General features: G+C 37.3%; 53 protein-coding genes and 4 pseudogenes. 16 read left to right on the forward strand and 41 right to left on the reverse strand.

Translation table 11 applies throughout. The annotated features are described in order from the left end of the window. On the reverse strand, positions 1 to 497 hold a 497-nt coding region (locus tag B9T35_RS11470; protein WP_086191254.1), incomplete at its 3' end, for a 3-oxoacid CoA-transferase subunit A. A 282-nt stretch (positions 498 to 779) separates the two neighbouring features. On the opposite strand from B9T35_RS11470, the gene pcaU reads away from it, so the two are divergent. Further along, positions 780 to 1,604, forward strand: coding sequence for an IclR family transcriptional regulator PcaU (pcaU, locus tag B9T35_RS11475; RefSeq protein ID WP_086191255.1), 825 nt, complete (start codon positions 780 to 782; stop codon positions 1,602 to 1,604). A 564-nt stretch (positions 1,605 to 2,168) separates the two neighbouring features. After that, positions 2,169 to 2,360, forward strand: coding sequence for an IS1 family transposase (locus B9T35_RS18665; RefSeq protein ID WP_416202439.1), 192 nt, complete (start codon positions 2,169 to 2,171; stop codon positions 2,358 to 2,360). Positions 2,361 to 2,422: 62 nt separating this feature from the next. Here the strand turns inward: B9T35_RS18665 and B9T35_RS18775 are convergent, their stop codons facing one another. The 6 genes from B9T35_RS18775 to B9T35_RS11510 all read right to left on the reverse strand — a co-directional run bounded on the left by B9T35_RS18775 (position 2,423) and on the right by B9T35_RS11510 (position 8,187). Then, positions 2,423 to 2,545 (reverse strand): hypothetical protein, encoded by a 123-nt coding sequence (locus tag B9T35_RS18775; RefSeq protein ID WP_265733446.1) that lies wholly within the window; start codon positions 2,543 to 2,545, stop codon positions 2,423 to 2,425. A 13-nt stretch (positions 2,546 to 2,558) separates the two neighbouring features. Beyond that, on the reverse strand, positions 2,559 to 3,653 hold the full coding sequence (locus B9T35_RS11490) for an alpha/beta hydrolase (RefSeq protein ID WP_086191256.1): 1,095 nt from the start codon (positions 3,651 to 3,653) through the stop codon (positions 2,559 to 2,561). 254 nt (positions 3,654 to 3,907) lie between these two features. Beyond that, positions 3,908 to 4,966: an NAD(P)-dependent alcohol dehydrogenase gene (locus B9T35_RS11495; RefSeq protein ID WP_228147128.1), complete on the reverse strand. Its 1,059-nt coding sequence runs from the start codon at positions 4,964 to 4,966 to the stop codon at positions 3,908 to 3,910. A gap of 72 nt (positions 4,967 to 5,038) precedes the next feature. Continuing rightward, on the reverse strand, positions 5,039 to 6,175 hold the full coding sequence (locus tag B9T35_RS11500; RefSeq protein ID WP_086191257.1) for a cupin domain-containing carboxymuconolactone decarboxylase family protein: 1,137 nt from the start codon (positions 6,173 to 6,175) through the stop codon (positions 5,039 to 5,041). An 89-nt stretch (positions 6,176 to 6,264) separates the two neighbouring features. Further along, on the reverse strand, positions 6,265 to 7,314 hold the full coding sequence (locus B9T35_RS11505; RefSeq protein WP_086191258.1) for an alpha/beta hydrolase: 1,050 nt from the start codon (positions 7,312 to 7,314) through the stop codon (positions 6,265 to 6,267). A gap of 21 nt (positions 7,315 to 7,335) precedes the next feature. Further along, positions 7,336 to 8,187: an aldo/keto reductase gene (locus tag B9T35_RS11510; RefSeq protein WP_086191259.1), complete on the reverse strand. Its 852-nt coding sequence runs from the start codon at positions 8,185 to 8,187 to the stop codon at positions 7,336 to 7,338. A gap of 154 nt (positions 8,188 to 8,341) precedes the next feature. Between B9T35_RS11510 and B9T35_RS11515 the strand changes: the two genes are divergently transcribed. From B9T35_RS11515 to B9T35_RS11525, 3 genes and pseudogenes are all read left to right on the forward strand, one after another. Continuing rightward, a complete protein-coding gene (locus B9T35_RS11515) occupies positions 8,342 to 9,256 on the forward strand; it encodes a LysR family transcriptional regulator (protein ID WP_086191260.1) in 915 nt (304 codons plus the stop codon). Between the two features lie 47 nt (positions 9,257 to 9,303). Further along, entirely contained in the window at positions 9,304 to 9,540 is a 237-nt protein-coding gene (locus tag B9T35_RS11520) for a VF530 family DNA-binding protein (protein WP_053577954.1), read from the forward strand. Between the two features lie 280 nt (positions 9,541 to 9,820). Then, a pseudogene (locus B9T35_RS11525) lies at positions 9,821 to 10,042 on the forward strand (isochorismatase family protein); the annotation flags it as partial. A 61-nt stretch (positions 10,043 to 10,103) separates the two neighbouring features. Here B9T35_RS11525 and B9T35_RS11530 read toward each other — a convergent pair. After that, positions 10,104 to 10,375: pseudogene (locus tag B9T35_RS11530) on the reverse strand (transposase); the annotation flags it as partial. An 11-nt stretch (positions 10,376 to 10,386) separates the two neighbouring features. Then, the gene (locus B9T35_RS11535; RefSeq protein WP_086191261.1) at positions 10,387 to 10,650 is read right to left on the reverse strand and encodes a hypothetical protein; all 264 of its coding nucleotides are present in this window, start codon (positions 10,648 to 10,650) and stop codon (positions 10,387 to 10,389) included. 138 nt (positions 10,651 to 10,788) lie between these two features. Between B9T35_RS11535 and B9T35_RS11540 the strand changes: the two are divergent. Next, positions 10,789 to 11,151, forward strand: a pseudogene (locus B9T35_RS11540) (helix-turn-helix domain-containing protein); the annotation flags it as partial. 54 nt (positions 11,152 to 11,205) lie between these two features. On the opposite strand, the gene B9T35_RS11545 reads toward B9T35_RS11540, so the two are convergent. The 12 genes from B9T35_RS11545 to paaA all read right to left on the reverse strand — a co-directional run bounded on the left by B9T35_RS11545 (position 11,206) and on the right by paaA (position 22,242). Next, positions 11,206 to 11,796: a gamma carbonic anhydrase family protein gene (locus B9T35_RS11545; RefSeq protein ID WP_086191262.1), complete on the reverse strand. Its 591-nt coding sequence runs from the start codon at positions 11,794 to 11,796 to the stop codon at positions 11,206 to 11,208. Positions 11,797 to 11,829: 33 nt separating this feature from the next. Next, positions 11,830 to 12,771 carry a phenylacetic acid degradation operon negative regulatory protein PaaX gene (gene paaX, locus B9T35_RS11550; protein WP_086191263.1) on the reverse strand — a complete coding sequence of 314 codons (942 nt, stop codon included), beginning with the start codon at positions 12,769 to 12,771 and terminating at the stop codon, positions 11,830 to 11,832. 62 nt (positions 12,772 to 12,833) lie between these two features. Then, entirely contained in the window at positions 12,834 to 14,126 is a 1,293-nt protein-coding gene (gene paaK, locus B9T35_RS11555) for a phenylacetate--CoA ligase PaaK (RefSeq protein ID WP_086191264.1), read from the reverse strand. Between the two features lie 58 nt (positions 14,127 to 14,184). Further along, positions 14,185 to 15,396, reverse strand: a complete 1,212-nt coding sequence (gene pcaF / locus B9T35_RS11560; protein WP_086191265.1) for a 3-oxoadipyl-CoA thiolase — start codon at positions 15,394 to 15,396, stop codon at positions 14,185 to 14,187. A gap of 12 nt (positions 15,397 to 15,408) precedes the next feature. Next, complete coding sequence (locus B9T35_RS11565; RefSeq protein ID WP_086191266.1) at positions 15,409 to 16,968, reverse strand: 3-hydroxyacyl-CoA dehydrogenase; 1,560 nt, start codon at positions 16,966 to 16,968, stop codon at positions 15,409 to 15,411. Positions 16,969 to 16,970: 2 nt separating this feature from the next. Further along, positions 16,971 to 17,762: a 2-(1,2-epoxy-1,2-dihydrophenyl)acetyl-CoA isomerase PaaG gene (paaG, locus tag B9T35_RS11570; RefSeq protein ID WP_086191267.1), complete on the reverse strand. Its 792-nt coding sequence runs from the start codon at positions 17,760 to 17,762 to the stop codon at positions 16,971 to 16,973. Beyond that, on the reverse strand, positions 17,762 to 18,532 hold the full coding sequence (locus tag B9T35_RS11575; RefSeq protein ID WP_086191268.1) for an enoyl-CoA hydratase-related protein: 771 nt from the start codon (positions 18,530 to 18,532) through the stop codon (positions 17,762 to 17,764). The genes paaG and B9T35_RS11575 overlap by 1 nt, the downstream gene beginning before the upstream one ends. Positions 18,533 to 18,556: 24 nt before the next feature. Then, complete coding sequence (locus B9T35_RS11580) at positions 18,557 to 19,615, reverse strand: 2Fe-2S iron-sulfur cluster-binding protein (protein WP_086191269.1); 1,059 nt, start codon at positions 19,613 to 19,615, stop codon at positions 18,557 to 18,559. Positions 19,616 to 19,672: 57 nt separating this feature from the next. Further along, the gene (paaD, locus tag B9T35_RS11585) at positions 19,673 to 20,173 is read right to left on the reverse strand and encodes a 1,2-phenylacetyl-CoA epoxidase subunit PaaD (RefSeq protein ID WP_086191270.1); all 501 of its coding nucleotides are present in this window, start codon (positions 20,171 to 20,173) and stop codon (positions 19,673 to 19,675) included. Between the two features lie 39 nt (positions 20,174 to 20,212). Next, positions 20,213 to 20,968, reverse strand: coding sequence for a 1,2-phenylacetyl-CoA epoxidase subunit PaaC (paaC, locus tag B9T35_RS11590; RefSeq protein ID WP_086191271.1), 756 nt, complete (start codon positions 20,966 to 20,968; stop codon positions 20,213 to 20,215). Between the two features lie 11 nt (positions 20,969 to 20,979). Continuing rightward, a complete protein-coding gene (gene paaB, locus B9T35_RS11595; RefSeq protein ID WP_086191272.1) occupies positions 20,980 to 21,270 on the reverse strand; it encodes a 1,2-phenylacetyl-CoA epoxidase subunit PaaB in 291 nt (96 codons plus the stop codon). 33 nt (positions 21,271 to 21,303) lie between these two features. After that, the gene (gene paaA / locus B9T35_RS11600; RefSeq protein WP_086191273.1) at positions 21,304 to 22,242 is read right to left on the reverse strand and encodes a 1,2-phenylacetyl-CoA epoxidase subunit PaaA; all 939 of its coding nucleotides are present in this window, start codon (positions 22,240 to 22,242) and stop codon (positions 21,304 to 21,306) included. A gap of 262 nt (positions 22,243 to 22,504) precedes the next feature. On the opposite strand from paaA, the gene paaZ reads away from it, so the two are divergent. Both paaZ and B9T35_RS11610 read left to right on the forward strand, forming a co-directional pair. Next, the gene (gene paaZ, locus B9T35_RS11605) at positions 22,505 to 24,619 is read left to right on the forward strand and encodes a phenylacetic acid degradation bifunctional protein PaaZ (protein WP_086191274.1); all 2,115 of its coding nucleotides are present in this window, start codon (positions 22,505 to 22,507) and stop codon (positions 24,617 to 24,619) included. 191 nt (positions 24,620 to 24,810) lie between these two features. Beyond that, positions 24,811 to 26,247, forward strand: a complete 1,437-nt coding sequence (locus B9T35_RS11610) for a spinster family MFS transporter (RefSeq protein ID WP_416202440.1) — start codon at positions 24,811 to 24,813, stop codon at positions 26,245 to 26,247. Between the two features lie 128 nt (positions 26,248 to 26,375). Here the strand turns inward: B9T35_RS11610 and B9T35_RS11615 are convergent, their stop codons facing one another. The 4 genes from B9T35_RS11615 to B9T35_RS11625 all read right to left on the reverse strand — a co-directional run bounded on the left by B9T35_RS11615 (position 26,376) and on the right by B9T35_RS11625 (position 27,882). Further along, positions 26,376 to 26,855, reverse strand: coding sequence for a metal-dependent hydrolase (locus tag B9T35_RS11615; protein ID WP_171264272.1), 480 nt, complete (start codon positions 26,853 to 26,855; stop codon positions 26,376 to 26,378). Continuing rightward, positions 26,818 to 27,018 (reverse strand): metal-dependent hydrolase, encoded by a 201-nt coding sequence (locus B9T35_RS18780; protein ID WP_265733448.1) that lies wholly within the window; start codon positions 27,016 to 27,018, stop codon positions 26,818 to 26,820. The genes B9T35_RS11615 and B9T35_RS18780 overlap by 38 nt, the downstream gene beginning before the upstream one ends. Next, positions 26,991 to 27,131: a hypothetical protein gene (locus B9T35_RS18670; RefSeq protein ID WP_228147143.1), complete on the reverse strand. Its 141-nt coding sequence runs from the start codon at positions 27,129 to 27,131 to the stop codon at positions 26,991 to 26,993. The genes B9T35_RS18780 and B9T35_RS18670 overlap by 28 nt, the downstream gene beginning before the upstream one ends. Positions 27,132 to 27,282: 151 nt before the next feature. Beyond that, on the reverse strand, positions 27,283 to 27,882 hold the full coding sequence (locus B9T35_RS11625; RefSeq protein WP_086191441.1) for a TetR family transcriptional regulator: 600 nt from the start codon (positions 27,880 to 27,882) through the stop codon (positions 27,283 to 27,285). Positions 27,883 to 27,996: 114 nt separating this feature from the next. Here B9T35_RS11625 and B9T35_RS11630 point away from each other — a divergent pair, with 114 nt between their 5' ends. Then, the gene (locus B9T35_RS11630) at positions 27,997 to 29,472 is read left to right on the forward strand and encodes a SmvA family efflux MFS transporter (RefSeq protein WP_086191278.1); all 1,476 of its coding nucleotides are present in this window, start codon (positions 27,997 to 27,999) and stop codon (positions 29,470 to 29,472) included. 54 nt (positions 29,473 to 29,526) lie between these two features. On the opposite strand, the gene B9T35_RS11635 is transcribed toward B9T35_RS11630, so the two are convergent. The 6 genes from B9T35_RS11635 to B9T35_RS11660 form a co-directional block, all read right to left on the reverse strand. Continuing rightward, the gene (locus B9T35_RS11635) at positions 29,527 to 30,210 is read right to left on the reverse strand and encodes a TetR/AcrR family transcriptional regulator (RefSeq protein ID WP_213033367.1); all 684 of its coding nucleotides are present in this window, start codon (positions 30,208 to 30,210) and stop codon (positions 29,527 to 29,529) included. A 376-nt stretch (positions 30,211 to 30,586) separates the two neighbouring features. Continuing rightward, entirely contained in the window at positions 30,587 to 31,459 is an 873-nt protein-coding gene (locus B9T35_RS11640) for a metal-dependent hydrolase (RefSeq protein WP_086191279.1), read from the reverse strand. A gap of 113 nt (positions 31,460 to 31,572) precedes the next feature. Further along, a complete protein-coding gene (locus B9T35_RS11645) occupies positions 31,573 to 32,754 on the reverse strand; it encodes a lipid-transfer protein (protein ID WP_086191280.1) in 1,182 nt (393 codons plus the stop codon). A 90-nt stretch (positions 32,755 to 32,844) separates the two neighbouring features. Continuing rightward, a complete protein-coding gene (locus B9T35_RS11650; RefSeq protein WP_086191281.1) occupies positions 32,845 to 35,874 on the reverse strand; it encodes a peroxisomal multifunctional enzyme type 2 in 3,030 nt (1,009 codons plus the stop codon). Positions 35,875 to 35,938: 64 nt separating this feature from the next. Next, complete coding sequence (locus B9T35_RS11655) at positions 35,939 to 37,114, reverse strand: acyl-CoA dehydrogenase family protein (protein ID WP_086191282.1); 1,176 nt, start codon at positions 37,112 to 37,114, stop codon at positions 35,939 to 35,941. Between the two features lie 344 nt (positions 37,115 to 37,458). Further along, entirely contained in the window at positions 37,459 to 38,892 is a 1,434-nt protein-coding gene (locus B9T35_RS11660; protein WP_086191283.1) for a coniferyl aldehyde dehydrogenase, read from the reverse strand. A 358-nt stretch (positions 38,893 to 39,250) separates the two neighbouring features. Between B9T35_RS11660 and B9T35_RS18430 the strand changes: the two genes are divergently transcribed. The 3 genes and pseudogenes from B9T35_RS18430 (at position 39,251) to B9T35_RS11670 (ending at position 40,050) form a co-directional block, all read left to right on the forward strand. Further along, positions 39,251 to 39,412 (forward strand): hypothetical protein, encoded by a 162-nt coding sequence (locus B9T35_RS18430; protein WP_171264274.1) that lies wholly within the window; start codon positions 39,251 to 39,253, stop codon positions 39,410 to 39,412. A gap of 202 nt (positions 39,413 to 39,614) precedes the next feature. After that, positions 39,615 to 39,794, forward strand: a pseudogene (locus B9T35_RS18675) (GntR family transcriptional regulator); the annotation flags it as partial. A gap of 37 nt (positions 39,795 to 39,831) precedes the next feature. Further along, on the forward strand, positions 39,832 to 40,050 hold the full coding sequence (locus B9T35_RS11670) for a hypothetical protein (RefSeq protein WP_086191284.1): 219 nt from the start codon (positions 39,832 to 39,834) through the stop codon (positions 40,048 to 40,050). Positions 40,051 to 40,408: 358 nt separating this feature from the next. Here the strand turns inward: B9T35_RS11670 and B9T35_RS11675 are convergent, their stop codons facing one another. The 7 genes from B9T35_RS11675 to B9T35_RS11705 form a co-directional block, all read right to left on the reverse strand. Then, positions 40,409 to 41,746, reverse strand: a complete 1,338-nt coding sequence (locus B9T35_RS11675) for a DcaP family trimeric outer membrane transporter (RefSeq protein ID WP_416202441.1) — start codon at positions 41,744 to 41,746, stop codon at positions 40,409 to 40,411. Positions 41,747 to 42,035: 289 nt separating this feature from the next. After that, positions 42,036 to 43,673, reverse strand: coding sequence for a cyclohexanecarboxylate-CoA ligase (gene aliA / locus B9T35_RS11680; protein ID WP_086191286.1), 1,638 nt, complete (start codon positions 43,671 to 43,673; stop codon positions 42,036 to 42,038). Positions 43,674 to 43,772: 99 nt separating this feature from the next. Then, on the reverse strand, positions 43,773 to 44,930 hold the full coding sequence (gene aliB / locus B9T35_RS11685) for a cyclohexanecarboxyl-CoA dehydrogenase (RefSeq protein WP_086191287.1): 1,158 nt from the start codon (positions 44,928 to 44,930) through the stop codon (positions 43,773 to 43,775). A gap of 13 nt (positions 44,931 to 44,943) precedes the next feature. After that, on the reverse strand, positions 44,944 to 45,726 hold the full coding sequence (gene badI, locus B9T35_RS11690; protein ID WP_086191288.1) for a 2-ketocyclohexanecarboxyl-CoA hydrolase: 783 nt from the start codon (positions 45,724 to 45,726) through the stop codon (positions 44,944 to 44,946). A gap of 52 nt (positions 45,727 to 45,778) precedes the next feature. Then, on the reverse strand, positions 45,779 to 46,546 hold the full coding sequence (gene badH / locus B9T35_RS11695) for a 2-hydroxycyclohexanecarboxyl-CoA dehydrogenase (protein ID WP_086191289.1): 768 nt from the start codon (positions 46,544 to 46,546) through the stop codon (positions 45,779 to 45,781). A gap of 845 nt (positions 46,547 to 47,391) precedes the next feature. Then, positions 47,392 to 48,603, reverse strand: a complete 1,212-nt coding sequence (locus B9T35_RS11700; protein WP_086191290.1) for an acyl-CoA dehydrogenase — start codon at positions 48,601 to 48,603, stop codon at positions 47,392 to 47,394. 112 nt (positions 48,604 to 48,715) lie between these two features. Further along, positions 48,716 to 49,870, reverse strand: a complete 1,155-nt coding sequence (locus B9T35_RS11705) for an acyl-CoA dehydrogenase family protein (RefSeq protein WP_086191291.1) — start codon at positions 49,868 to 49,870, stop codon at positions 48,716 to 48,718. A 250-nt stretch (positions 49,871 to 50,120) separates the two neighbouring features. Here B9T35_RS11705 and B9T35_RS11710 point away from each other — a divergent pair, with 250 nt between their 5' ends. The 4 genes from B9T35_RS11710 to B9T35_RS11725 all read left to right on the forward strand — a co-directional run bounded on the left by B9T35_RS11710 (position 50,121) and on the right by B9T35_RS11725 (position 54,817). Beyond that, on the forward strand, positions 50,121 to 50,900 hold the full coding sequence (locus B9T35_RS11710) for an enoyl-CoA hydratase (RefSeq protein ID WP_086191292.1): 780 nt from the start codon (positions 50,121 to 50,123) through the stop codon (positions 50,898 to 50,900). Between the two features lie 171 nt (positions 50,901 to 51,071). Beyond that, positions 51,072 to 52,589 carry a 3-hydroxyacyl-CoA dehydrogenase gene (locus B9T35_RS11715; RefSeq protein WP_086191293.1) on the forward strand — a complete coding sequence of 506 codons (1,518 nt, stop codon included), beginning with the start codon at positions 51,072 to 51,074 and terminating at the stop codon, positions 52,587 to 52,589. A gap of 47 nt (positions 52,590 to 52,636) precedes the next feature. Next, positions 52,637 to 53,842 carry a 3-oxoadipyl-CoA thiolase gene (locus B9T35_RS11720; RefSeq protein ID WP_086191294.1) on the forward strand — a complete coding sequence of 402 codons (1,206 nt, stop codon included), beginning with the start codon at positions 52,637 to 52,639 and terminating at the stop codon, positions 53,840 to 53,842. 117 nt (positions 53,843 to 53,959) lie between these two features. Next, on the forward strand, positions 53,960 to 54,817 hold the full coding sequence (locus tag B9T35_RS11725) for an IclR family transcriptional regulator (RefSeq protein ID WP_086191295.1): 858 nt from the start codon (positions 53,960 to 53,962) through the stop codon (positions 54,815 to 54,817). A gap of 166 nt (positions 54,818 to 54,983) precedes the next feature. Here B9T35_RS11725 and B9T35_RS11730 read toward each other — a convergent pair whose 3' ends face one another. From B9T35_RS11730 to B9T35_RS11740, 3 genes are read right to left on the reverse strand one after another with little or no spacing between them, the layout of a single operon-like run. Further along, positions 54,984 to 55,568 carry a TerD family protein gene (locus tag B9T35_RS11730; protein ID WP_086191296.1) on the reverse strand — a complete coding sequence of 195 codons (585 nt, stop codon included), beginning with the start codon at positions 55,566 to 55,568 and terminating at the stop codon, positions 54,984 to 54,986. Positions 55,569 to 55,577: 9 nt separating this feature from the next. Beyond that, positions 55,578 to 56,300: a TIGR00266 family protein gene (locus B9T35_RS11735; RefSeq protein WP_086191297.1), complete on the reverse strand. Its 723-nt coding sequence runs from the start codon at positions 56,298 to 56,300 to the stop codon at positions 55,578 to 55,580. 5 nt (positions 56,301 to 56,305) lie between these two features. Beyond that, complete coding sequence (locus tag B9T35_RS11740; RefSeq protein ID WP_086191298.1) at positions 56,306 to 57,604, reverse strand: vWA domain-containing protein; 1,299 nt, start codon at positions 57,602 to 57,604, stop codon at positions 56,306 to 56,308. Positions 57,605 to 57,671: the final 67 nt, after the last annotated feature.

Consider the following 57,671-nt stretch of genomic DNA (forward strand, 5'->3'; position numbering starts at 1 on the left):
YCCCAACGATCACCTTGTTGTGCTTTGATTAAAGCAAAGTCAGCACGAATTGGATTTTCAAGGACGAAGTCTTTACCTTCGTAGTTCAGGGTTGGTTTGCCTTCTGCGAGCAATGTACCAAAACCTGTAGGAGTATAGATTGGACCTAAACCCATGCCTGCAGCTTGAATACGACAGGCCAAGTTACCTTGAGGAACCAGTTCGAGTTCGACTTTTCCTGCACGGTATAATTCATCAAAGATATAAGAATCAGACTGACGAGGGAAAGAACAAATAATTTTACGCACAGCACCTGCTTTAAGGAGTTTAGCTAAACCGTAGTCGCCATTACCAGCATTGTTATTCACAATCACTAGATCTTTAATGCCTAGTTCGATTAAGCCATCAATCAGTTCAGCAGGTTGTCCTGCTGTACCAAAACCACCAATCATAATAGTTGAACCATTTTTAATTTGGGATAAGGCTTCGGTTAATGAGTGAGTACTTTTATCAATCATTAGACAACTCCGTCTGTACGCTGCATAAATAAGAATGAAAACTAATGCTCACAATGAATAGATAAGCTCAAAATTGAATCACTCAATCCCGAGTGTTTTCATTAGAATTCCTTTTGCTTATTTTTCATTTTTTTTAATAGGACATCTACCATAAAACAGTAATATTGTTCGATATATGAAAATTTTGTTCGATCATCGAACATTTATTTTAATTTTTAAATATAATAGATAGATATTGGATTACTCTCAATTTTGTTTGATCAGCTAAATAAAGGTTAATTTATGCATGAGGTTAAATTAGAACATAAGAAAGTTTTGCAAAATCCAGATAACCAAAAGAATATTCGACATGAAGATTTTATATCGGGTATTAGCAAAGGCATGGCAATATTAGACTGTTACGGATCTGAGCGTCACAGATTGAATATCAGTATTGCTGCTGAAAAAACGGGTATGACACGAGCGGCTGCACGTAGGCATTTGCTTACACTCGAATATTTAGGATATTTAGAGTTTGACGGACATTATTATTATTTAGCACCTAAAATATTAAAATTCTCAGGTGCTTATCTAAGTGGTTCACAATTACCTAAAATTTGCCAACCTTTATTAAACTTGCTTACCACTCAAACATCGCTTATTTATTCAGTGATGGTTTTAGACGGTTTTGAAGCCATTACTATTTCCCGAAGCGCTGCACATCAGCAAACAGATCGTGTTAACCCCTATGGACTCCATTTAGGGAACCGTTTACCTGCACATGCAACATCAGCAGGTAAAATTTTACTTGCCTATTTAGATTTAGAAGAGCAAATAAAATGGTTAGAAAAATATCCATTAAAACGATTAACTAAATTCAGCTGTATAGATAATGCTGTCTTTCTAAAAATTCTTGAAGAAATTAAAGAACAAGATTGGTGTTATTCTAGTGAGGAACATGAAATAGGCGTTCATGCACTTGCTGTACCAATATATGGGCCAAAAGGTAATGTTGTCGCCGCATTGAATATTGTTTCTCCTACAATAAAAACAACGAAAGAATATTTAGTTCAACAAATATTACCTTTATTACAAGAAACAGCACGTGAATTGCGTAATTTGATTTAAAAATTACATTTCTGACAATTTTTAGATTAATAGTTTAATGCAAAATCTCTTTGCTTCTTAGCAGACATTGATTTGTACTGATAAAAACGGAGAATTTCGCTTGGTAAATGGCTTTGTTGCACAAAAAACATAAGTTATTCAGATTACTACATATAGTGTCCAAGTCGTCGTGAATCTCACCATTATTTAGACTTTTAATTGAAGCTCTACGTTTAGATAATTGAGGTAATTAAAAACTAAAACAAAGGTTTATATTTTTTAAGTTTAAAGCTTACGATCCAAAATTATGCTTTAAGTAATGATTGGTTAAAAAGTATGAATCTTTTATTTCATGAACTTAATTTTTGGTTTTTTTAATATTTTAGATGTAAGTAATTTAATTTAAAGGATATAAATGCATTGATTCTTATGAATCAAATTTTAGGTGAACAATAAGTTGAATAAGATATTTAAGACTGTGACCTACGCAAGCTACTGGAGTCACAGCTCAGCAACATGAATCTGTAAAATTATATTCAAGATCTAGAGTAAGCTGAGGTATTTAATGCTGATATCCATCGTTCTGTGGGTAAACATACGGGCTTAACCAACCATGTTGAGCGATTTAATGCCACATTAAGAAATCGTTTGGGACGTTTTACACGGAAAACCTTGAGCTTTTCGAAGAAGAAAGAAAATCATGAAGCTGTTTTGCATATATTTCTATTAAAATATAATCAGGATATGAAAGATAAATGGGGAGCATGTCAGATTTGAGCACTACCAGTATTTTTAGTCCGAGACAGATAAACAATCAGGGCTTTAGGATTGTCTCTGTATTAAACGGGTGAATTTGCTGAGTGAACCATGTTCTGCGTTGTCTGTGAATTTTCGGCACTTGGATAACCCATCAATCCAATTGCACAAACAAAGAATAGAATAAAACGGATACTGATAAGCATCGTCCATCCCTCCTTAATTCAGTTTATTTTTATCCAACCATTGCGAAAGTAGTTCTGCAATCTGCTGATTGTTTAAATCAGAAAACGGAAAATGCGTATTACCGTAAACCCCAATATCAGGTAAATGCACCAGCTGGGCTTTACCGCCATGCTGATTGATTTTATCTACCCATAATTGTGCCATTTTCAGACGTACGCGCCAGTTGTCCTGTCCCGCATTTTGCTGTCCTGCATAGCCATTTTTTTCAGTGGGAATATTATCGCCATAGTAGATAATGATTGGCATTCTGGTCAGCTTCTGGAAAGCCGCCATTTTGACTGGGGTTGGTGACAATGTCCCTGTTGCACTTGGCATGGGTTCAGGCATTTCATTTTCAGGAAAGACAAAACCACTGCCAGGTTCATAAGCAACAATGCCTTTGACCTGATTTGATTTTATTGCCGTCCACCAGCCTGGCCCTCCGCCCTGTGAATGGGTAATCAGTACTGCATCGCCTGATTTTTTCAGGACTTCAACCATTGCATCACTAATCACCTGCTCATCATAGGCCCCTGTATTCGGCGTCATTTGACGGAAATACTGGTTTAAAGCAGTCGAGTCTTGTGAAAACTGTACTCCCTTAAATAAGTTAGGATACTGTCCTAAACGAAACATATTGAACCATGCCTGATCATTGGTGGTGGCTGGCACTTCCGCTGCCACAGTCGATTGTCCCGCCTGCCCCCGACGCGGTTGGTCGACCACATACACTGGGAAATGCTGGCGCAGGAAAAGTGTCTGGAATCCCTCACGACCATCAGGTGTGGTTCCCCATGTTTTCGCTGATTGTCCCGAGCCATGTAAAAATACCAATGGATAAGCACGTGCATGTTTAGGGATTTGATAAAACACCGAAGCATGATCACCATGCAGCGTTTGACCTTGCGGATTAAAGAGTTGTTGATCGTCAAACTGTCCTGCACTTTGAATGACTTTCCCCCCTGCGGAAAAATTTCCCTGTCGTGAAATACTTAAAGCAGTTAAAGTCTTGGGGCTTAGCGTACAAGCAGATATTACAAAGGCAATTCCCACACAAATACACGTATTTTTAATTTGATTTTTTTTCATACAATTCCCCTAATGTTTTTATGCATTAATTTGGTTTTGATCATTCTGTAAATAACAGGGGCTTCATAAAAATAAGATCATTGCCATAGTAAAAAATCATTATTTTTTGTTTGAACATCAATTGCCTTTACAGAAAAAAATCATCCTTTACATGAATAATATGTTGAATGAAGTCAAATATTATTCATGTCCTACATCTGTTTTTGAATGAATCAAAATAATCTATCAGAGAGGTATATTTACTTATCAATCAACTATTCATGAGCCAATGAAGCCATATCAATCACAAAGCGGTATCTGACATCTGCTTGTTCCATACGTTCAAAAGCTTCATTGATTTGATCCATTCTGATCATTTCACATTCAGGAACGATACCTTTTTTGGCACAAAAATCCAGCATTTCCTGTGTTTCGCGGATTCCACCAATTGGCGAACTCGCGATACGTCGGCGTCCTAACAACAAGGGAAATGTACTGATTTCATCCATTGGACCGACTTGTCCCACGATCACCAAAGTTCCATCAATATCCAATAGTGGTAGATAAGGATCTAAACCATGTTTGGCCGGAATCGTATCAATAATAAGATCAAATGAATTTTCAGCATTTAGCATCTCTTTTTCATTTGAAGAAATAAGAACTTTATCGGCACCCAAATCCAGTGCGTCTGCAACTTTAGCGGCTGTTCGACTAATCACAGTTACCTCAGCACCCAAAGCAGCCGCGAGTTTTACTGCCATGTGTCCCAAACCACCCAGACCAATCACCGCCACACGACTGCCAGGACCAACATTCCATGTCCGTAATGGTGAATATGTGGTAATCCCAGCACAGAGTAATGGTGCAGCTTTCGACAAATCCAGCGTTTCAGGAATTCGTAAACAAAACTCTTCCCGCACAACTAAATGCTTAGAATATCCACCCTGTGTGGGTTCATTTGTAATACGGTCAAAACCACTATAGGAATATGTGGGTTGATTGCGACACATTTGTTCTTCATCTCTATGACATTGATCGCATTCCATACAGCTATCAACAAGACAACCAACACCGACATGATCACCGATTTTATATTTTGTCACCTTGGAACCGATGCCAATGACTTTAGCAATGATTTCATGCCCTGGTACAATTGGATAATAACTCCATCCCCAGTCATCACGTACTGTATGTAAATCTGAATGGCATACACCACTATAGAGTACTTCCATCGCGACATCATTATCACGTAATGCGCGGCGTTCAAAAACATAAGGTGTTAATGTAGCACCTCGGCTATATGCAGCATAACCGATTGTTTTAATGGTATTCATTGATTGGACTCTCTATTTATTAATGAGTGACATAAGGGATGTAAATACACCCAATATCATCAAGTAATGTATTTAGTTTAATAACTGCTTTAAAACATTTTCGGCATTGTTTGCCAGATCAGGTCCAACCGCCTGCTGTAAGTTGCTGATGATTTTTTGCATCTGGGTAGCATCCACCCCCAGATTTCGGGTAATTCTTAAATGCGAACGCAGCTGAGCATTGACATCACCCATGGCAGACAATGTGCTCACTACGACAATTTCACGTTCTAGAGCCGACAAGTTGTCCTGACTAAACAAATAGCCAAATAAATGCGCTTTTAAGGCGTAATCCATTGTGGGTGAGAAGTTTTCAACCAGTGGTTTTGAACTTTCCTCAATTGAGGTCTTGTTAAGATCAGCCAACTTTTCTATACCGAGTTGATAGTAGTCAGTACCACGCGGTAACGTGCTTGGCAGAGCACCCTGTATATCCTTGATGCCTTGTTTTTGGCGTTCCTCAAGCAGACTTTTAAAGGTCAGTGTGCCATTTAAGGCTCGGGGAAAACCTGCATAGGCATATTGGTGGACAAACACTTGCTTGATTTCATTTACCGTTAAGCCATTTTCTAATCCCTTGATTAAAGCAGGTTTTAGTTTTTCCAGATCCCCTGTTGCAGTAAATGCAGCAATTGGGATTAAGCTTAATTGTTTTGTGCTGAGCTGTACTGTTTCAGCCTTTGCAGATGTTTTTAAAGGTTTTTCCTGTGTAGATAAATCCACTTTTTCCAGCCATATCACACCCTTGCCATCTGTTGCCACAGGGGTAATGGCAATATGCGACATCGCACTAAACTCACTTGCACCATGCCAATGTTTGACATTGGGTGGACACCAGATCGTATCGCCCTTATGAACGGTCTGGATGGGTTTGCCCCATTCCTGAGTACGTCCCTCACCCTCTGTCACAATCAAGTATTGACCGTGTGGATGGGTATGCCAGTTGGTGATCGTACCTACTTCAAAATTGACAATGGCAGGTACAACATCACCTTGTGAGGGCATGACTGGATAACGGGCAAAATTTGCCTTGCCAGAAAAATTACTGGCAGGTGCTGACTGAATACTATGTTGCTCTGCTTTGGTAATCTGCTGGCCCATTTTATCTTCAGCCCAGACCAGACCTGATAAAGAACTCATCACCAATAATGCATTAACCTGATGTTTCATGTTATTCCCCGTTGCCCCTATTCAAAAAATAGGTCAATGATTCAAGAAAATTCAATCAATTGATTGCTTATCATTCAGACCAACAATCTTTATTTCAGATGCTTGCTATAAAATGCAGTCAGTTGCTCCATCGCCTGTTTGACATATTCAGGCTTCCAATAGGTTTCAATATGGGTGGCATTTGGAATCTTGAATAAGGTTTTGTCTTTTGTACCTGTGGCTTTAGCAAAGGCATCTTCAGTCATGTAAAGACTGTCTGCTTTACTGCCTGCAATCATGAGTAAGGGCTGATTGATCAATTCGATTTGATCTGTCGCATCCCAGCGCATCAGGTCAAGCAAGCTGCTCATGATATATTTAAAGGTTGAATTTGGATGGGCATGGGTGCGCCAATAGTATTCATACCCTTGTCGGTACATCTCAAATGGCAATGCCGTAATTTGCTCATCGGTCATATCGACATCACCTGCATAAAGAACTTTACCACCTGAAATTTCCTGCGCACGGGCATCACTGGCTTGTTTCAAACGCTGTTGAATGGTATCCAGTTGCGAATCCGCAAAACCATTACGACGTACTCGCCCAGAATTAAACATACTGAGCGTGGCAACCACTTTAAAACGTTTATCTGTTTCTGCCGCTGCCAGTGAATAGCCACCACCACCACAGATTCCGAGTAAACCTAAACGGTTGTTGTCCACCCCAGCATATTGGGTAATAAAATCAGCCATACCATGTACATCTTCAATACGGTTTGCAGGTTTATCAACACTGCGGGGCTGCCCACCACTGCCACCCTGATAGGCTGCATCGGCAGTAATTGTGATATATCCCTGTTCAGCCAGACGCTGTGCATATAAGCCTGCGACCTGTTCCTTGACACCACCATTCGGATGCGCTACTACAACTGCAGGATATTTTTTACTCGGATCATAATTGGCAGGTGTATAAACATTGGCAATAATATCCAGTCCATTGAGTTCATAGCTAACAGAATGAATATTGACCTGACCTTTGATATTTTCAGTAATTGCACCGCTATACACCAATCCAAAAGGATTCGATTTTTTATCTGCGGCAAAGCCCGCACCTGAAGTGGTAATAGTTGCCGACATTAAAATAGTTTGTAAAATTTTCATTATCGCTCCTGAATTTTAAGCTTAGACATCCATTTTTCGATCAGCCAACCATTCAATCATGGCGGGGTCACGATGCGAGAAAAAGGAACTGGTGGCAGTATCCATTGCCGTGATTTGAGTCAGGTCCTCAATCGACAGCTCAAAATCAAAAATATCAATATTTTCCTGCAAGCGTTCTTGACGTACTGATTTGGCTAAGGACACAACATTGCGTTGTAGTAACCAGCGTAGTACCACCTGTCCAACGGATTTACCGTATTTTTTGCCAATCTCAACCAGTACAGGCTGGCTGAATAAATTATTTCGTCCTTCTGCAAAAGGTGCCCATGCTTCTGGTTGAATATCGCGGGATTGCATCCACGGCACAGCATGCAGTTGCTGATTAAATGGATTCACTTCAACCTGATTCACCGCAGGTTTGATTTTATTAAATGCTATGAGATCAGCCAAACGGTCAGGATGAAAATTACTGACCCCAATGGCACGGATTTTACCTGCGGCATACAACTCTTCCATTGCTCGCCATGCCCCATGTACATCACCAATCGGTTGGTGAATCAGATATAGGTCGAGATAATCCAGTTGTAAACGGTTCAGTGAACGCTCAAACTGCGCTTTCGCACCCTCATAACTGGCATCCTGTAACCATAATTTTGTGGTCACAAACAATTCTTCACGTGCAATCTGGCTTTGGCGAAGTGCATTACCGACCTGAGTTTCATTCTGGTAAGAGGCTGCGGTATCAATCAATCGATAGCCTGCATCAATCGCATGTAATACTGCTTGTTCACACTCCACGGGGTCGTTCATTTGGAATACACCAAAACCAGCGAGGGGCATTTCAATATCATTGTTTAATCGAACTGTTTTCATTGTTATCTCTCACTACTACATGCAGAACATCGGTTAAGAAATAACTATACCTCAACAATTAACTATGTATTAGTCAGGCAATTTCGATTACATTTATATGGATTTTTAATTAATTACATCTGATTAACAAAATAATCGTATTTTGAGGTAAATGATGTCTGAGAACTTAGATGACTTAAAAGCGTTTATCGTAGTCGCCCAAACTGGCAGTTTTACCAAGGCTGCAGGACAGTTGGGAGTTTCACAATCAGCCCTGAGTTATACCCTCAAAATGCTGGAACAACGTCTTGGCGTTAAATTACTCAATCGAACGACTCGAAGTGTTTCTACCACTCAAGAAGGAGAACAGCTTCTTAATGATATTGCCCCACTCATTACGGGTATTGAACAAAAACTCTATAACCTCAACGAATTTAGAGATTCTCCTCGTGGGCGATTAAGAATTAATGGAACTGAAATTAGTCTTAACTTTTTATTGTGGGATAAACTATCCAAATTTTCGCATGATCATCCCAATATTCAGCTTGAACTGACTATGGATTATGCCTTTTCTGATATTGTTAAAGATCGCTATGACATTGGTATTCGATTAGGAGAAAATGTCCATAAAGACATGATTTCGGTTAAGATCAGTGATGAATTAGAAATGATGACTCTCGTCGCACCTCATTATTTAGAGGCTTATGGGATGCCACAAACTCCTGATGACCTACACCAGCATCGATGTATTGGACTACGTTTACCTAGCCATGAACGTATTCAATCTTGGGAGTTTAAAAACTCACAATTGAGTCCAGAGGTTCAAACTATATCTCCTGAATGCTCCATGGTCGTCAGCCATGCGAGATTACAACTAAAGGCCGGACTAGATGGTCTTGGAGTAGTATGGCTACCCAAGATGATGGTTGAAACAGAAATACAAAAAGGAAATTTTGTCAGAGTATTAGAAGATTGGGATATGAACTACTCTGGTTACTACATGTATTATCCAAGCCGTCGCGAATCTTCTCCCTTATTTCGACTATTGGTTGATGCTTTACGTTTAAATTCCAACTCTCTCATTTTCTAACTAGCTCAGGTTATAATAATGGCCTCCAAAAATATGGTTGATCTATTATGAACACCTCCAATGACCCTTTACACGGCAAAAAACTTGCTGACATTTTGGATGAGTTATTGGATTACTACGGTGGCTTTGAAGGCTTAAATCGTAAAATTGAAATTAGATGTTTTTGTATAGATCCAAGTGTTAAGTCATCATTGCGATTCTTGCGTACCACACCATGGGCACGTGAAAAAGTAGAAAACTTATATTTGTATGTCTTACGCCAAAAAGCTAAACAGAAATCGTAGTTATCAAAACCCAACCTCAGCATAATATTTTATACCAAATACCAAACTACACTTCTTGAATAGCTATCGATTTTGTAGACACCTGTTTGTTAGTGGTGGACTACCACCACTCTCCTAGACAAATTTAGTCTATTCTTAAGACCTTTTTAATAGGAAACTATGTATTTATAGCTAGGTTTATGAACCAAATATTTTATAAGTTATCATTTTAATGCTCTAAGTAATTAAATTTATGTTTAATAAATAATAAATTTAATTGTGAGTTAGATTCCATCTGAACATAATCGTGATTGGTGCTATGAGCCATATGTGTGTTGATGCTGCTGTTCGTGCTGCTGCTGATTTTGGTTATAAGGTAAAAGTGATTCATGATGCTTGTGCAACGCTAGACCTAGAATTTAATGGCATCAAAGTACCTGCTGGTCATGTCCATGCAACATTAATGGCCGCTTTTGAATTTGCTTATGCTCAAGTGATATCAACTGAAGATTATATTGGTTAAAATTAAGATTTACTAATTTTTTGATATTTTCGAATGGCTTTGTTGCACAAACATTCAAAAGCTAAACTTTCCTCAAGTTATCTAAGTTTAAGTGACAACTTTGGGTATGGGGTCGGCCTAATTCCGTAAATTTATTCAGAACTGCCACACGTGCATGAATTTCATTGATCTGACTATATCGATATAGACTGAATCAATTCGCTCATCAGATGGAATTTGATTGAGTAAATCACCGTGTACTTGTGAATCACTGGCATTATTTGTAGTTAACTGTACAGCTCGTATTTGTAGGATTTTAGCATCTATGCCGATATGCAGTTTACGCCATTGGCGATGGGCAGGCATCAAGCTAAAAATTGTGCATTCATTTTGCTGGCATCATGCTGTAAACGGGTTTGCATATATTCCGCATAGACTGATAATTTTTCATGAATATGTTCCGCGTAGAACATATCATTCACCAAGTGTGCGGCTTGTTCGCTGGTATAACTGGCATAGCACAGCAGCAACTGAGCATTCAGTTTTGAGAATTTTTCACACAATGCAATATATTGATCATCTTTGTTTTTAAATAATAATTTACGCAGATTCAGTTCAGCCTCATTCACTATTTTATCATGGGGATCTGTCTCAATATAATGAATCACAACTCTAAAGAACTTTTCCACCTCAGCTAGTTTCGAAATATCCAGCTTTAAATCTGTGATTAAAAAGATTTGAGAAACATCCGAACGACACAAAGCTTTAGCCCACAAGGTGATCGACTGAAACGAATTACAGCAATAGGGACAACAGGACATCGTATTGTAAAAGCGATTGAATGGTTAAAAGACAATTTTGCTCGACCATTGAGTATTGATGAACTTGCAAAAGATATGGGAATGAGTGCTTCTAGTTTTTATCAGTATTTTCGAGAGATTACATCAATGAGCCCATTACATTATCAAAAAAGAATGAGGCTCACTGAAGCCCGTCATCTATTAATTATTGAAGACCGTGATATTTCTTCAACCAGTCTTCAAGTGGGTTATGAAAGTTTGTCTCAATTTTCCAGAGAATATAAACGACTGTATGGGGTGTCACCTTCTGAACGAATTGCAAGTTTGTAGAAAATTTAATGCAATTTAACTTTTATTCAAAAAACGAATAACAGCCTTTTAACACTACTTAATTTTATGATCAGATTTAAAGTTTTTATAGGTTAATCTATCACTACTTTGTTCCGTAAGTGGGCTAACTTCTTGCATTGTATTTAAACAACGCTCTGCTAATTCAATATATTGCTCTGTACCTTTCATTTTCCACGTAATTTCATCTTGAGTAAGTTCACGAATTACTCGTGCAGGACTTCCTAAAATTAAAGAATTCTGAGGAAATTCAACTTTAGCTTTTACTGTACTATTCGCCCCAATAATACTATTTTCCCCAATAATAGCTTCATCTAAAATAACACTATTCATTCCAACCAATACATTTTTTTTAATGACACAGCCATGCAAAATTGCACCATGACCAACATGTCCATATTCTTCAATAAGTGTCACACTATTTGGAAAGCCATGAATCGTACAAGAATCTTGAACATTCGCATTTTTTAGAATATGAATTCGTCCAAAATCTGCACGTAATGAAGCTAAAGGACCAATATAAACACCATCTTCAATAATGACATCACCAATTAATACAGCAGTTGGGTGAATATAGGCAGTCTTACTCACAACGGGAATTACTCCATCAATGGCGTAACATGGCATAATTTATTCCTTTAAATGTTTTATATCGCTTTATTAATAACTGAATTCTTCTAGTTTCAACCCACCAAAACGCTTATAAAATTGCGGATGTACAGGAGGCATAGAACCCTCTGAAGTGCGAGCAACCTCCATAAAAAACTCTTCGCCAGAAGCTGCGACTGTTTGATATAAGTTGCTACTTAAATTACGTGCATTTAAAGAGAGCCAATTTAATGGTAAAAGCTCAAAAGGTAAATTTGGATCTTTTAATAAAATTCTACGATATTGATGAATAAGCAAAATTCGAATTTGAAAAGCTTGAATTGGTTCTAATTCTGTATCACCATCAATTAAATTAAAAATTTCTCTAAAATCACTAATAAATTTTTCATAACGCTGATGCAATTCTTGCACAGGCCAATTGGTTTCAACCATACGCTTAACTGTTGGATATGATTCTTGCCAAAGTTGCAGCGTTTCAGCTTTAAACATAACCACTTGATCTGTCATTTTTAAATTAAGCAAAAGATTTTGCAATTTCAAATGGTCACAACTTGGATAAGCCATAACATTCGTTGCAATATTGGTAAAACCAAGCCATTCAAGTTCTTTTTTAAGTAAATTTTTATTCTCTAACTCTACTGAGCTGAGTAAAACCAAATCCCACTTTTGATCCCAATCTTTATGACTAAAACTATAAATTTTTTGGTCTGCATGAATAAAACGCTGACGACTTGTTTCAGTTACACGATAGTAGCTTGTACGGCCAATTTTTTCAGAAACCAACCATCCATTCTGAACAAGACGGAAAACAGCAGTACGCACTGAACGTTCATTAAAGCTGAATACATCCATTAACTGTATAAGACTCGCAAGGCTGATAATGCCTCCTCGATGAAAAATACAATCACCAAATACAGTCATAATTAGTGATGTACCACTGAGTGCTTCATTTAAAATGAAATCATCAATTATTTGTTTTAGTTTCAGATTCATTAGGTTTAACCATACCTTTTAAATAAAGATGATAGATCATGTGATCCATCATCTTGTGAACTTTATGCCGATTGGCGAATATCAAATACTCGCTGAGCTTTACCTTCCGAACGTGGCAAAGTACCTTCAGATAAAATTTCAACGCTCACTGTAATACCCACCATCGTTTTAATCAGCGTCTTTAATTGGACTGCTAACTGATGTGCCATAATATCGCCGACATCATTACGCATTTCAGCACGAATATGCAATGTATCTAGATGACCATTTTTACAAATATGGATCTGATAATTCGGAATTAATTGTGGAATATGTAAAATTTGCTCTTCAATTTGTGATGGGAATACATTTACACCACGAATAATCATCATATCATCACTACGACCCACAATTTTATCCATACGACGCATAGTACGTGCTGTACCTGGTAATAAACGTGTTAAATCACGCGTGCGATAACGGATTACTGGCATACCTTCTTTGGTAATTGTTGTGAAGACTAATTCACCTAATTCACCATCTGGTAATACTTCACCTGTTTCAGGATGAATAATCTCTGGATAAAAATGATCTTCCCAAATCGTTGGTCCATCTTTACTTTCTAAACACTCCATTGCTACACCAGGACCCATGACTTCAGAGAGACCATAAATATCAAGTGCATTAATTCCTAAGCGATCTTCAATCTCTTTACGCATTTCATTGGTCCATGGTTCTGCACCAAATACCCCAGTTTTTATTGAACAATCTTTTGCTGTACCAAATTTTTTCTCTAAAGCTTCAATAATATTCAAGCAATAAGATGGGGTAACCATGATTGCACTTGGTTTAAAGTCATGAATCAGTTGAGCTTGACGATCTGTTTGCCCACCCGACATTGGGATGACTGTTGCACCTAAACGCTCAACACCATAATGTGCACCTAAACCACCTGTAAATAATCCATAACCATATGATACTTGTATCGTATCCTTACTACTCAAACCAGCTGCACGCAATGAGCGCGCCATAACATCTGACCATGTATTGATATCATTCTGAGTATAGCCAACGACTGTTGGTTGACCCGTTGTACCAGACGATGCATGTACACGAACAATCTGCTCTTGAGGTACCGCAAACATGCCAAAAGGATAGTTATCACGTAAATCTTTCTTTGTCGTAAATGGAAATTTAGCTAAATCATCTAAAGATTTTAGGTCATCAGGATGTACACCTGCTTCATCAAATTTTTGTTTATAAACAGAACTATTTTGATAAGCATGATGTAATGTTTTTTTCATGCGCTCTAATTGAACATTGCGCAATTCATCAATTGAAGCTGTTTCAATTTCTTCCATAACATTGTTATTCATATTCTTACTCCTTGCGTAGCTATCCTAGCTACATTGAATTCACTTAATGGATTTTTCCTTAATCCATATTTTCTAAAATAAGTGCGACACCCTGCCCTACGCCTACACACATGGTACAAAGCGCATATTTTCCTTTGCGACGTTTTAACTCTTTCATAGCTGTGATGACTAAACGTGTACCACTCATTCCAAGTGGATGACCTAAAGCAATTGCTCCACCATTTGGATTGACCCGAGTATCATCATCCCTTAAACCAAGTTCACGTATAACTGCTAATGATTGCGCAGCGAAAGCCTCATTTAACTCAATAACATCTATCTGTTCTAAAGTTAATCCTGTTAGTTTTAAAACTTTTTGAACCGCGGGTACAGGACCAATCCCCATATACTTCGCTTCAACACCTGCACTAGCAAGAGCAATCACTTTAACTAACGGCTTCAAATCATAACGATCTAAAAATTGCTGATTACCTAAAAGTACACATGCCGCCCCATCATTCACACCTGAAGCATTGCCTGCAGTAACAGAGCCACCTTCCTTCCGAAAAGGAGCTTTTAAAGCAGTAAGTACATCTAAAGTTGTATCTGCACGTGGATGTTCATCATGCGTGATCATAATCGTATTTTTTTTACGATCTTTGATTTCTATAGATAAAATTTCTTCTGCAAATATTCCATTTTGTTGTGCAACAGCAGTTTTTTGCTGACTACGATATGCAAAAAGGTCTTGATCTACACGGCTAATTTGATACTTTTCTGCCACATTTTCTGCCGTTTCAGGCATGCTATCTACACCGAAGCTAGCTTTAAACTTTGGGTTAATAAAACGCCAACCAATTGTACTATCAAAAATTTCAGGACTTCGACTAAAAGCCGTTGTTGGCTTAGATTGAACAAAGGGCGCACGGCTCATAGATTCTACACCACCAGCCAGCACAAACTGTGCTTCACCTGATTTAATAGAACGTGCAGCTAAACCCACTGCATCTAAACCTGATGCACATAAGCGATTAACTGTAATCGCAGATACAGAATCAGGTATACCTGCCAATAATGAAGCCATACGAGCCACATTTCGGTTATCTTCACCTGCTTGATTGGCACAACCTAAAATGACTTCATCGAGTTCTGCCCAAGGCAAATTTGGATGCTGGTTTTTAAGATACTGAATCGGTAAAGCAGCCAAGTCATCTGTACGAATACTACTTAAACCACCTGCATAGCGACCAATTGGAGTGCGTATTGCATCAAAAATAAAAACTTGTTCCATGTTATTTCTTCCTTAACCAGCGACGCATAAAGGTTGCATTTTTTGACTTTGTTGCACCTGCGTTAAAGCGACTTTCTTACTTAAATATAAGCTTGGTCTATATCTTTCCTCACCATAAATACGATACATATTTTTTAAAATTAATAAAATATTGTTATATCCTATTTTAACAGCCCAATCAAATGGTCCATACGGGTAATTAACACCATATTTCATTGCTGAATCAATATCTTGTTCAGATGCAACATCATGCAATACAGCTTCGCATGCTTCATTAACTAACATCGATATTGTTCGTATTACATAAAGACCAGCATGATCTTTTGTCCAAATTGGTATCATATTTATTTCAGCAAAAAATTGATTGATGCTACTGATATCATTTTCTGTACAAGTAGCCGATGCTACAACTGGAATTGCTTTTGCTTTTGTCCAATCTGTATGCCAATCCATAAGTACAATTTTCTCATTGGCATAATCAATATCCACTGACTCACCCAGTGATAAACGTAGTGATACATCACCCAGTACAATTTCATTGAATGAGGAATCATTAAAGCAGATTTCACAATTTGACGATGCCATTATGCGTTGAATAAATGCTTTAGCGTGTAACCATTCACCCTTCACAATAACTTTTAATTTATGCGTAGATTTTGTATAAATGGCAGGTAAATTATATTTAGGCATACGTTCTGCTTGGCTATAGTCATAAAAACCAAGGTGAGATTTACGACCTAAACAGCCTGCATCAACTAATTCTTTTTGAATGAGTGAAGGACGATAACGTGGTTCATAGAAAAATTCTTGATAAACACTTTGCGTTACTGAAAAATTAATGTCTTGCCCAATTAGATCTGTAAGCTCACATGGTCCCATCGCAAAGCCACCACACTCACGCATAATAAAATCAAGCTGTTCAGGAGTAGTGACATTTTCCTGTAAAGCACGAAAGGCTTCTGCATAATAGGGGCGCGCAACGCGGTTCGCAATAAAACCAGGAGTTGATTTAGCTGTTACAGGTACTTTATTCCATGCCTCCATCAATGCAAATAAATCTTTTGCAATCACATGAGATGTTTTTAAACCACGAATAATTTCAACCAATTTCATTACAGGTGCTGGATTAAAAAAATGTAAACCAACGACTCGCTCAGGATTTGGAATTTCTGAAGCAATTGCTGTAATTGAAATAGATGAAGTATTGGATGCAAAAACAGTTGTTTCAGCACAAATAGTAGCCAATTGTTTAAATAAATTTTGCTTGATTTCTTTTTTCTCAAGAATCGCTTCAATAATTAAATTTGCATCTGCTAATTGCTGAATATCTTGTGCAATCCTTAAGTTTAAAAAAGTAAGATCAAACAACTCCTGTGTCATTTTTCCAATACTTACTCTTTTTTTAAGTTGAGTTTTAAGTTGTTCGACAGCTATCTGTGATTTTGACATATCGACATCAAAGATATAAGTTTGATGACCATGCATCGCTGCTAATTGGGCAATACCAATTCCCATGGTACCTGCGCCAATCACAGCAACTTTTTTAGCCTGCTGTAAGTTGGTATGTTCCATTTTTAGCACCCTTTATATTCAGGTGTACGTTTTTGCATAAATGCTTGAACACCTTCACGATAATCATTTGAACGACCTGCAAGACGTTGAAAATCACGTTCTAAAAGTAATTGATCATCTAAATTATTATGAGCCGCAGCATGAATCGCTTTTTTAATCAGAGATAAACCATACGTTGGTTGTTTAGCCAGATGTTCAGCCATTTTTATCGACTCGGCTTTTAACATTTCATCTTCAACAACTTGCCAAATCATACCAAGCTGTACAGCCTGTTCTGCTGGAATTTTATCTCCAAGTAAGGCCAATCCCATTGCTTGAGCACGACCTACTAAACGTGGTAAAAACCAAGTCCCACCTGAATCTGGTACCAAGCCTAATCGACAAAATGCTTGAATAAATGAAGCAGACTTTGCTGCAATGACAATGTCACAAGCTAATGCTATGTTTGCACCTGCGCCTGCTGCGACGCCATTTACTGCACAAATAACAGGTTTTGGCATTTCAGTGATGAGCTTAATCAATGGGTTATAGTATTTATCAATAGATAAACCGAGATCAGGTGAGTCTGCATTTGGATCAACCACACGATCATTTAGGTCTTGACCTGCGCAGAAACCTCGACCTTCAGCAGAAATAACAACTGTACGTATATTGCTATTTTTTGCCCATGCTTTCATTACACTTGAAACCTCTAAATGCATAGTCTCATTAAAGCTATTTAGTTGTTTAGGTCGATTAAAGGTTAGATAACCAACGGCATCTTTTTCTTCTACAATGATTGTTTGATAATCCATTACACACCTCTAAATTCTGGTTTTCTTTTTTCTAAAAAGGCGTTAATGCCTTCTTTACGATCCTGTGTTGCTGCAAGCCAAACAAAATGCTGGCGCTCTAGTTTTAAGCCTTGGCTTAAAGTTATTTCATGAATAGATTTTAAAGATTGCTTAATGACACGAATGGCGAGTGGTGCTTGTTTTGAAATTTTAGTTGCTAATTCAACAGCATATTGAACGGTTAAAGCTGTCGGGCAAATTTGACTACTAATACCATGTTGTAACGCAGTTGCAGATGAAATTTTTTCACCCAGCATCGCCCAGCGCATGGTTAATTGCTGACCCACCAAACGAGCTAAACGCTGTGTCCCACCTGCACCAGGTAACATGCCTAAACCAATTTCAGGTAAAGCGAACTGTGCATTATCACCAGTTAAAATAATGTCACCATGTAAGGCCAATTCAAAACCAGCACCAAATGCATAACCGTTAACAGCCATGATCAAAGGCTTAGAAAACTCATCAATACTTTTCCACAACAAGGGACGTTGATCTTGCTGAATACTGATCACATCATGCTGTGCTAGTTCATTTAAATCAGCACCTGCTGCAAAACATTGAGTATTTCCTGTAATTACGACCACTTTTACTAAAATATCCGCATCTAAATATTGCAAATATTCTGCGATTTCTTTCAATATTGCATTGTTTAACGCATTGCGCTTTTCTGGTCGATTAAGTTCAATCAGGATCACCCCTATTTGTGGTGAGCTACTTTTAATATATTGCATTCCAAAACTCCTTTTCCTACAGCTTTACTCATCAAAACTTAAGCGGACATTTGGAGTAATTGGTCGAGCTTGACAACTCAACACATAGCCTTTTTCAATTTCTTCTGGCTCTAGACTATAATTCAGTGCCATTTCGACTTGACCTTCAAGTACCTTACATTTACATGTTGCACAAACACCACCCTTACAGGCATAAGGTAAATCTGCGCCTGCACGTAATGCAGCATCTAAAATACTGTCATCTTGTTTAGAAACCTCTACAATTAGTTCACGACCATCAAGAACAATATTGACCTTTTCTTCACTTCGTTTTTCAATTTGTTGTGCTGATGCTTTTGGTGCTGAGCCTGTATTAAAACGCTCGGTATGAATTTTACTACGTTCAATTCCAAAAGTTGGCAGTACGCTTTCTACTGCCTCCATCATTTCTTCTGGACCACAAGCAAAACAATGATCTGTATCAGACTGAATTAAATGAGCTTGAAACAATTGTTCTAATTTATCAGCATCAATACGACCATTAAAAATTTCACTGTCATTAAATTCACGTGAAAAAATATTGATCAATTGTAAACGTTCTTTAAAACGATCTTTTAAATCCATGATTTGTTCTGAAAACATGGTTTGTTTCCATGAACGATTACCATAAACCAAAGTAAAGTTTGACTGAGCCTGACGATTCAATACTGATTTTACAATGGATAAAATTGGCGTAATGCCACTTCCAGCTGCAAAACCTAGGTAGTTTGTTCCAATGGATTTGGCAGCTTTTTGAAAAAATACACCTTGTGGAGGCATGACTTCAAGTACATCTCCCACTTTTAAGTGTTCATTTGCCCATGTTGAAAACTGCCCTTGATCAATTTTTTTAATAGCAATACTCATATCTTCCTGAATATCACTGCAAATTGAATAACAACGACGAATCTCACCATCATGACCCGAATGACGAATCGTAAGATGCTGTCCTGGTTGATATTGAAAAACATTAAATTGTTCAGGTCTAATATCAAATGAAATACAAATAGCATTTTCAGTTTGTGGCTGAATTGTTTTAATCGTGAGTGGTACAAATTGACTCATGTGAAAATCCCTCTTTCGTTTTGACTATTTCAATAACTTTTCTGCAGCTATTTCAAACTAAATACACTTAAAATAGTCAAATGGTTCTAAGCAGTCTCTACATTGATATAAAGCTTTACATGCTGTAGAACTAAATTCGCTTAATAGTTTAGTATTTGGGCTATGGCAGCGTGGACATTCGATTCCATCTGTCAAAGCTACATGCGTACCGCAACTGTGTGACTCACCTTGTGGTGGCGCAATACCATATTGCTGTAACTTTTTCTTTCCAGCTTCACTCATCCAATCTGTCGTCCATGCTTCTGAAAGATCAATTACGACTTTGACTGGTATTAAGCCTTTTTCTTCAAAAGCTTGAGTAATTTCAGTTTTTAATAAATCCGTGGCTGGACAACCGCTATAGGTAGGCGTGAGTCGTACCACTATTTCATCTTGTAAATTCAGTTCAACACCACGAATCATACCCAAATCAATCACTGATAACACTGGAATTTCAGGATCTGATACGTGCGCTAATACACTCCAACATTCATCTTCTACGTGTCGAATTAAATTCATATAACACACTCCCTGTAATACAAATTATTGATATCACTATTACCAAGTCATATTGGGATAAGAACGTTGTATATATTGCAATTCAGCTAGAACATAGCCTAAATGTTCAGTATGCAAACCCTGTTTTGCTCCACTACGATATGATCCTGTTTTAGGAATGGCTAATTCAAAGCGAGCTAAATCTAGTTGAACACTATCCATCCATTGCTGCTTTAGTTTTTCAATATCTGGAATAACACATGTGTCAATTAACTGTTTTTCATCTACAGTTAAAGCAAATAATTCCTCAGTAAAACGCCATAAATTATTTAAACCATTTTGAGTTTTTTCATGTGCTTCTTCTGAACCTAAACTTAGACGCTCCATCCATGCAGTTGAAAAGCGTAAATGATATTTCACTTCTTTAAGTGACTTAATTGCAAATGCAGCAAGATTTGGATAGCTACTTTGACTTAAAGCAGTAAATAACAAAGCATGATAATGATCCATTAACCATTGACGTACTATCGTTTGAGCAAAATCCCCATTGGGCTGCTCACATAATAATAAATTTCTATATTCACGTTCAGTACGAAAATAGGCGAGTTTATCTTCGTCACGACCTAAACCTTCAATTTCACCCGCTAAACTTAATGCTGTTCGAGCTTGACCTAATAAGTCCAAACCAATATTTGCGACTGCGATATCCAATTCCAACTCAGGTGCATGTCCACACCATTCCGCTAAGCGATGTGACAAAATTAATTGGCTATCACCGACATGTAAAATGAACTGTGCTAATACTTGATTATTCATCATCTTTCCCCCTACATGTGCTCAATGCCATTTGGTATGTTATAAAAGGTTGGATGACGATAAACCTTATCTAACGATGGTTCGAAAAATTCTGCTTTTTCTTCAGGCTGTGAAGATCTAATTAATTCCGACTTAATCACCCAAATACTAATTCCTTCATTTCGACGGGTATAAACATCACGTGCATTTTGCAATGCAATTTCATCATCTGATGCACGCAAACTACCTACATGGCGGTGACTTAAACCTTGTTTACTACGCACAAAAACTTCATATAAAGACCAATTATTTTTGTTGTCCATGACAATACTTCCTTTGAAATTTGATTAAACTGTTTAAGCCACTTTTTGTGCTTGTAGGTATTGCTGTTTTTTTGCATAAACCGCAGCAGAAGTACGTACCCACTCACCACCTTCCCAAGCTTTACGACGTGCTTCTATTCTTTCATGGTTACAAGGGCCTTTACCTGAGACAACAGCAAAAAACTCTTCCCAATTCACCTCGCCAAATGTGTACTGCCCTGTTTCTTCATTCAATTTTAAATCTGCATCAGGTACAGTTAAACCCAACTGCAACACTTGTGACACAGTGTTATCGACAAATTTTTGACGTAAAGCATCATTACTAAAAAGTTTAACTTTCCATTGCATACTTTGCGCACTATTTGGAGAGTGATCGTCATTTGGACCAAACATCATCAGTGCAGGCCACCAAAAACGGTTTACAGCATCTTGAGCCATTTGTTTTTGCTCAGCTGTTCCATTTGCTAATACCATCATGGCTTCAAAACCTTGGCGCTGGTGGAAGCTTTCTTCTTTACAAATACGAACCATCGCACGTGCATAAGGACCATAGGAAGTACGACAAAGAGCAACTTGGTTCACAATTGCAGCGCCATCAACTAACCAGCCTATAGCTGCAACATCTGCCCAAGTGAGTGTTGGATAGTTAAAAATTGAAGAGTATTTCATACGTCCGGCAATTAGCTTATCCATCATGTCATCACGGTCAGCACCTAATGTTTCAGCAGCACTATATAAATAAAGTGCATGTCCAGCTTCATCTTGGACTTTTGCCATAAGTACTGCTTTACGCTTTAACGATGGAGCACGCGTGATCCAGTTACCTTCTGGAAGCATTCCAACGACTTCGGAATGTGCATGTTGCCCAATTTGCCGAATCAATGTTTTTCGATAAGCATCTGGCATCCAGTCCTTTGGCTCAATTGAGATATCTTTTTCTATGTTCTGATCAAATGTTTGTTGATTATTCATTTTTCCTTCACTCATCCCAAGTGTTGATACATTTAATTTAAAACGATACGAAAATTAAAATCAATATTATTTTTAGGTATCATTTAAATAAAAAAACAATTAAACACATAAGTATATGTTTATAAATATTATTTAATTTTAAATTATTTTTATAAATTTAATTTATTCATTTTTATGATTGACATTTAACTGTTTTAGTCACAAATTATGAAACATAAAAATTTAAATTTAATTTAATTTGTATCATAAAAGGAGTTATACAATGTTAGAGTTAAATGGCAACTCAACCGAAATTGATCAGTCAGATATGATATCTTCCCTTAAAGATCAATCTGTTAAATCACTTTGCTCATTGGTTTATGGACAAGAATATATAGCCTACAAAGATTTCCGTTCTGTTTACCATGCAATTTCTGGTGAAGTGATTTATCAAGTCAGTAGCCAAGGTATGAATACCAAAGCTGTTATCGATTTTGCAAAGCAAAAAGGTTCTGCTATCGCAACATGGACTTTTCATCAACGTGCGAATGCCTTGAAACAAGTTGCAGAGTATTTACTAGAGCGAAAAGAAAATTATTACGCGCTAGCAAAAGCCACAGGTTGTACTCGTAAAGATGCGTGGGTTGATGTGGAAGGTGGTATAGGAACTTTATTTGCATATTCAAGTTTAGTTCGTAGAGAGCTGAGTGATGAAACTGCGTTAGTAGAGGATGCTTGGATTCCACTCTCTAAAAATGGAACATTTGGTGCAAAACATATTTTAACTGCAAAGTCTGGTGTTGCTGTTCATATTGATGCCTTTAATTTCCCTATTTGGGGCATGCTAGAAAAGATTGCGCCAACATTGTTAGCAGGTGTTCCATGTATTGTTAAACCTGCAACGGAAGGTGCTGAATTAACTTTGGCAGTTGTCAAAGATATTTTGGCGAGTGGTTTTTTACCTGAAGGCTCTTTACAGCTTATCTGTGGTCAAATTTATGATTTATTTGATCACTTAACACCTCAGGATACTGTAACTTTCACAGGTTCAGCTTCAACGGGGCAAAAATTACGTGCACACCCGCATCTAAATCAATTCTCTATTCCATTTACAATGGAAGCCGATTCAGTCAACAGTGCCATTTTAACTGAACAAGCCAATGATGAAACAATTGATCTATTTGTTCGTGAAGTATTTCGTGAAATCACGACTAAAGCAGGACAAAAATGTACTGCAATTCGTCGTGCATTTGTTCCAATAGCGTTAATAGAAATAGTACAAACACGCTTAATTGAAAAACTAAAAAAAGTTGTTATTGGTGATCCAGAGCTTGAAGGTGTCACAATGGGTGCCTTGGCGAGTATTAAGCAAAAACTTGATGTGACAGCTAAAGTTGAATTACTTCAACAAGATGCTCAAGTTATATTTGGTAGTCACCTTCGTCAAGATTTTAATGTTCAAACCCAACACCCAGAAAAAGGTGCATTTTACCCACCAACAGTTTTACTCTGTATGCAACCGAATGACGTTAAAAGTGTTCATGAAATTGAAGCTTTTGGCCCAGTCGTTACCCTTATGCCTTATCAGAACTTAGCGGAACTCTCTGATTTAGTTGCGCGTGGTGAAGGAAGCCTTGTAGCATCAATCGTTCGTAATATAGATAACAATATTGAACAGCTCGTTGCTAAAATTTCTCCATGGCATGGTCGTGTACATATTTTAGATGCAGAGAGTGCTAAAGAAAGTACAGGCCATGGATCTCCATTACCACATCTTGTACATGGTGGTCCAGGTCGTGCAGGTGGAGGTGAGGAACTGGGAGGTTTACGTGCAGTTAAACACTATATGCAACGAACTGCAATTCAAGGTTCACCAAATGCAATGACACAAGTTGGGCACAGTTGGACAGTAGGTTCAAAAGTATTTGAAGATCGTGTGCATCCATTTAAAAAGTCATTTGATGAACTACGTGTAGGTGAACGCCTACTCACTGCTCGTCGCACAGTAACAGAAGCAGATATCGTGAATTTTGCTTGTTTAAGTGGTGATCATTTTTATGCACATATGGATAAAATTTCTGCCACAGAATCTCTCTTCGGTGACCGTGTTGCCCATGGTTATTTCATTGTATCTGCAGCGGCTGGTTTATTTGTTGATGCGGCAGAAGGTCCTGTTATCGCAAATTATGGTATGGATAACCTCCGTTTTGTTGAACCTGTTAAAATCGGTGACACTATTCAAGTTGAACTGACCTGCAAACAAAAAACACCTAAACTTTTACGTGACACAACCCAAAAACCGCATGGTGTTGTTGTATGGGATATTAAAGTTAAAAATCAACGTAAAGAGTTGGTTGCTACGTATGACATTCTAACGCTTGTGGAAAGGTCCATTTAATAGAAAATAAAAAAAGGAATCATTATGATTCCTTTTTTTATTTTTAAAATTATATTCATATCTTTTATTTAAATTATGTTGACTAAGTTGGAAGCAAATCATACATTAATAATAATGATATAAAATAAATAAAATAATTAAATTTAAGTATCAATTAATTTTCACATAATATCAGCACAGGAAGTTGCATGATGAATGACAAAACTCTAGAAATAGAAGCGATTGAAGGGAATATTCAATCAAAAGTAAAAAAAATTGAAGATGTAAATACTAGTGAACAAACAAGTATATCTTCAGAAACAACTCAAAAGAGTTCTGGTGGAAATGCCTACCAATGGTACGTCGTTGTAATTTGTATGCTGGCCTACATTCTGTCATTTGTTGATCGTCAAATTTTATCATTGATGATTGAACCCATTAAACATGACTTAATGCTAAGCGATGTCCAATTCAGTTTATTACAAGGACTTGCTTTTTCTTTGTTTTACGCCTTTATGGGGATACCGATTGCAATTTTGGCAGATAAAAAATCACGTATTAAAATTATTGCAATCGGAGTTGCTTTTTGGAGTTTTGCTACAGCAGTTTGCGGATTGAGTAAAAATTTTATTCAAATGTTTCTAGCACGTTTAGGTGTAGGTGCTGGTGAAGCGGCATTATCACCTGCTTTTTACTCAATTGTTGCTGATTTATTTCCAAAAGAAAAATTAGGGCGAGCATTAGGTGTTTTTGCAATTGGTGCTTTTATTGGATCTGGACTGGCTTTTTTAATTGGAGGCTATGTCATTGGTTTGCTAAAAGATGTGAATTTCGTAGTATTACCAATCATTGGCGAAATCAAGACTTGGCAACTCACTTTCATGATTGTAGGTTTACCAGGTGTATTCCTTGCATTACTTATGGTATTAACTGTACGTGAACCGGAACGTAAAGGTTTAAAAGTTGGCAAAGATGGTCAAGTAATTGAAGCCTCTTTTAAAAACTCTTTAGCATTTATTAAAGTACATAAAAAAACTTTCTTCTGCCATTTCATTGGTTTTTCATTTTACACGATGATGCTGTACTCACTCTTAGGATGGGCACCTGCATTTTATATGCGTAACTTTGGCTTAGATGCAAGTCAAACTGGTTATATTCTCGGTATTATTATTTTAGTCGCCAATACCTCTGGTGCTCTATTCTGTGGTTGGTTAATCGACTTTTTTTCTAAAAAAGGATATAGCGATGCAGCAATTCGTGCAGGTATGATTGGTTGTGGAGCACTCATTATACCAAGTGTATTATTTACCCAAGTAGATAATATGCAACTTTCTTTTGCATTAATTTTTGTTGCAATGTTTTTTTCAACATTTCCAATTCCAGCCTCCGCAGCTGCAACTCAAATGCTAACACCTAACCAACTTCGTGCCCAAGTTTCAGCTAAGTTTTTACTTATTTCTAATTTGATCGCTTTAGGAGTAGGTACAACAGCTGTAGCACTTATTACAGATAAGTATTTTCAAAATACAGTGATGGTTGGAAACTCTATTTCTATTGTTAATGCTGTCGCAGGTGTAATAGGTCTATTCTTATTGTATAAAGGCTGTGCTTACTATCGTGAAAGCATAGAAAAAGAACAAGCTGTTTAATCCAAAATCCATCTCAAGCTAGTAGACTTTTAACTCTCTAGCTTGAGATGGATTTCAATAAAGGACTAACTCAAATATTTCACCACCACAGGATACCTATCCTACCAATCCACAATGAAATGTGCTTGTTAATGTTGAGTAGGATGGAAATCTGCTTTTAAATAGTCAAAAACCATTTTCATATTAGAAGAAAATAGTCCGTTCAATCCAAAAAAATAACGGAATGCATTCCGTCTTACTGACCAAGTCGGTTGATAATTTGCTTGCTTTAAAAACTGCTTTTGATATTCAAGTAAACAACTCATCAGAACACAAAATGCTTTCATGAATGCCTGACGGCGCAGTGCTAAATCTCCTTTCGAAACTTCTAAAAAAGCATCGAAAACCCCAGATTTATGTTCTAATTCTTCAATGGCATGCCACAGAATAAAGGCATGCATCACTTCTGGCATATCTGTTAATGAATCTGGATTTGAAAGTACGTATTCACCAACGATTGTCGTGAAATGCTTTATTACAGCACCATAAGCCAATCGTTCCGAAAGTGAACCTTGATAGAGACTTAAGTACTCATTCCCTAAAATCTTTTTCCATCGCAGGAATATCAATCTGATGATCAAGCCCTGTTTTATTCACAATACGATGTGCAAGGCTATGATGTGCTTCTTGCCCAATAAATCCTGTAATGTCTATTTTTAATTCTGTATTTTGCACATGATCTCTGGCTTCACGTAAAGTATCAATCATGAACTTTTCACCATCAGGTAATATGGTCGAAAGTGCTGTAAAAAACTGGTCAGTAAAGGATTTTCTTGATACCAATACAAAGGCAATTCCAGTGGTTCAGGCATATTGAATTTGCGTGGTGTAATTTTATTATTCATTGTCATGCTCAAGGTACATATCATTTAATGTTCAACCGCAACTTATCTTACTGCTCTATTAACTGTTAATAGCACCTCTTTGAATGATTTATGCTTACATAAAGCCTTTTTATTTCCTCTTGTAGGAGATAAATAAAGAACTTAAAAATACTCACGCTTGTAGTTTATTAAACAACTCTAAACGAATAATCATTTCAGAATGACGTTTAAATGTATTTTCATCCAAACCTTTTAAACCTAATTGATAAATCCCTTCCAAGCCGCATACAAAAGCAATCAATCTCCAAGCAATATCTTGACTGGTTGTCGTCGGTAAAATTTTAAATTCTGATTGAGCAATCCCCTGATCAATCAATTGGACAATCACTTGATGCCAACGCTCCATCGTGATGTTATACGCCTGTTTTATGACACTATCCTGCTCAATTAATACTTCTGCTTCATTCCATAATCGTAAATAAGGCTGCACTTGCTCAATATTCTCACAGCCTAAAAGGAGAGAAATTCGCTCATACCATGTCCCCGTTGTTAATTCACCCTCAATTTCATTGAGCTGATCCATCAATTCAATAAAAACTTCAGCTTTTAAATGTGAAGCTGATTCAAAATGATGATGCACTTGTCCTGTAGAAACTTGAGCTTCTGTCGCAATGCGACGAATCGTCATTGCATTAAAACCTTCATTTAATGCAAGTTGTTTCGCTGCTTTTAAAATCATTTCTCGACGTTCATTTCGACTTAAATAACTCAATGCAAGCACTACCTTTAATCAATAAAAGTGATCTTAAATAAATTTGGACATTTGTTCAAGTTTATATACAATAAAACTAACTTGAACAAACGTCCAAATTAAATTAGGTCTATTATGAACCGCCAATGGATGATTCTCGCAATCATCGTTTTAATCTATCTTCCCGTTTCTATTGATGCGACGATTCTCCATGTCGCCATTCCATCATTAAGTACCGCACTATCATTGTCAGGTACGGAGTTGTTATGGGTAATTGATATTTACTCGCTCATCATGGCTGGACTTATTTTACCGATGGGTGCTTTAGGAGATCGTATTGGCTTCAAACGTTTGATGATGATCGGTGCCACAATTTTTGGTATCGCGTCACTTGCTGCTGCTTTTGCATCAACAGCTTATACTTTAATTGCAGCCCGTGCTTTTTTAGGACTGGGTGCGGCAATGATTCTACCTGCGACCTTGGCAGGTGTAAGAAATACATTTTTAGATGAAAAACAACGTAATTATGCTTTAGGGGTTTGGGGAACAATTGGTGGTGGCGGTGCTGCATTTGGACCGCTACTTGGAGGATTTATTCTTGAGCATTTTCAATGGGGTGCTATATTTCTCATTAATATACCGATTATTATTCTTGTTTTGATTCTTTCAGCATGGGTTGTACCAAAGCAAAATATTGTGATTAAACAGCCATTAAATTTATTCCAAGCGTTAATACTCGTCACTGCTATTTTAATGATGATCTATGCGATCAAAACAGGGATTCATCAATTCGATAGTATTATCCTATTTATTTTTATCATTGGATTCAGTCTATTCACATTTTTCGTGCGTCATCAATTGGCATCACGGACACCCATGATTGATTTTTCACTATTTAAACATCCCGTGATTTCAGTCAGCATCATCATGGCAATGGTCGCTATGATTGCACTGGTGGGTTTTGAATTATTACTTTCTCAAGAATTACAGTTTGTATATGGATACTCACCGTTAGAAGCGGGTTTATTCATTCTACCCTTCATGATTGCAATCAGTATTGGTGGTCCATTTACAAGCTTATTGATGAATAAATATGGATTGCGACCTGTGGCAACGACAGGAATGCTCATGTGTGCCGTGAGTTTTTGGGGATTAGCCATGACTAATTTTGATACACAACATATTCAAGCTTGGTCATGGATGGTCCTTATGGGGATTAGTGTTGAAATTGCCCTGTTATCTTCTACGGCGGCAATTATGTCTGCTGTTCCTGCACATAAAGCCACAGCGGCAGGTGCAATAGAAGGAATGGCCTATGAACTAGGTGCAGGTTTAGGTATTACAATTTTTGGACTGATGCTGTCTTACTTTTATACACAAGCCATTATTCTTCCAGAAAATTTAGCTCATGACCTTGGAATCATCGCCAGTGCCTCAATCGGAGAAGCGATGAGGATTACACCACAATTAGAACCATCATTGATGCAAAACTTAACAAATGCTGCATCAGAAGCATTTACACACTCGCATAGCCGGGTACTGAGTATTGCAGGCATCATGTTCTTTATTCTGTCTTTATTTGTGTATTTTGCCTTACCAAGGAACAAATAACTTTCCATAGACAACTTGTATAATGATGAACAAGCGCTTTATACAAGATGTCTTTTAAGCATTATTCCAATATTCTGGCTTCGGTGGTGGCGTTTCAATATTTTTCTTCGCCTGTAAATGGTTGGATAAAATCGAACTCCATAACTTAATATAACGGTTAAAAAAATCATTCGCTTGTTGAGAACTATGACTAAGCTGGCGATCTTCCGCCATTCCTCTTAAGAACCATAATGTAATAATCATTAAATCACCGACATTATCTTGTTCTGATACTGGATCTAAATAATGTTCGGCTGCCATTCGTGTCGTGTGATAAGAGGCAATCCATAATTTTTGAATCTTTTCTGCTAATTCTGGCTCATGACGGCTGGCAACCAATAACTCTAAAAGCGCAGTAATTTCAGAAGATCGTAGTAAATTTGCTCCAGCCATAATCAAATCATGCAGACGATCATCAGAACTCTCCATATTCTTAATAATCTTACCCAAAGATATATAGATTTTTCTGACCAATTGTTCCGCAGCCGCTTCTAATAAAGCCGCTTTCGATGGGAAATGATGGACAGGTGCACCCCGTGATACTTTTGCTGTCGTAATAATTTTACTGATAGTGGTATTGGCATAACCTTCATGAATCAGACATTGCAAAGTCGCTTCAACTAAGCGTTCACGCATTGCCTCACTACGTTCATTTTGAGTACGACGATTATTAGATTTTAATTGTAGAGTATCTGTCATTTTGCACTTACTCAGTTCACATAGACTGAGCTTTATCCTTAAATTTAGAAATATTCGTCCATATTTTTATCTATCAACTTCTACTTACATCAACAAATGAGAAATGAAAACTTATTTAAATAAGTATCTAGTATAAACACCCATAACCTCTTTATTCCTGCTCATTAAAAAAGAAATAAAAATGTTATATAGATCTCTTGCATAAGCCAGCTTTTAATCAGCATTTGCTCATACAGTGTTAGAGAAAATTATCTTTGATATTATCCGTCATCCCAACCTTCTCTCAAAAGGAGGAGAAACATTCAGCCTTAATCAAATGTCATTTCTGCTTATAAAATTTTCTTTATTTATCACTTTAGTAAGAAGTCTAAATTATCTATTCATTATTATTTGATAGCTGATAAATAAATTGCTTCATTTCTTCCATATATTCACGATTATCATGATCCCATGGATGGAAGTTTGGACGGAAATAATCTAAATAGTTCGGCAATTGACGTCTAAGTACACCAATGTCACCTAGTGTATAGTTAAACGCTTTTTTCCAACTGAAAAGATCGGTTAGTTTATTTTCACCTTTCACAATCACCAGAAAAACTGGAATGACAAGTCCCCAAAATACGATGGTTGCAGCAACTAACCCAAAGCTACGCACAGCATAGGCATAAAGTCCATGTCCCATTGCATTGTTCCATACATCAAAAGCAACAGCTTTATGCTCAGTTTCTTCAAAGGCATGCCAACGCCAAATATTGGCATAATGCTCTTCTGCACCTTCAAAAACACGTGGGTCACGTAAAACTGAATCCGCGAGTAATGCCGTAAAATGTTCTAGTGCAATGGTGGCACTCAAAGCAAAATGATCGGGTAAATGCTTTTTAATCAGACCAAAAACATCCAATACAAAACGCTCAAACTTAGGCGCTATTGGCGAACGAGCAAATAATGCCTCATTGTAATCTTCATGCTCACGACCATGCATGGCTTCTTGCCCAATAAAAGCAGTCACGGCTTTTTGTAATTCAGGATCTGTGACTAAGTCACGATGAGCACGTACCGCATCAATAAAAAAGCGCTCACCGATAGGTAAAACAATCGAAAAAGTATTTAGCAAAGCTGTAAAAGTAGGCCCTGCTTTATCATGCCAATTAGCAATTCGTTCCGCAGGTAATTTAAAGCGAATATCACGGCGTATCGGTAAAGTCTCGTGACGTACTGCCGACTTAGTGAATAATTTTAAAATTCCCATGATACATCCCTGTATTTATTTGAATAGAATGATTGTTTTAAGGAAATTGTACTCTTCTGAATACAATTCCCTATATCATTTCGGCTCAATTACATGTCTGCAATGACCCTATTTTAATCTCTGCGGTACATGGTCACGACACAAGCACCACCTAAACCAAGATTATGCTGCAATGCAATCCTTGCATTGGCAACCTGGCGATTTCCTGCTGTACCTCTTAATTGCCAGACCAGTTCAGTACATTGTGCTAAACCCGTTGCACCCAATGGATGCCCTTTAGACAATAAACCACCTGATGGATTGGTGACATATTTCCCACCATAGGTATTATCTGCATCCCAAATGAATTTTTCAGCTTCACCTTCAGGACATAAACCTAAGCCCTCATAAGTGAGTAGCTCATTGGCTGTAAAACAGTCATGTAGCTCAATCACATCCACATCTTCCACACCAATGCCTGCTGCTTCATACACTTGCTTTGCCGCTTGTTTGGTCATGTCATAACCGACCATTTTAATCATGCTCTGTTCATCAAAACTACTGGCATAATCAGTCGTCATAGACTGTGCCGCAATATATACAGGGTTAGAAATTCCATGCTTTTTGGCAAACTCATCTGAACATAAAATCGCTGCACCTGCACCACAGGTGGGTGGGCAACATTGAAAGCGAGTAAGTGGATCAAATACATCAGCCGAAGCCATAATTTCGTCTAAAGACAGTACTTGTCCAAACAATGCATACGGATTTTGACTAGCATGCTTACGTGCTTTTACTGCAATTTGTCCAAAAGTTTCTTTTTTAGTGCCGTGCAACCAACGGTATTCACGTCCTGCACCACCAAACATTTGTGCAGCAGGAGGTGCTGCATTAAAACCTTGTACATCCAACATCACCTGTGCATGCTTCCCCATTGGTGGCTCACGATCGTTAAACTTTGCACCCAATGCTCCTTTTTCCATCTTTTCAAAGCCGAGTGCCAAGACACACTCAGCCAAACCACCTTCAATCGCTTGACGTGCTAAATACAAAGCACTTGAGCCTGTAGAGCAGTTATTATTGACATTGACGATTGGAATCCCTGTCAACCCCAACTCATATGCTGCACGCTGTCCACAGGTAGAATCGCCATAGACATAGCCCGCGAATAATTGTTCCACTTCACTATAATGAATACCTGCATCTTTCAGTGCATTTTGACCTGCTTCTTTTGCCATTTCATAATATTCAGGACTTGAACCCGGTTTAGCAAACTTGGTCATGCCGACACCAATTACATTGACACGTCTTTTCATTTTATTTTCCTTATTCTTTATAGAGTTGGACATCTTGTATTCATGCTCACAAGCGCTTTAAACAAGATGTCCATTAAATGCTAATGCTATTTATACCAAGCCATTCAGAAACTGCATTTGATGTACCAGTTGAATATCACCATCAACTGTTAAATCACCATGTTGATACAAGTCACGCACTGTTCGCTGTCCAGTCACGAGTTCCGATAAATGCTCATCACTAATAGCTAATGTGACATTGGCTTGAGCATTTTGCCCTTGCTGTACACTGCCCTGACTTAAATCTACGATCCATTCAGCATTTGGCTCACTAATATTGAATTGATAAACATGTGCCGTATTACTTTCACCATTCAAGCGTTGTTGCAATGCTTTAAAAATGGCTTCTGATTTAGCTATACGTGGCGTTGAACTTGCAGTCGATGCTAGAGGTGCTATATTGCCTGAAGCCAATCGTTGGTCACGTGCTTGATCAATCAGTTTTTTGTCCATATCTTGCAAAACAGCCAGTTTATTAGATGCCATGACATTGCCACTAATTTTCAACTGACCGCCAAAAAAGAGTTTTTGAACTTCGCCAATATCTCCACCAAATACCGTTTCAACATGTGCTTCATCCATTGCCAAAGTCACATCAGGGTTAGTAGTTTCACCAGCACCTGCACTCCCTTGCCCATTTTTCAAATCAATAAACCAGCTTGAATCTGGATTCGTTAATTTAAACTGGAATGTGGTTTTAACTTTATCCACGATACCTGTGGTGCTTTGAATATGTTGATTCACACCTGTAAAGACATCCGTCAAGGTAATTTCTTTGCTTTGTTGTCGTTGTGATGACTGTTCCGAAGATGACGATGTACTGATAGCCCCACTACTGGCAACACGTTGATCACGAGCCTGATCAATCAGCTTTTTGTCCATATCCTGCAAAACAGCCAGTTTATTGGATGCCATGACGTTACCACTGATTTTAAGCTGACCACCAAAGAATAGTTTTTGGACTTCGCCAATATCTCCACCAAATACCGTTTCAACATGTGCTTCATCCATTTGTAAAGTCACATCAGGATTAGTAATTTCACCTGCGCCTGCACTGCCTTGTCCATTTTTCAAATCTATAAACCAAATTGAATCTGGGTTATTTAATTTAAACTGGAATGTGGTTTTAACTTTATCCACAATACCTGCGGTGCTTTGGATATGCTGATTTACTGCTGTAAATACATCCGCCAAAGTGATTTCAGTGTTTTGAACCGAAGAAGAGGTTTGCTGTGCTGTAACAGGCGCAGCTGTTTCAGCCTGTGGTTTTACTTTAGCCGATGGAATTTCTTTATATAGCTCAATCGCAGCGTTTTTAATCACAACTTCATTGCGTTCTTTCACTGAAGTTTCAAAAATAATGCGTGTATCTGACTCTTTCCACATTTTAGTAATTAAGGTTTCACCAGGGAAAACTGTTTTGGCAAAACGTACTTTAATACTCTTAAAATAACGACCATCATTATTACTGAATGCTTTAATCACATGGCGTCCGCAATAACCAAAAGTACATAAGCCATGCAAAATTGGGCGATCATAACCAAATGCTTTAGCAAATGCAGGGTCGGCATGTAAGGGATTCCAGTCTCCTGACAAGCGATAAAGTAAGGTTTGATTCACATCTGTTTTTTCTTCAATGATGGCATCCGGTTCACGCGCAGGTGGTACATTAATATCTGCACTTGGCCCACGATCACCACCCCAGCCGCCTGCACCTTTTACGAACGAGGTCATTTCGTTATAGATGATTTCTTCACCTGTTTCATCTTTAGAAGAAATAGCAAAAGTTACGACTGCATTTGGATCTTTATCATAGGCATTTTTTAAAGTAAAGGTATGATGAAGCTTGGCATGTGCAGGTAAAGGACGCTTAATTTCAGTATATTGCTCACCATGTAACAAGCGATCAAAGCCAAAATTCATTCCGGGTAAACCACCGCCACCTTGTTTTGCCATGGTCAGCATAGCATTAATTTGTGGCATCACTCCATAGGTTGGAAAGGCTTGAAACTCGCCACCCAACTCATACACATAAGCAAGTTCCTGAGCATCCATTGGATCGCGTGCAGCACCAATGCCTAGCGCATATAAAGCCAGATCACGCTCATCATAAGATGACTCCAACTCAAGTTTAGATTTCGATGCAAGATCTAAATCTATGAACTCATTACCACCTAAGTTAGGATGGTTAATTCCATCAAGAATTGGCGTAAATGATTCAGTGGTTGAGGTTGGATGCGTTGCATCTGTGAAATCTGTAATTTTGTCCCAATGACGAGCAACATCATCAATATTAAAAGGTCGTTTATTTGGAAAAATATAGCCCTCGGTACGCTCCCAACGCAGTTTTGCAATAAAGCCTGCACCGACTTCAAATAAACCTTTGGTTTCTTTACAGTCCTCATGAGCAAGCCATGCAACCAATGGACTAACGGCTTCGGGTTGTAATTTTTCTAGCAACTCAGGGGGCATAATCGTTTCAGTTAAACGGGAAGCGGCTAAAGGTGCAATAGTATTCACTAAAATGTTTTTACTACGGCCTTCTTCAGCTAAACAGTTGGCTAAACCAAGAATCCCAAGTTTAGCAGCACAATAATTTGCCTGACCAAAATTGCCATAAATCCCAGCAGCAGATGTGGTCATAATGATACGACCATAGCCTTTTTCACGCATGATGGGCCAAGCCGCCTGAGATACACTTTTTGTGCCATTTAAATGCACACGCATGATCAAGTCCCAATCATCCTGTGTCATTTTTATAAAGCTAACATCACGCAGAATCCCTGCGTTATTAATTACAATATCAACCGTTCCAAAATGATCGACTGCTGTTTTAACAATTGCTTCACCATTTTCAACTGAATCATAATTGGCAACGGCTTCGCCACCCAATGCTTTAATTTCATCAACTACTTTATCCGCTGCGGATGAGGACTTTCCCGAACCGTGCGCACCACCGCCCAAGTCATTTACCACGACTTTACAACCACGTGCAGCCAAGGTCAGTGCATGTTGACGACCTAAGCCACCTCCCGCACCTGTAACAATCGCAACGCGACCTTTAAAATCTAACTCTGACATTTTTATAACCTTTAATTTTTAATATACTTTTATTTGCTTCATGTAATTTTTTATTGATAACTTTTTAAATTGTTCTTGAAATCAATTCCTTCATGATTTCATTGGTTCCGCCATAAATACGGTTTGGACGAATATCTAAATATGCACGTGCAATTGGATATTCAAGCATATAGCCATAACCGCCATGCAGTTGTAGACACTCATCTACAACTTTTGAAGCTAGATCTGAAACCCAGTATTTAGCCGCACATGCCGCTTCAACAGAAAGTTCTTGCTTCAGTACCAATGCCATACATTGGTCTACAAAAACTCGAGCAATTTGTACTTCTGAACGCATTTCTGCAAGTTTAAAACGGGTATTTTGAAATGCTGAAATGGGTTTACCAAATGCTTTACGTTGTTTTACATATTCAACTGTGGTTGCCAGTGCACCTTCTGCGCCTGCAATACAAATAATGCCTATCATCATGCGTTCCCAAGCCAACTCTTTCATGAGCATAATGAAGCCCATGCCATCCATACCCAATAAATTCGATTTTGGAATACGAACATCATTAAAGAAAAGTTCACAGGTATCTTGCCCATGTAGACCGACTTTTTTAAGTGGCTTGCCTTTACTAAAACCAGCTCGACTGGCTTCCATAATCAGGAGTGAAACATTCTGTGCCGCATTTTCACTACTACCCGTTTTCACAGCAACGACAACCATGTCACACATATAACCATTGGTAATAAAGATTTTTGAACCATTCACAATATAGTCATCACCATCTTCAATGGCAGTCGTTCGAATGGCTTGTAAATCAGAACCTGTTCCCGGTTCAGTCATAGCAATTGCACCAATTACTTCACCTGTTGCCATTTTTGGCAACCATGCCTGTTTTTGTTCTTCATTGCCAAAGTTATTGATATAATTGGCAACAATATCTGAATGTAGAGCAAAACCATATGCAGAATCACCAACACGTGCTTGTTCTTCCATTAAGATCATCGAATAAAGACGATCCACACCTGAGCCGCCATATTCTTCAGGTATAGTGCAACACAATAAACCTAACTCACCTGCTCGATTCCACAAATTTCGATCCAAATGTTGCTGTTCTGCCCATTTTTCATGAAATGGTGCAATTTCTGTTTCAAAAAAACGCCGTGCGGTTTGTCTAAATTGCTCATGATCTGCATTAAACAGTGTACGTGGCATCATTGGTGGTACTGGCTGAGGGACATGGATTGCAGTCATGATTGATTCCTATTCGAGTTTTGCTTTATTTTTTATTTAGATTTGATCATTGTAAATTTTCAAACTTACAATACGGTCGTACAACTTCTTTGTTTTAATATTTGTGTGATTAATGGTCAATTGTAAAAAAGATGCTTTTAAAATTCGTCTTGAGTGTTTTTGCCAAGCGTACTGACTTATGCAAGAGGTTCAATGAATCAAGAACGATCCATAAAAATAAAGTAGAGCATTTTATTAGTTTAGATATCTTATTATTTTTATTATAATTTAAGGTTTTTCTTGAGCGAAATGAATAACCTTGTCTCATTACAATACAAGGCTATTCAAAAAGGATAAATACAACTCTATGCTTTAAATTTAATTAAAAATTTAAGCATTCGATCTGCTAAATTTCCATAAGGTGGTGCAAGAAATTTCATACTTGAGAAACCTGTTTGATAAAAAACGGGTCTTAATTTAGAGAAAGTGAGAAATCCTTCATAACCATGATAATGCCCCATTCCACTTGCACCTACGCCACCAAAAGGCAAATCATGTTGTCCCACATGAAACAGTGCATCATTCACACAAACACCACCCGACATAATATGTTCAAGATAAAAGTTCACGAGCGATTCATTATTACTAAAAGGATACAGTGCAAGCGGTCGATCACGTTGTGCCACATAATCCACAATTTGTTGCGGTTCGTTATACGTCTTAACCATTAAAATCGGACCAAATGTTTCACGGCTATCTACTTGCATTTGATCATTGCTGTTGATAACTAAAGTCACAGGAAATTTACGATTTACTGCATCTGCTTGTTGATCATTTAAGTTAATCAATGTTGCGCCTTTTTGCTCAGCATCAGTCAAACACTCAATTAAACGCTCAAAAGCACGTTGATCAATAATTGAGGTGTAATCTTTATTCTGAATATCTGGGACATGAGCTTTCACCCAACTCTTTGCATGTTCAATAAAACTTTCTAACTGTGATTCATGCACGAATAAATAATCGACATTGGTACAAATTTGTCCTGCATTAAATTGTTTTACAAACAGAATTCGTTCTACCGCTTTTTCCATAGAATATTCAGGATCAATAATGGCAGGCGATTTTCCGCCAAGCTCTAAAGTTACAGGTGTTAAATTCTCAGCAGCGGCAGCCATGACTTTACGACCTGTTGCACCTGAACCTGTAAACATAATATGGTCAAAAGACAGTCTAGAAAATGCGATCCCCACAGTTCCAGTTTCCTCAAAAATTTGCAATTTTTCTTCAGAGAAATATTTTGGTAAAAGCTGAATTAGTAAGCTTGATAAATGTCGTGAATTTTCAGACATTTTCACCATTGCTTTGTTACCCGCAGCAAATACAGCAGAGAGTTGAGAAAATGTTAAATTAATAGGAAAATTCCAAGGCGTAATTAAACCAATAATTCCGAGTGGCTGTGGAATCACACGATTTTTAGCACCAAAATACATACTATAATCAACTTTACGCTTCTGCATTTTCATCCATTTTTTTAAATGCTTTAAGCTACTGTTGATATCATCTGTCACGGTGATAATTTCAGCCAACATTGTTTCATGTACTGAGCGATTGCCATAATCTTGATTAACAGCTTGAATCAATGCATCACGATTTTCATTAATGAGTGCTTTTAAATTGAGTAAATGTTTACGCCGTTCATCATACGTTTCTATACCATGTTGATGAATATAGGCTCTTTGCTTTTGCATACATTCTAATAAATGTTGCTCAATCAGACTACTATCCATACCTTCTTGCATACAAATTCCCTATTTAAAAATCATTGTAGAATTAATTTTTTGAATGAATGATCAATGACTTTATAGTAAGCCTGTTAGAGCAAGATTTAAAAGATATTTTTTTCCGCCGATCTAAAAAATAAGATGAATTTATACTGTTTTCTTTGACCATTAAAAGAGTAAAACCCAGAAAATATCTATACTAATATAAGCATATACTGTTTAAAAATTATGATTTTTTTCAATAAATAATGCTATTTATATAACAGATTGGATAAATTTTTACAATCTGTTATATTTTTTTAGTATAGTTTTGTACCTACCGTATATACCATTTACCTTGCATAATCAGCTTATCTTAAACACTTCGAGATTTATGATGAGTGATTATCCAAGCCCTAAAAAACCACAACGCTATGCAGATAGTTCTATTTCAGATAAAGCTTTTAAACGTGGCATACTGTGGTTTTTGCTTTATTGCTCATTATTCTGTAGCGGTGTAATTTTTGCTGTAGGCGCAGATCTTACATATATCCCTTAAGCACTTAAAATGATGTTTATTTATTTTTATTGGTATTACTTTTTGTCCTACATATTAAAATTGAGATGAGAAATTTTCAAAGTTTAATTTAGGAAATTCCTTTGCAAGCCAATGCTTCAATAAAGTCATGTCATTCTCTTCCCTTGAATATGGTTTAATCATGTATAAATCAGAACAGCTTGCTCAGAGTATTCGTTAACTAATTGAAAATGGTTCATATAAACCAAATGAAAAACTACCTTCTTTACGTGATCAAGTTCAACGCTCGGGTTTAAGCTTAATGACGGTGATGACTGCTTACCAAGAGCTAGAAGCTCAAGGCTTGCTTTATTCAAAAGAAAAATCTGAATATTTCGTTAGTGACCATCAAATAAAGCATATTGCGAATTATTTTATTACCCAAGTGGATTCTTTTATGGATGAAATTACCGAATCAAGTCAATAGTATGGATATTTATCACGAATTGATTCAACAAGATATTGGTGTCACACCGAGCCAACTATTTAATATAGTGGAAGCACAACAGCATTTTATTCGTTTGAATTGTTCTTTTGAATGGTCTGAATCGATCCAAAATGCTTTAGATACTCTCATTCGCACGATTCAAATCAAAATGACTCAATATAGATTTGAATAGCTTAAATAAATATTAGAGCTCTTGCAAAAGTTAAAAAGCGTACAACACTTTACTATGGATAATAATATTTGATTAATATTGAATGTTCTTCCTTTAGGAGAACGTTAGAATGAGGGTGAATCCTAAAAAAATAATCCGTTTCCTAGCCTTCTCCTGAGAAAGCAAAGAATGAAATAAATACTGATTAAAAAATCATCAACCCAAGGAACTTATTAACAAAATTTTCTATTTCTTTCCTCGAAAAAACTATAAGACTTTATATAAAAATCTCATAAAGAAGCGGTAAATTAATCAAAATAACTTACCGCCTCTGATATAAATTTATACCTAAATAGTTAGGCTAAAAGTTCAAAAAAATTTAAAAATCATAAATTGCGGTAAAGTTTAGGCGATTATCAATGCCTTTTTCATCCGTAAAAGTTTTACGCTCACCATACATGTATTCAGCACCAAAGTTCACGGTTTTCACTGGATTGTAGAAAATGTTAATCCAACCCTCTTTTAGTTCTTTATTTTGAGATACATCGGCATGAACCAAATTTGCAAACTCATTATTATCATTTGCGCGCATATAACCAAAGCCTAGTGTCGAACGGATCTTTGGTGTAATTTGTTGAGTAAAGCCAATAGTTAAAGCATCAAACTCATTCGGTTTAATATCGCCATTTTTATCAAATACATATGCATAATTTGACCAAAGTAAATTTTTGGTGTCGCCTTTAATATGATTATAATCAAAGCGAATCAAACTGTTTTCCGCAATCTTATATTTACCACCTAAAGCTGCTCCCCAAGCCAAGAAATCATCATGCTGTGCAAAGCTTGTAGCTTTTTGTGTCATGAAAATACGGCCAGAAAGTGCTGAACCATTATCAAACTTGTAATTTAAACGCCCTGTTAGTGAAGGCAACTTTAACTTTGCATTTGGATCAGTTTGAAAGTTTTGCGTGCCTGATGTTGTCATTGTTTCTGGTTTTGGATCTTCTAAACTGACCGCTAAGTTTAGATTTTTATCAATAGGATAGGTATATTTAACCTGAGGCACACGTGTTAAAGAACCACCAACAGACAATGAAGCATCGACAGTTTCAGGGAAATATTCAACAGCATTAAAGTTTGACCATGTTTGACCCAGTAACCAATTGTCATAAGTTATATAAGCATGGCGAATACGGAAGGTGTCACGACCTGCACCACCAAAAAAGTCCATCTCTAACTTACCACCGACATTATGTGCCCATGTACTTGGCGCTTTAAAATTCATACCAAATCGTGTGGCATTTAAAGTACTTAGGAACTTATCCGAGTTGTGATTTTCATTAACTGTACCTTCTATGGGTACAGAACTAATGTAGTTATACATCGTCGTTGGACCTTTCACTTGATAGGTCGCATCGGCACGAATATTTCCATAGAGTTCAAATTCAGCACCATTCTTGGTGACTAAATTTTTAAAATCAGTTTTAGTGCTGGCTTTATTGACCTCTGCTTGTGCTGCAAGCTTTGGTAATTGCTCTGATATTTGATTGCTCTCTTCTTTTTGCTTTTTCATCATCGCTTGTAATTCTTGAACTTGCTGCTGTAGCTGTGCAACTTGTTCTTCTAAACTTGGAGCAGCATGCGTTACCGATGTAAAAGCTAAAATTGAAGTCGCCAAAACACTTTGACCAACGACACTCATATATTTGTTCATGATTTAAAATTCCATTTTTATTCATTTTCCATACATTTTAATACGCTTTAAAATGTATCCATTTTCAAACACAACTTAATAAATAATTAAGCGTTTAAACAGGTTGCATTTTTACCAACTTATTTACTTACCTGACATTAGACTTTTGCATAGACCTCGCTCATTTTCTCCCAAAAAAAAGAAAATAAAGCGTTAATCAATAGACTTCCCACATAACAATCTTTACTTTTTCTTTAAAGAAAAAATTAAAAGTTGTTCATCGTTATGCAAGAGGTCTATTGTTGCTTAATTCTTATTTAGCAATTAATTCTCTAAGCTTAAATTTTTGAATTTTCCCTGACGGTGTCATTGGAATATCACTCCAAACTTCCAAACGTTCAGGTAAATATTGATTTGCTAGATTATGCGTTTTTAGAAAATCAACCAAATCCTTTAGCGCAATATTTTGTGCATGCTCTTTTAACTTCACGATGGCACAGGCTTTTTCTCCCATACGCTCATCTGGATAAGCGACCAAAGCAACCACGGCAATATCTGGATGTTTGTAAAGTAAAGACTCTATCTCCGCGACTGGAATATTTTCCCCACCACGAATAATGACATCCTTTTTACGACCTGCAATACGGATATAACCTTGCTCATCTTGATAGGCAATATCGCCTGTATCTAGCCAATCATCCGCATCGGTATCATTTAAATGTGGTCGTTTTAAATAACCACCAAAATTTGAACAACTCCGAATCATCAAACGACCTGCTTGATTTACTGGTTTGATATTGCCTGCTTTATCCACGACTTTAGTTTCAACGCCAGGCAAAGGCAAACCATCAGTATTAAATGAACGCTCATCATCATCCTCAGGGCGAGTCGTCGTCACAGCACCACACTCAGACATTCCCCAAGCTGAAATTACTTTCACACCCAGTATTTCGCGAGCTTTCTGTACCAAAGGCCCTGGAATCGGTGCACCCGCACATAGGAATGTTTTCAGTGATTTAACCTGATCATGATGTCCAGCCACAGTATTGGTCAGATCATTTAAAAATGGTGTTGAAGCCATAGTAAAGCTGACTTGATGCTGATGAATCAACTCAACAGCTTGATGAACATCCCACACATCTTGTAAAACCACTTTGGATTTCAGCACGATTGGCATAATCAATCCGTACATAAAACCTGTTTGATGCGCCATTGGAGAAGCCATTAAAATCACATCATTTTCATTTAGATGTAAGCGTTCGGCATACGGCACAATATTGGCATACAAGGTATTTGATGTATGCATGACACCTTTCGGTTCACCCGTTGTTCCTGAAGTGAAAATCAGTTGTGTAACATCGTCAGGATCTGCTTGATATAGAGATAAATCCTGTAAAGCCTGAGGGTTTTTATCTAAACCATGATTAACCAAAACCTGATCAAAATTATTTTCACCCAACCCATCTACAACAATGACGTGTTGTAAGCTAGCTAATTTAGATTTCAGTTTATTTGCAAGTTCTTCGTGATCAAAATTGCGATACTTTTGCGGAACCACAAAAACTTTAGATTCTGCATGTTTAAGCATAAATTCCAATTCACGTTCACGGAAAATAGGCATCAACGGATTCAGAACCGCTCCGATTTTACTACAGGCAAACAACAGTAAACTAAATTCCCACCAATTGGGTAATTGACAAGACACTACATCATTTTTAACCACACCCAGTTGTTTTAAACCCAGTGCAATTTTATTGCTTGTATCTAAAACTTCTTGATAAGTAAAAGAAATTTGTTGTTTACTTTCCGTTCTAAAATTAATCAATGCTTGCTTTGTAGGGTATTTTGCAACGGCTTCATCTAGTGATTGAATAATCGTTTTATTCAGCCAATATCCCTGTTTCAGCATTTTCTCCTTTCTTGGAGATATAAGTACCGCATCGAAGTCCATTCCTAAACTCCTAATTGTAATTGTGTGCGAAATTTTGAAGATATTTAGAATTGATGATGGCAACGCAAATGCACCATCATCTACCTATTCATACAAAGCTTAAACAGGAACGGCTTTACGCCCTGCTTTATGACGTGCAATGATGGTTTTCATAATTTGCGCTGTACCATCACCAATTTGGAAACCAAGTACATCCCGCATGCGTTGTTCCATCACACCACGGTCATAACCTGCATGACCGAATGTCAGTAAGCATTGATGTACCACATCATAAGCCAATTTTGGACCCCACCATTTACACATGCCTGCTTCAGCAGTGTGTGGTAAATGGTTATCCTTCAACCACAGCGTTTGTAAGCACAACAAACGGGCTGCTTCCACTTGAGTTTCATAATCTGCCAATGGATGTGAAACACCTTGAAATGCAGTTAATGGTTTTCCAAATGCCTCGCGCTGAGCTGCATATTCCCAAGCTTCATCTAATGAAACACGTGCCACGGCTAAAACTTGTAAACCGATGAGCGCTCGTGAAAAATCAAAACCTTGCATGACCTGAACAAAACCTCGATTCTCATCTCCTAAACGATGATTGACAGGCACATGTACATTATCAAAGAAAATCGAACCGCGACCAATAGCACGCTGTCCATGACAGTCAAAACGTGTTGTTGAAATACCCGGTAAATTCATGGGAACAAGTAAAGCAGTTACGCCATGTGCGCCCGACTCAATGGTTCCAGTACGTCCAAAAATTACTGATGCATCTGCCTGATCTGCTGCTGAAATTGAGGTTTTCTCACCGTTCAAAACATATTCATCACCATCACGTTCAATTTTTAGACGTAGATTTGCAGCATCTGAACCACCGCGAGGTTCGGTTAAACCAATAGAGAAAATGGCTTCGCCTGCTGTGAGTTTTTTCAGCCACGGCTCAACCACTTCGGGATCACCATGTTCTGCTAAAATTTGACCATTCAATGATGCCAAAAGATTAATATAAGAAAAACTTAAATCTGCTTTTGCAATCGCTTCGTGAATAATCCCAGAAGCCAAACGTCCTAAACCTTGACCGCCGTATTGCTCAGGGAGTTCAGGTGCAATGAAACCCATTTCGCCCATTTTTTTAACCAATTCACGGTCAAAATTACGGCTTTGATCACGCTCTAAAAAACCGGGAGCAATAAATTTTTGTGCAAATTTATCTGCTGTTTCCGCTAAAAATTCAAGCTCTTCTGTGATGTAAGGATTTTTACTCATGCTTATATGCTCCTTACTTATAGAATTTACGGAATTCAGGTTTACGTTTTTCTTTCAGCGCATTTACACCTTCACGTGATTCTTCAGTGTCATAATATAATTTCAGTGCATACATGCCCATTCCCGCAATACCCGCTTGATGTGCTGTATCCATATTGAAACTTCGTTTTGCAATCGCAAGTGCCGTTGGACTGCGTTCACAAAGTTCTTCGCCCCAAGATTGTACTTCTGCATCTAACTGATCAGCAGGGACACATTTATTCGCCAAGCCTATTTCAACTGCTTCTTGACCCGAATAACGACGACACATATACCAGATTTCACGTGCTTTTTTCTCACCCACGACACGTGCAAGGAATGCGGTGCCATAACCTGGATCCACTGAACCCATCTTCGGTCCAACTTGACCAAAAATAGCTTTTTCAGAGCAAATAGTTAAATCACAAATGGTTGCAAGTACATTTCCACCACCAATGGCATAGCCTTGTACACGTGCAATCACAGGTTTAGGCACATCACGAATAGCGGTATGCAACTCTTCCATCGGTAAACCAATCGTACCGCGACCATCATAATTTCCGTTATGTGCTGATTGATCACCACCTGTACAAAAAGCTTTTTCACCTGCACCTGTGAGTACAATTGCACCAACATCACGGTCATAACCTGCTTTATTCAATGCTTTAATAATTTCATCACAGGTTTGTCCACGGAAAGCGTTCATTTTTTCTGGGCGATTAATGGTGATCCAAGCCACACCTTTTTTTACTTCGTATAAGATATCTTCAAAATTCATAATCTTTTCCTTTCCTTGATACTATTTTTAACGCAACATTTATTTGTTCCAATTAACCATTCATGGTTAAACCGCCAGAGACACTGAGTACTTGTCCTGTGATAAAACTGGCGTCATCACTTAGGAAAAAGGCAATCGATGATGCAAGATCATCAGGTTGACCTAAACGCCCCAAAGGAATGGCACGAGTAAAAGCTTCACGGAGTTTTTCAGGATTTGATGCACCTTCTGTCACACCAGCTAATAAAGCGGTATCTGTTGGGCCTGGGCAAATCACATTAATGGTGATGTTGTTACGAGAATGTTCTCTTGCTAAAGTTTTAGAGAAAGATAGTAATCCACCTTTACATGCGGCATATACAGCTTCACCTGAAGAACCCACACGAGCTGCATCAGAAGCAATATTCACAATACGTCCTGCATTACGTGCAACCATGCCTTTCAGTACTGAGTAATGCATATTTAACATGCCGACCAAGTTGATTTGGATCAGCTTTTCCCACTCTTGTGGATTGGTTTTAATGAATGGTTTAAAAATATCCCAACCTGCGTTGTTTACTAAACCATCAATAGGACCAAGCGTACTTTCTATGGTCTGTACAGCCTGTTCAACCACGTCTGCTTGAGTGATATCACATTGCACAGCAATAGCTTGCCCATTTTGGGCTTGAATTTCTTTGGCTAGGTTTTCTGCGGCTTGTAGGTTCATATCAAAAATAGCAACTTTTGCACCTTCTTCTGCTAAGCGTCGACACGTTGCAGAACCAATTCCACCAGCTCCACCAGTAACAATAATGACTTTATCTTTTAATCCTTTCATATTCATTTCCTTGTGATCATTTTAATTTTTGAATCATTGTTCATAAATTTAAATTACATAAAAAGGAAATTAATTTCAATTATCAAATATTATATTTCATTATACGGAATTTTTATTGTTTTCAATATTTAATACTAAATATATGTAATTATTATATTTATTTAAAAAAATATGGATTATTTTGAAATTATTAGTTACATATTCAAAATTAAATTATCTAAATACTCGTGATTTTGATAATTACCAAGTTGATTTTTAAACTCCATAGTGAGAAAACTATAGCTTATAAGTATTAGTTTGATACATATTCCGTATAGCAAAATATAAAAATCAACAATAAGCTAGCTTAAATTCAAAATGATGAAAATTAAATCCCTTTAGTCTGTTCAATTATTTGATAAATTTAAAATTTAATTTCTAGATGACTATGCAATATGTACAGTAAAAAATATCTACAAAAGCCTATTTAAAAAATTATAAGTAAAAATAATATTTGATTAAGATTGAATGCTCTTTCTTCCGATGGGAGAAGGTTAGGATGAGAGAATCTTAAAGATAACGCTCTCCCTAGCCTTCTCCTAAAAAGATAAAAGGAGGAATCTATTGTGAAAAATATTAATTAAAAGCTAATTTATTCGAGAGATTTATTATTCTAAGAGAGGTTTTGAGTTTCATTTAAAAATGAACAAGGATTAATTTCATTTAAAACCAAAAAATGAGTATTACTCCAATTCAATCAGAGCAATACCCTTATTTTTATACACCCATCCTACATATAAGCTTTTCATTTTCTTTAAATAAAATGAAACCCAGCCTATGCAGAATATTTATTTAGCATCAATAAATTAATTACAGAACGCAGCAATACCTGTCTGAGCTCGACCTAAAATCAATGCATGCACATCGTGCGTACCTTCATAGGTATTCACAACTTCAAGGTTGACCAAATGACGTGCAATCCCAAACTCATCACTGATTCCATTTCCACCTAGCATGTCACGTGCAACTCGAGCGATATCTAAAGCCTTACCACAGTTATTACGCTTAATCAGTGAAGTTCCCTCAACTGAAGCAATCCCTTCATCTTTCATGCGTCCAAAACGCAATGCTATTTGTAGACCTAAAGCAATTTCAGTTTGCATATCAGCAAGTTTCTTTTGAATTAATTGATTGGCTGCCAATGGACGCCCGAATTGCTTGCGATCCATCGTGTATTGATGTGCTGTATGCCAACAAAATTCTGCTGCACCCATTGCGCCCCAAGCGATACCATAACGTGCACTGTTTAAACACGTGAATGGTCCTCGTAAACCTCGGATTTCTGGAAATGCATTTTCTTCAGGAACAAAAACATTATCCATCACTATTTCACCTGTGATTGATGCACGTAAACCAACTTTGCCGTGAATAGCAGGCGCTGAAATTCCTTCCCAACCTTTTTCTAAGATAAAGCCACGAATCTCACCAACATTGCCTTCCGCAGAAACTTCTTTCCCCCATACCACAAATACATCAGCAATTGGACTGTTGGTAATCCACATTTTTGCACCACTTAGACGATAACCACCCTCTACTTTTTTAGCGCGAGTAATCATACTTCCTGGGTCTGAACCATGATCAGGCTCAGTTAAGCCAAAGCATCCAATATTTTCACCTGAAGCAAGTTTGGGTAAATATTTTTGTTTTTGCTCTTCTGAACCAAATTCATTAATGGGCACCATCACCAATGAACTTTGTACACTAGCCATTGAACGGTAACCTGAATCTACACGCTCAACTTCCCGAGCAATCAAACCATAACTGACATAATTTAGACCTGCACCGCCATATTGCTCTGGAATAGTTGGACCCAGTAGACCTAACTCACCCATCTCACGAAAAATAGACGCATCAGTTTTCTCATGGCGGAATTGCTCAAGTACGCGTGGCATCAGCTTATCTTGACTATAAGCATAGGCTGCATCACGAATCATGCGTTCTTCTTCAGTCAATTGCTTTTCAATTAGAAATGGATCTTGCCAGTTAAATTTTGCAGGTTTCATTGATATATCCTTCATCTATTTAAATATTATTCAACTTTAAACATCTTACATATGTATGAATAACGCCTTTAATTTTCTCCTAGAAGAGAAATTTAAGGTTTTATGTAAGAAGTCTTTTATAATCTATTTATGCTGTCGCAGCTTTAATCATGTCACGTGCAATAATGATTTGCTGAATTTGTGTTGTTCCTTCATACAAACGGAATAAACGTACATCACGATAAAAACGTTCTATTGAGTATTCACTGATATAGCCTGCACCACCATGAATTTGCAAGCAGCGATCTGCAACACGACCACACATTTCTGTGGCAAACATTTTTGAACAAGATGCTTCTGTACTAATATTTTCGCCCAAATCACGACGCCGTGCAGCATCAATTACCATACATTTTGATGCATAAATTTCAGCTTTTGAATCCGCAAGCATCGCTTGAATCAATTGAAAATTGGCAATAGGTTGACCAAATTGTTTGCGCTCAATTGCATAATTTAAAGCATCATCCAACATTCTCTCTGCCATCCCCACACTATAAGCAGCAATATGTAGACGACCTTTATCTAATACTTTCATGGCTGTCTTAAAGCCCACACCTTCCACACCACCAATTAACTGGTCTTTATGAACATGACATTGATCAAAAATAACATCACAGGTGTACGAACCTTTCTGTCCCATTTTTTTGTCAATCTTACCCAATGATAAACCTGCTGTACCTGCTTCCACTAAAAAAGCCGATATTCCAGAAGCACCTTTAATCTCAGGATTGGTTCGAGCCATCACAGTAAATGTAGATGCTCGTGGTGCATTGGTAATAAAGCGTTTTGTACCATTGAGAATATAATAATCACCATCTTTAACTGCTGAAGTTTTTAATGATGCAGCATCTGAACCAGAATCAGGTTCAGTTAAACAAAATGATCCTATAATTTCTCCACTTGCATAGCCTGGTAAATATTTTTGTTTTTGCTCATCCGTACCATCAATAATAATTCCACTCGAACCGATTCCATTATTTGTTCCAATTAATGAACGGAAAGCAGCTGAGGTTTGTCCGAGTTCCAATGCAACCAAAACTTCTTCTTCCATGGTAATACCTAAACCACCATATTCCTCTGGGATGGTTAAACCGAATAGTCCTAAATCTTTCATCTGCTGCACAATATGGTCAGGAATTGCATCGGTTTCATCAACTTCATGTTCTAAAGGGCGTAATTCTTTTTGAACAAAATCATGAATGGTCGATAAAAGTTGCTTCAGCATTTGCTCATCACGAATCATTATTTTCTCCTATTCCTTATAGAGGATTCAGATTTTCCTTGTTGAATTTCTTTTTAACTACTTTTAATTTCGTTATACGAAATACATTACCAATATTAAAAAATCAAAACAAGAATTAAATGTAAATTTTTATGGAATATCTCCTATTACAAGCAATTCAACTAATTTAATCACTGAAATAGATTGAATATGAATTAAATTTACTCTAATTTATATTAAAAATTTATTTTGCTATACGGAATTTTATAAAATGCATCTACCCGCAGTTGTTCAAGTTGATTATTCCATTCCTGCTGTTGCTGTGATCACGATTAATCGTCCAGAAGCAAAAAATGCACTGAATACAGAGGTACGAAAATCCCTAGCAGAAGCTTTTGAGCTTCAAATTGAAAATAATGATATCCATGCCATAGTAATTACTGGTGGCGAAGAAGTATTTGCAGCAGGCGCAGATTTGAAAGAATTGGCTCAAGCCAACTCAATGGAAGTGTATTTACGTCGCGCTGAACGATATTGGCAAACCATTGCAAACTGCCCTAAACCTGTTATTGCTGCGGTGAATGGTTTTGCGTTGGGTGGTGGATGTGAACTTGCCATGCATGCCGACATTATTATTGCAGGAAAAAGTGCACAATTCGGTCAACCTGAAATTAAAGTGGGCGTGATGCCAGGTGCAGGTGGAACACAACGCTTGGTACGCGCAGTCGGTAAATTTAATGCCATGCGTATGATTATGACGGGGTGTTTAGTTTCCGCCGAAGAAGCTTTTAATATGGGATTGGTTTCTCAAGTCACTGAAGATGCTGAAACACTCACAACCGCTTTTAAAATGGCGCAACAAATTTCTAAACTCCCCCGCATTGCCCTTGAACAAATTAAAGAAACAATATTACTAAGTGAAGATGTTCCATTAAATGCAGGTCTAGCTTTAGAGCGTAAATCATTTCAATTACTTTTTGACACTCAAGATCAAAAAGAAGGAATGTCTGCATTTTTAGAAAAACGCAAACCACTTTATCAAGGCAAGTAATTCAATGCTTAATTCGAGAGGTTTAACATCAAGCTTTCTTGTTTCTCATTTGAAGAGAAAAATAAAGAGGTCGTTAGCAGTTTTGCTAGATATCTTATAAAAAAATGAAGAAAACGGATGCAAAATATCTCATAAACAAGTTTAAAAATTGTAAAAATATAGGATGATAATATGGATAAGGAAATACAAAAAATTGGCATTATTGGCGCAGGTATTATGGGTACAGGGATTGCGCAAATTGCAATCCAATCTCAACATGATGTTTATTTATATGATACCCAATATGTTGCTGTACAAAATGCACAGTCTAGGCTTCATGACACATTCAACAGATTAGTCTCTAAACAAAAAATAACTGAAATTCAAATGAATGACGCTTTAGCATATTTACATATTGTTGAAAATATTGAAGAACTACAACAATGTGATTTGGTAATTGAAGCAATTGTTGAAAAATTAGAATCCAAACAAGCAGTCATGCGACAACTGGAAAGTATTGTGAGTGAAAGTACGATTTTAGCATCAAACACCTCTTCACTTTCAATCACAGCCATTGCAGCAGAATGTAAGCATCCTGAACGTATCGTTGGCTATCATTTCTTTAATCCTGTTCCTTTAATGAAAGTTGTTGAGGTCATTCAAGGTTTGCGTACTGAGTCAAATATTATAGATCGGTTAATAACACTTACACAAAAAATGGGACATCGTCCAGTTCGCACCAAAGATACGCCCGGCTTTATTATTAATCATGCAGGGCGAGCTTATGGAACAGAAGCACTGAAAATTTTAAGTGAGAATGTCACAACAATTGAAGAGATTGATGACATTTTAAAAGGCACTTTAGGCTTTAAGATGGGACCTTTTGAACTGTTAGATCTGACTGGATTGGATGTTTCCCACCCAGTGATGGAGTCTATTTATTATCAATATTATCAAGAACCTCGTTATCGTCCAAATGTACTCACGCAACAAATGTTGGTTGGGAAAAAACTCGGCAAAAAGACAAGTGAAGGTTTTTATCGCTACATTGATCAACAAAAACAAATATCGACTGTCGAATCAAAAATACTGACAGATTCTCCTCCAATGACTCAGGTTTGGTTATCGACTCACTTTGATGAAGACAAACAGCAACTGGAAAAATATTTAAGTTCCAAAAATATTACAGTAGAAAAAAATCACAAACCAAGTTCCGATGCACTCATTCTCATTGCAAGTTATGGTGAAGATGCAACACATAGTGCAATCCGTTTAAACGTCAATCCTGAACATGTAGTTTGTATTGATATGCTGAGTGGTTTTCAACAATGCCGCACCTTGATGCCAAGTCTGATTACTCAGCAACAATATATTGATGCTGTGCAAATCATTTTTACAGAACCTGATGTTAAAACACATGTCATTGAAGAAAGTGTCGGATTTATTGCACAGCGCGTACTCGCAATGGTGGTTAATTTAGCGTGTGATATTGCACAACAAAAAATTGCCACGGTAGATGATATCAATGCAGCAGTAAAACTCGGACTCGGCTATCCGTATGGCCCAATTGAATGGGGTGATGTCATTGGTCGTGAAAAAATATTGCTAACTTTAGAACACATGCTTGCAATTACAGGTGATCCTCGTTATCGCCCAAGCCCTTGGTTGCAAAGACGTTGCAAGCTCAACCTATCACTCACCCATCATTAATATTTAAATTTCAGCACAATATATTTACTTATTTCAAGGAAAGAACAATGAATGCTTATATTTATGATGGTTTACGCACTCCTATTGGTCGTCATGCAGTTAGCTTAGCCAGTATTCGCCCAGATAATTTAGCTGCACATGTCATTAAAGCCTTAGTTGAAAAAACAGGTATAGATGCAAATGATATTGAAGAAGTTATTTTGGGGAATACCAATCAAGCAGGTGAAGATTGTCGAAATGTGGCACGTAATGCCTTACTCGTTTCACAGCTACCCGTTACTGTCGCAGCACAAACAGTGAATCGTTTATGTGCAAGTGGTTTAGCTGCTGTAATTGATGCTGCTCGTGCCATACATTGTGGTGAGGGCGATCTTTATATTGCGGGAGGTGTAGAAAGCATGTCCCGTGCACCTTTTGTTTTAGCCAAAGCTGAGTCTGCCTATAGCCGTGAAGCCAAAATTTTTGATACCACCATTGGTACACGCTTCCCCAATCCAGAACTTATCAAGTTGTATGGTAATGACTCTATGCCTGAAACAGGTGATCATGTTGCAGAGGCTTTTGGAATTAGTCGGGAACAGTCTGATGTTTTTGCTGCAGCATCTCAAGCAAAGTATGAAACTGCCAAGCAAGCAGGCTTTTTTAATGATGAAATTATTGCTGTAGAAATATCACAAGGGCGTAAAGCACCAGTAAAAATTATTCATAAGGATGAGCACCCTCGCCCTTTATCAAATTTTGAAGCCTTGCAAAAACTCAAACCTCTTTTTGAAGGTGGTGTTGTTACCGCAGGCAATGCTTCCGGTATCAATGACGGTGCTGCTGCTTTGTTGATTGGTAATGAAATGATTCAAGAAAAATATGGGCTTCAACCTTTGGCCAAGATTTTAGCATCCGCATCTTCTGGCATCGAACCTCGAATTATGGGTGCAGGTCCAATTAAAGCCATTCAAAAAGCATTAAAAAGAGCACATTTAACATTAGATGACATGGATATAATTGAAATTAATGAAGCTTTTGCACCACAAGTATTGTCTTGTTTAAAAGGTTTAGATATCACATTTAATGATCCACGTGTCAATCCGAATGGTGGTGCAATTGCTATTGGACATCCTTTAGGTTGCTCAGGTGCTCGTCTTGCGTTAACAACGGCACGTGAATTAAAGCGTCGTAAAAAGAAATATGCTGTTGTGAGTTTATGTATTGGGGTCGGTCAAGGGCTCGCAATGATTATTGAAAATACAGCAGTTTGATATCTTCACAAGTTTTGAAACGTAGAACTTCTCATTAAAAATGGCTGAAAAGTTTTGTATAGCGAAATATAATTGGTATCATGCCACACGTTTAAATCAATTTAGTATAGGGATAGTATGGATCTAAACACAGATAATGTGACTCAAGAGCAAGCTGAAAAAAAAGTCAATTTTGATGAAATTCGTTTAGATCCAATTTCACATATTCACCGTGAAAATAATCCACAATTTATTGCATCATTAGCGCGCGGTTTAGAAATTTTACGTTGTTTTTCAGCATCAAGCCAGGTTTTGGGTAATCAAGAATTATCACAACTCACTGGATTACCGAAACCGACAATTGCTCGCATTACCAATACTTTAGTATCTTTGGGTTATTTAAAACAATTGCCTAATTCAACTAAATATACTTTAGATACAGGTGTTTTGGCCTTAGGGTATGCTGCACTTTCTAATATTTCAGCACGGATTCACGCCCGTCCATTAATGGAAGAAATGTCAAAAGCAGTGCAAGCACCTGTTGCAATGGCAACACGTGATCGTTTAAATATGGTTTATTTAGATGTGGTGCAGGCTGAGTCTAATTTGACGATGCGTCGTCCAGTCGGCTCAACGATTCCACTACATAATACAGCTATGGGCCGTGCTTGCTTAGCTGCAATTCCTGAAAGTGAACGTCATTTTATTATGGAAGCATTAGAAAAACGTCATAAAAATGATTGGCCAATGATTAAACGTGGCTTAGAACGTGCTTTTCATGATTATCAAAAATATGGTTATTGCTTGTCTTTAAGCGAATGGCATAAAGAAGTGAATTCTGTAGCTGTACCAATGATTCACCCTTTACATGGCTTATTGGTTTTTAACTGTGGCGCACCCAGTTATTTGGTGAATCAAGAAAAGTTAGAGAATGAAATTGGCCCACGTTTAATTCATATGGTTCAAAATATTCAAGACTCATTAAATTCTTTATAAAATAATAAGTTAAAGCTGAGCTTAGACTCAGCTTTAATTTAATGACAAAATATTTTAAGATAAGCAAATAATTCACATAATAATAAATAATGACTTTGTTTTTCTTCTTTTAAGAAGAAATCAAAAAGGTCTCATGAAAGAAATCTATTATTAAAAAACTATTCTTTTAAAGTAATGGCAATACTGATGGAATAATGTCATGAATGGTTTTGCCTTGACAGGTTTCACCCAATGCCGACATTTTCCATGCACCATTATGACGATAAACTTTTGCAATAATTAACGCAGTATAATTCCCCTTCGCTGATAAATTATACTTTGCAATTTCAGTATTAGTTGTAGAGTCAACCAAGCGGCAGAATGAGTTCTCTACTTTTTCAAAAGTTTGGCCTCTAAAACTACTAATAGTGAAAACAATTGATTTCACATTGCTGGGTACTTGAGTCAGGTCTACATGAATCACTTCATCATCACCATCACCTGCGCCAGTACGATTATCGCCTGAATGCCAAATACTACCATCTTTACTGCGCAATTGGCCAAACCAAATTGCATCTAAAGGCTGATTATTTTCATCAAAAACAATAGCAGATGCATCTAGATCGATTGAACTATCACCCCCACCAAACATTCCAAAAAGACCACCGCTTTTAGCGACATCCCATCCTGCACCAAGAAATATTTTCGTTAATGATGAACCATCACCTTTTTCTAAAGATATTTTCTGACCTTTAACTAAACTAATACCCATTTTTTTTCCTTAGTTTGAACTTGAATTATTACGACCCAATGCTGTCGCTAACCACTGTAAATAGCTTCCCCGATTTCTTGAACACACAATAACCTTGCCATGCCCACGAAACTTAATCACTAAGCCTTCACCACTAGTTAGACTATTAAAAATATTTCCAACGAAACCCCTGCTTCCAGAGCTAGGAATACCAACATTATAATTGAGTGAAGCATCCCATCCTGCGACATGTCCATTATCAATCGTGACTTCACCTTGTTCGGGTGTAATGTCTAATTCTAATAATGTTCCACATCCAGAAATACAAACTTTGCCTTGTCCACTGGTTTCCATAATGACAAAACCACCCGTTCCACCAAAAAGAGCACCGCCAATATTGCTTTGAACTTTTGCATTGATAGACGTTCCATCTGTCGCAGCAACAAAAGAACCATCAGATAAAATGTACTGCCGTTGACCAATCTCTAAAATTTGCATATCACCATCAAGATTAGGGGACAATAAACATTCCCCATCACCCGCAGTGGCTTTTATTTGTTGCTGAAATAATGACTCACCCGATGTAAATCTACGCATAAAGGATTGAAAAATACCGCCACGTAATTTCCCGCCCACTTCAAGATTTTGTTCCATCATCACCATTGCATCAGATTCGCAATAAATTGACTCACCTTTCTTTAAACTGACATGCAAGAAAGGTTCAGGGCTACCTACTAAATTAAATTCAGCCATCTCTATTATCCTCTGATGATATTTTTACTTTTTGCTTCTTTTAGCCACAGTGGAAATTCTTGAAGCAATAAATCATATAACTGTGCTTCTGGCATGCTTTGGATATTATCCATTTCAAAAAAATTACAGTTATCAACCACACGTCCATCCATAGTATCTAACTGTTTCAACACACCATAATTGTGTCCACCAATGCCAACAAATTGCCAAAAAATAGGCTGACTAGAAGCATGTTTTAAAATTTGTTTGATCTTCTTCGTTTCAGAAACACCACCATCAGAAATAAAGACCACATAAACAGGCAATTCTGATGCACTTTCTTGGGTGAAATATTTCAAAACAGCGTCTAATACTGCAGGTTCATTATTAAATCGTGCACCTGCATTCCACTTTGTATAACCACCACTTTCAGTATTAATATAATTATTTAAATTATTTAAACTGACATCTTTTAACCGTAATGATTTTTCAGCAAAAGCCCAACACTCAAAACTTCCATCATCATCAAAACTCACCGCTAATGGCATAATACGATCAATTACCTTTTGTACATCACCATTTTTATATTGATTATTCATTGAACCTGAATAATCCAAAATAAGTGCAACTCTTGCTTTAATATTCAGTAAATTATTTTTTTCTAAACTAATTAGTGATTTTTTTGTGAGATCAACTAAATGTGGTGCAGATTTTTCTATTTTATCTAAAACAATTTTTTTCTTTAAATCAATACTAGAAACAGCTGTTACTACAAGCGTAGGCTCTGAAGATATTTGTTCTGTAACATCTCCACCAAAATGTTCAACTAAAGCTTTTAATCCACCATTAAAACCTTGACCAATCGCAGCAATACGCCAAGCATTATTTTTAAAGTAGATTTCAGTCAACATAACCGCTTTTTCTTGACTAAAATTAGATGCGTTGAGCTGATAAGAAGCTAACACTTGATCTGAATGATTAATTAAATCAATTTGGGCACGTTGAATATCACGCATTGTAGAATGCTCATTTCCAACCGTGGCGCATATAACAAACCGTGGCGTTTGTATTGGATTTATTTGACTTAAATCAAAACTAAAGACACTCACACTTCCCTGTGAACTATATTGTAATTCACCTTTTGGAGTCTGTGGTTGGTTATAAAAAGTCATGTAATCATCATGAAAAAGCTGATCATTTGGAGCAATACCAAAACTGGAAACATCAACATCAAAAGTCGCATCAAATTGAATTCGCAGTCCAAATTTTGTATCGCTATTAATCAATTGATTCAGTGCTAATTTTTGCCCAGAAATAAGTTGCATGTGCTGTTCTCAAATTTTAGTACTTGAAAATAATTATTTGTAAAATCTAGATCTATCAATGATTCTG

The sequence above is a fragment of the Acinetobacter sp. ANC 3832 genome (genome assembly GCF_002135415.1).
Classification (GTDB): domain Bacteria; phylum Pseudomonadota; class Gammaproteobacteria; order Pseudomonadales; family Moraxellaceae; genus Acinetobacter.

Excerpts from the sequence above, each read along its gene's own strand:
- pcaU (WP_086191255.1), top strand. The coding sequence starts at position 780 with ATGCATGAGGTTAAATTAGAACATAAGAAAGTTTTGCAAAATCCAGAT.
- B9T35_RS18775 (WP_265733446.1), bottom strand. The coding sequence starts at position 2,545 with ATGCTTATCAGTATCCGTTTTATTCTATTCTTTGTTTGTGCAATTGGA.
- B9T35_RS11490 (WP_086191256.1), bottom strand. The coding sequence starts at position 3,653 with ATGAAAAAAAATCAAATTAAAAATACGTGTATTTGTGTGGGAATTGCC.
- B9T35_RS11495 (WP_228147128.1), bottom strand. The coding sequence starts at position 4,966 with ATGAATACCATTAAAACAATCGGTTATGCTGCATATAGCCGAGGTGCT.
- B9T35_RS11500 (WP_086191257.1), bottom strand. The coding sequence starts at position 6,175 with ATGAAACATCAGGTTAATGCATTATTGGTGATGAGTTCTTTATCAGGT.
- B9T35_RS11505 (WP_086191258.1), bottom strand. The coding sequence starts at position 7,314 with ATGAAAATTTTACAAACTATTTTAATGTCGGCAACTATTACCACTTCA.
- B9T35_RS11510 (WP_086191259.1), bottom strand. The coding sequence starts at position 8,187 with ATGAAAACAGTTCGATTAAACAATGATATTGAAATGCCCCTCGCTGGT.
- B9T35_RS11515 (WP_086191260.1), top strand. The coding sequence starts at position 8,342 with ATGTCTGAGAACTTAGATGACTTAAAAGCGTTTATCGTAGTCGCCCAA.
- B9T35_RS11520 (WP_053577954.1), top strand. The coding sequence starts at position 9,304 with ATGAACACCTCCAATGACCCTTTACACGGCAAAAAACTTGCTGACATT.
- B9T35_RS11545 (WP_086191262.1), bottom strand. The coding sequence starts at position 11,796 with ATGCCATGTTACGCCATTGATGGAGTAATTCCCGTTGTGAGTAAGACT.
- paaX (WP_086191263.1), bottom strand. The coding sequence starts at position 12,771 with ATGAATCTGAAACTAAAACAAATAATTGATGATTTCATTTTAAATGAA.
- paaK (WP_086191264.1), bottom strand. The coding sequence starts at position 14,126 with ATGAATAACAATGTTATGGAAGAAATTGAAACAGCTTCAATTGATGAA.
- pcaF (WP_086191265.1), bottom strand. The coding sequence starts at position 15,396 with ATGGAACAAGTTTTTATTTTTGATGCAATACGCACTCCAATTGGTCGC.
- B9T35_RS11565 (WP_086191266.1), bottom strand. The coding sequence starts at position 16,968 with ATGGAACATACCAACTTACAGCAGGCTAAAAAAGTTGCTGTGATTGGC.
- paaG (WP_086191267.1), bottom strand. The coding sequence starts at position 17,762 with ATGGATTATCAAACAATCATTGTAGAAGAAAAAGATGCCGTTGGTTAT.
- B9T35_RS11575 (WP_086191268.1), bottom strand. The coding sequence starts at position 18,532 with ATGCAATATATTAAAAGTAGCTCACCACAAATAGGGGTGATCCTGATT.
- B9T35_RS11580 (WP_086191269.1), bottom strand. The coding sequence starts at position 19,615 with ATGAGTCAATTTGTACCACTCACGATTAAAACAATTCAGCCACAAACT.
- paaD (WP_086191270.1), bottom strand. The coding sequence starts at position 20,173 with ATGAATTTAATTCGACACGTAGAAGATGAATGTTGGAGTGTATTAGCG.
- paaC (WP_086191271.1), bottom strand. The coding sequence starts at position 20,968 with ATGAATAATCAAGTATTAGCACAGTTCATTTTACATGTCGGTGATAGC.
- paaB (WP_086191272.1), bottom strand. The coding sequence starts at position 21,270 with ATGGACAACAAAAATAATTGGTCTTTATATGAAGTTTTTGTGCGTAGT.
- paaA (WP_086191273.1), bottom strand. The coding sequence starts at position 22,242 with ATGAATAATCAACAAACATTTGATCAGAACATAGAAAAAGATATCTCA.
- paaZ (WP_086191274.1), top strand. The coding sequence starts at position 22,505 with ATGTTAGAGTTAAATGGCAACTCAACCGAAATTGATCAGTCAGATATG.
- B9T35_RS11610 (WP_416202440.1), top strand. The coding sequence starts at position 24,811 with ATGAATGACAAAACTCTAGAAATAGAAGCGATTGAAGGGAATATTCAA.
- B9T35_RS18670 (WP_228147143.1), bottom strand. The coding sequence starts at position 27,131 with ATGAATAATAAAATTACACCACGCAAATTCAATATGCCTGAACCACTG.
- B9T35_RS11630 (WP_086191278.1), top strand. The coding sequence starts at position 27,997 with ATGAACCGCCAATGGATGATTCTCGCAATCATCGTTTTAATCTATCTT.
- B9T35_RS11635 (WP_213033367.1), bottom strand. The coding sequence starts at position 30,210 with ATGACAGATACTCTACAATTAAAATCTAATAATCGTCGTACTCAAAAT.
- B9T35_RS11640 (WP_086191279.1), bottom strand. The coding sequence starts at position 31,459 with ATGGGAATTTTAAAATTATTCACTAAGTCGGCAGTACGTCACGAGACT.
- B9T35_RS11645 (WP_086191280.1), bottom strand. The coding sequence starts at position 32,754 with ATGAAAAGACGTGTCAATGTAATTGGTGTCGGCATGACCAAGTTTGCT.
- B9T35_RS11650 (WP_086191281.1), bottom strand. The coding sequence starts at position 35,874 with ATGTCAGAGTTAGATTTTAAAGGTCGCGTTGCGATTGTTACAGGTGCG.
- B9T35_RS11655 (WP_086191282.1), bottom strand. The coding sequence starts at position 37,114 with ATGACTGCAATCCATGTCCCTCAGCCAGTACCACCAATGATGCCACGT.
- B9T35_RS11660 (WP_086191283.1), bottom strand. The coding sequence starts at position 38,892 with ATGCAAGAAGGTATGGATAGTAGTCTGATTGAGCAACATTTATTAGAA.
- B9T35_RS18430 (WP_171264274.1), top strand. The coding sequence starts at position 39,251 with ATGAGTGATTATCCAAGCCCTAAAAAACCACAACGCTATGCAGATAGT.
- B9T35_RS11670 (WP_086191284.1), top strand. The coding sequence starts at position 39,832 with ATGAAATTACCGAATCAAGTCAATAGTATGGATATTTATCACGAATTG.
- aliA (WP_086191286.1), bottom strand. The coding sequence starts at position 43,673 with ATGGACTTCGATGCGGTACTTATATCTCCAAGAAAGGAGAAAATGCTG.
- aliB (WP_086191287.1), bottom strand. The coding sequence starts at position 44,930 with ATGAGTAAAAATCCTTACATCACAGAAGAGCTTGAATTTTTAGCGGAA.
- badI (WP_086191288.1), bottom strand. The coding sequence starts at position 45,726 with ATGAATTTTGAAGATATCTTATACGAAGTAAAAAAAGGTGTGGCTTGG.
- badH (WP_086191289.1), bottom strand. The coding sequence starts at position 46,546 with ATGAAAGGATTAAAAGATAAAGTCATTATTGTTACTGGTGGAGCTGGT.
- B9T35_RS11700 (WP_086191290.1), bottom strand. The coding sequence starts at position 48,603 with ATGAAGGATATATCAATGAAACCTGCAAAATTTAACTGGCAAGATCCA.
- B9T35_RS11705 (WP_086191291.1), bottom strand. The coding sequence starts at position 49,870 with ATGATTCGTGATGAGCAAATGCTGAAGCAACTTTTATCGACCATTCAT.
- B9T35_RS11710 (WP_086191292.1), top strand. The coding sequence starts at position 50,121 with ATGCATCTACCCGCAGTTGTTCAAGTTGATTATTCCATTCCTGCTGTT.
- B9T35_RS11715 (WP_086191293.1), top strand. The coding sequence starts at position 51,072 with ATGGATAAGGAAATACAAAAAATTGGCATTATTGGCGCAGGTATTATG.
- B9T35_RS11720 (WP_086191294.1), top strand. The coding sequence starts at position 52,637 with ATGAATGCTTATATTTATGATGGTTTACGCACTCCTATTGGTCGTCAT.
- B9T35_RS11725 (WP_086191295.1), top strand. The coding sequence starts at position 53,960 with ATGGATCTAAACACAGATAATGTGACTCAAGAGCAAGCTGAAAAAAAA.
- B9T35_RS11730 (WP_086191296.1), bottom strand. The coding sequence starts at position 55,568 with ATGGGTATTAGTTTAGTTAAAGGTCAGAAAATATCTTTAGAAAAAGGT.
- B9T35_RS11735 (WP_086191297.1), bottom strand. The coding sequence starts at position 56,300 with ATGGCTGAATTTAATTTAGTAGGTAGCCCTGAACCTTTCTTGCATGTC.
- B9T35_RS11740 (WP_086191298.1), bottom strand. The coding sequence starts at position 57,604 with ATGCAACTTATTTCTGGGCAAAAATTAGCACTGAATCAATTGATTAAT.